The organism is Streptomyces sp. NPDC089919, from assembly GCF_040684615.1.
Classification (GTDB): Bacteria; Actinomycetota; Actinomycetes; order Streptomycetales; family Streptomycetaceae; genus Streptomyces.
Genome location: NZ_JBFBGK010000017.1, coordinates 57,672 through 104,184, shown reverse-complemented (window position 1 = coordinate 104,184; position 46,513 = coordinate 57,672). Strand labels below are relative to the sequence as shown.

Genomic DNA, 46,513 nt, shown 5'->3' with positions numbered 1-46,513 from the left:
GGTGACCGTCCCAGCGCGTCTCGTGGGTCCCGGCCGGCGGCCGTCCCGCGGGACGGCCGCCGTTGGGACATGGCCCGGCCCCCCGCCGGGGGCCCCGGGCGGCGGGCCTTGGGAGGGTGCTCGCACCCGGTCGCACGGAGCTGCCCGACCGGCTGGCGGGCCGTCTCGGGAGGCACATGGGACGGATGGCGTTCGCTCGGGACGCCGGCGGCCACCGGCTCGCCGCACCTCCCGGACAGGCCGATCCGCACCCGGTCCGGGCAGGAGGCGGGTGCGGTCGCCTGACGTCGTCTCGGCCGGCCCGCGGGCGCTAGCGGCGCCGGTCGGCGAGGAGGTCGGGCGAGGCGTCCCGCTGGTGGGGCAACGGGGGGAGCGGAGCGGGGGTAGGGCCCGCGTCTTCCTGCTGGAGCGAGATCGTGCGGGTGGGCGCGGGGATCGAGATGCCCTCGGTCCGGTACCGCTGGTGCAGGCGCTTGATGAACTCGTGCTTGATCCGGTACTGGTCGCTGAACTCCCCGACGCCGAGGATGACCGTGAAGTTGATCCGGGAGTCCGCGAAGGTGTGGAAGCGGACGGCGGCCTCGTGGTCCGGCACGCCGCCGCTGATGTCGGCCATCACGCTGTCGACCACGTCGAGGGTGACCTTCTCCACGTGGTCCAGGTCGCTCTCGTAGCCCACTCCGACCTGGACCAGGATGGACAGCTTCTGCTCGGGCTGGGAGTAGTTCGTCATGTTCGTCCGCGCCAGGCGGCCGTTGGGGATGATCACCAGGTTGTTCGACAGGTTGCGCACCACGCTGTTGCGCCAGTTGATGTCGACGACGTACCCCTCCTCCCCGCTGGTGAGCCGGATGTAGTCACCCGGCTGGACCGTCTTCGAGGCGAGGATGTGCACGCCCGCGAAGAGGTTGGCGAGCGTGTCCTGCAGGGCCAGTGCCACCGCCAGACCGCCGACCCCCAGGGCGGTGACCAGCGGGGCGATGGACACCCCGAGGGTTTCCAGGGCCACGAGGACGCCCATCGTCAGCACCACGATCCGGGTGATGTTGACGAAGATGGTCGCGGACGCCGCGACGCCCGTGCGGGACGCGGCCACCGACTGCACCAGCCCGGCCACCACCCGGGCCGCGCTGAGCGTGGCGATGACGATGAGTACCGCCGTCAGCGACTGGTCGACCAGGCCCCCGACCCGCGCGGTGAGCGGCAGGATCGAAGCGGCCACCGCGGCGGCGGTGATCACGGCGGCCCAGGGGACGATGGAGCGCAGCGCGTCGACGATGACGTCGTCCCCGCTCCACTTGGTCCGGCTCGCGTGCTTGCCCAGCCACTTCATCAGGGTCCGCAGCACCAGAGCGGCCGCGCAGCCGGAGGCCAGCGCGATACCGGCCACCACCCAGTCGTGCAGCACCAGGTCCCGGGTCACCGTCCCGCCCCCGCCGCGTCGAGGACCAGGGAGCTGGCCGCAGCGGGCAGCCGTATCTGCTGTGTCGTCACCGTGTCACCATTCAGGTCGTGTTGTTGCGCGGCCACGCGGAGCGGACGTGCGCGTTCCGAAGGAACTGCCATCCTCACTCATGCCCCGGCCGCCGCCGCAGCCGGACCCCGCCCGGGTCGGGTCCGGGGGTTCGGAACCGCTCGCGGAGCAGGGTGAAGGGCTGCGCCGACCCTGGTGGTGGGGACGTGGGCGTCAGCGGCGGTGCCACTCCTCCGCCAGGAGGCGGTAGGAGCGGACCCGGTCGGCGTGGTCGTGGGTGATCGTGGTGATCAGCAGCTCGTCGGCGCCGGTGGCCTCCTGGAGGCGTTCGAGGTGGTCGGCCACGGTCCGCGCGGAGCCCACGAACTGGGTCTCCACCCGGTCGGCCACCAGCTTGTGGTCGGCGTCCGTCCAGGCGGCGGTCAGCGCCCGGGCCTCGGCCGGGGACGGGAAGGGGATGGCCCCCTCGGCGGTGCGGATGCTGTGTACCCAGGGCGCGTACCCGGCGGCCAGCTCGCGGGCCGTGGCGTCGTCCTCGGCCACGACCACGTCCGCGGACACGCTCACGTACGGCCGGTCCAGTTCGGTGGAGGGCTTGAACGCGGCCCGGTAGCCCTCCGCCGCCTCCAGCACGCTCGCCGGGCTGACGTGGTAGTTGGCCGCGAACCGAAGGCCGTTGCGGCCGGCCGTCTCGGCGCTCTGGCCGCCGCTGCTGCCCAGGACCCACACCTGTACGTCGGCCCCCTCGCCGGGCACGGCGTGCGCCTCGACGCCCTCCGCGGTCCGGTACTCGCCGCGCAGCAGCGCCAGCACGTCGTCGACCTGCTCGCCGTAGTCCTGCGGCTTCGCGCCGGGCAGGTTCAGCAGCTTCTGCTGCAGCGCGATCCGGGGATGGCCCAGCAGGTGCGCGAAGGAGAAGCGCTCCGGGATGCGCAGCCCGTTCGGGGTGTACCCGACGAAGGGCTCCGCCTCCGCGGCCCGCTGCGGCGGCCGGCCCGCCGAGCGGCCCAGCCCCAGGTCGAGGCGGCCCGGGTGCAGGGCGTCGATCAGGCCGAACTCCTCGACCGTGGACAGCGCCGTGCGGTGGCCGAGCTGTACGGCACCGGAGCCGATCCGGATCGTCGAGGTGGCGGAGGCGGTCAGGGCCAGCACCACGGCCGGGGAGGTCCCGGCGACCCCGGGGTTGAGGTGGTGCTCGGCGAACCAGTAGCGGGCGTAGCCCAGCTGCTCCGTCTGCCGGGCCAGGTCGATGGTGTGGTGCAGGGCGTCGGCGGCGGTGGAGCCGGAGGGGATCGGGATGAGATCGAGGACCCCGAGCGGGATGCCGGACATGGCCAGGTCTCCTTACAGATCGGCGAAGGGGGGATCGGGGATCTCGCGGCGCAGCACCGGCGCGATCTCGGCCTGGAACAGCTCGAGCGAGGCGCGGTGGGCGGCCGGTGGCAGCCCGCCCGGTTCGGCCTGCAGGTGCAGGACGGTGTGGCCGAACTCCTCGTGGTAGCGGTGCACCTTCTCGACGATCTGCTGGGGGCTGCCGATCAGCGCGGAGCTGCGCGCCACGAAGTCGTCCAGGTCCGGGAAGACCGGTTCCAGGCCCGCCTGCTTGTGGAAGGCGAGGTACTGCTCGAACGCCGGCCGGTACGCCGCCACCGCCCGCTGCGAGGTGCGCGCGGTGTGGAAGCCGGCCGTGCCCGCGCCCACCACGGCGAGCGCCGGGTCGTGCCCGTAGTGCTCCCAGCGCTCCCGGTAGTGGCGGACCAGCTCGGCGTACGGGCCGATCGGATGGGTGACGTTGGCGGAGAACAGCGGATCGCCGTAGCGGGCCGCCAGCTCCACGGACTCCCGGCTGGTCGCGCTGCCGTGCCAGACCCGCGGCGGCCGCCCGCCCGGCCGGGGCAGCACCTCGGCGTCGCGCAGCGACGGCCGGAAGCGGGGCTCGGCGCTCACCCGGTCCTCGCGCCAGAGCCGCCGCAGCAGCGCGTACCCCTCGGCGTTGCGCTCCCACTGGTCCTCGGGCGTGACGTGGAACAGTTCCCGCTGCGCCGTGCCGTTGCCCTTGCCGATCATCAGCTCCAGCCGCCCGTCGGACAGGTGGTCCAGCGTCGCGTAGTCCTCGTACGCCCGGACCGGGTCGAGCAGGCTCAGCGTCGTGACGGCGGTGAACAGCCGGATCCGGCGGGTCAGGGCGGCGATGTGGGAGAGCACCACCGGCGGTGCGGAGGACAGGAACGGCCGCTCGTGCCGCTCGCCGACCCCGAAGCCGTCGAAGCCCAGCTCCTCCGCCGTCACCGCGCTCTCGACGACCTCGCGGAACCGCCGGCGGACGGGGGTCAGCTCGCCCGTGACCGGGTCCGGGGCGTGCACGATCAGGGTGATGGCCAGGAACTTCACGAGACCTGCCGGTCGCCGGCCGGCAGGCCGAGGCCGAGGTGGTCGCGCAGGGTGGTGCCGCTGTACTCGCTGCGGAAGACGCCGCGCTCCTGGAGGAGGGGGACCACGGTGTCGGCGAACCCCTCCAGCCCGTCCGGGGTGATGTGCGGGACCAGGATGAACCCGTCGGCGGCGTCCGCCTGGACGAGGTCGTTGACGGCCTCGGCGACGGTGGTGGGCGAGCCGACGAAGGTCTGCCGGGCGGTGGTGGCGATCACCAGCTCGCGGATCGAGAGGTTCTTGGCCTCGGCGAGCTCGCGCCACTGCCGGGCCGTGGCCAGCGGGTCGCCGAACTGCCGCACGCTCGCCCGGCCGAGGGCGATGGTGTTCTCGCCGGGGTCGGGGTCGACGTCGGGGAGGGGCCCGTCCGGATCGTAGCCGGACAGGTCGCGGTTCCAGACGTGCTCCAGGTACTTGAGGGCGGTGGCCCCGCTGACCTGGGCGCGGCGCACTTCGTGGGCGAGCTCGCGCGCCTCGGCGTCGGTGTCGGCCAGGACGAAGGTGGCGGCCGGCAGGATCAGCAGCTCCTCGGGGCGGCGGCCGTACCGGGGCAGGCGGCCCTTGACGTCGGCGTAGAACTCCCGGCCCTCCTCCAGGGTCGCGTACCGGCCGAAGATGGCGTCGGCGCGGGCGGCGGCGAACTCGCGGCCCTCGTCCGAGTCGCCGGCCTGGAAGACCACCGGGCGGCCCTGGGGGCTCCGCGGCACGTTGAAGCGGCCCTCGATGTCGAAATGGCGGCCCCGGTGCGCGAAGGCCCCGGCGGCCTCGTCGTGCAGGAAGGTGCCGGAGACCGGGTCGGCGGCGATCTCGGTGCCGTCCCAGGAGTCGAACAGCTCGGTCGCGGTGGCCAGGAACTCCTGAGCGCGGCTGTAACGGTCCTCGCGGGCCAGGAATCCGCCGCGGCGGAAGTTCTCCCCGGTGAAGGCGTCCCAGGACGTGACCACGTTCCAGGCGGCGCGTCCGGCCGAGAGGTGGTCGAGGCTGGCGAACTGCCGGGCCACCTCGTAGGGCTCGTTGAAGGTGGAGTTGATGGTGCCGGTCAGGCCCAGGCGTTCGGTGACGGCGGCCAACGCGGCGAGCACGGTGAAGGTGTCGGGCCGCCCGACCACGTCCAAGTCGTAGATCTGACCGCCCTGTTCACGCAGCCGCAGCCCTTCGGCGAGGAAGAGGAAGTCGAACTTGGCGCGCTCGGCGGTCTGCGCGAAGCGCACGAAGGAGTCGAACTCGATGTGGCTGCCGGCCGCGGGGTCGCTCCACACCGTGGTGTTGTTGACCCCGGGGAAGTGGGCCGCGAGATGGATCTGCTTGAGCGGCTTGGTGCTCATGGTGTCCTTCCGGTTCCGGGTCCGGCCTCAGGCCGAGAGGGCGGCGTAGCGGTTGGCGGGACGTTCCAGTCCCAGCCGCCCGCGCAGCGAGGAGGCCTGGTAGCCGCTCCGGAACGCGCCGCGCCGCTGGAGCTCGGGGACCAGCAGGCGGGTGATGGCGGGCAGGTCGTGGGCGAGCGTGCCCGGGCGCAGCCGGAAGCCGGTCAGGCCGGCCCCCTGCCACTCCTGGAGCAGGTCCGCGAGCTCGGCGGGGGTCCCGCTGAACGCGGCGGCGTCGGTGGGGGCCGGGGCGCCGGCGAGCCGGTCGAGCCGGTCGCGGCGGGCGGCGGCCGCGGGGCCGTCCTCGTCCAGGAAGACGGTGAGGTCGGCGAAGACGTGCCGGGGGCCGGGCGGCGGCGGCAGCACGGTGGTCGCCGCCCGCGCCTCCTCCAGGTCGCGCGGGGTGACGTAGACGAGGTCGACCAGACCGGCCCGGGGGGCCACCGCGCCGGCCGAGGCGGTGACCAGGGGCTGGCCCTGGGGCGGCCGCGGGGTGATGGACGGCCCGCGGACGCTGAAGTGCGGTCCCTGGAAATCGACGTAGTGCAGCTTGTCGCGGTCGACGAACCGGCCGGTGGCCACGTCCCTGATCTCCGCGTCGTCCTCCCAGCTGTCCCACAGCCGCCGCACCACCTCCACGTGGTCGGCGGCCTCCGCGGCCAGCTCGCCCACCGGCACGGGGAACTCCCGGCGCCCGAAGTGCCGTGCCTCGTGGGGCAGTCCGGTGGTCTGTACGCGCAGCCCCGCCCGGCCCCGGCTGACGTAGTCGAGCGTGGCGATCGCCTTCGATATGTGGAAGGGCTCGGTGTGGGTGGCCGTCACGCTCGGGACCAGCCCGATGTGCCGGGTCAGCGGCGCGATCCGGGCGGCGGTCAGCACCGCGTCCAGCCGCCCGCGCACCCGGTCCGTGCGCGCGTCGGGCTCCGCCACCGTGGACGACTGGAGGGCCAGGCCGTCCTCGAAGGTGACGAAGTCCAGCAGCCCGGCCTCCGCTTCGGCGACCGCGTCGGCCCAGTACCGGGCCGTGAACAGGTCGGCGGGCCGGGCGCCCGGTTCCCGCCAGGCCGCCGGGTGCCAGCCGGCGCCGTCCAGCGCGACGGCGAGGTGCAGTTCGGACACGTCGGGAAACGCCTTTCTGATCGACCACGAAGTGGGTGACGAAAAGGGAGCGCGGGAAATCCGGGCCGCAATGGCCTTCGGGGCCGCCTGGTGAAAAACGCTACGCCGCATGAATGTGCGGCACAACGACCGCAGTATTAAGGGAATTTGGCAGCATTGTTGCCCGGAGTCCGGACCGCGAGGAACAGCGGCCGCCGGCGCAGCGTGAAGCCGATCGACTCGTAGAGCCGGATCGCCCCGGTGTTGCCCGCCCCGGTGTGCAGGAACGGCACCTCCCCGCGCTCCCGGATGCCCGCGGCCACGGCCCGTACCAGCCGGGTCGCCAGCCCCCGGCCCCGGTGCCCGGGATCGGTGCACACCGCGCTGATCTCCGTCCAGCCGGGCGGCCGCAGCCGTTCTCCCGCCATGGCGACCAGCCGGCCCTCGTGGCGGATCCCGAGGTACCCGCCCAGCTCCACGGTCCGGGGCAGGAACGGGCCCGGCTGCGTGCGGGCGACCAGGTCGAGCATCTCCGGCACGTCGGCCGGCCCGAGCCGCACCGCCTCGGGCGCGGGCTCGGCGCGCAATGCGCTGTCGACCAGCTGGACGCCGGGGATCGAGCCGACGGCCTCCCAGCCGTCGGGCGGGTCCAGCAGGCCGGTGAGCAGGACGACCTGACCGGGGCCGGCCAGGGCGTGCAGGTCCTGCCAGGCGCGGGGGTCGCCGGGGTCGGCGAGGGCCGCGAAGGGGGAGACGTCGTCGCGGTAGCGGGCGGCGCGGCCGCCGCCCTGCGGAGTCGGTGCGGCGAACCCGGCATGGGCACCGCGGAGCGAGGCCCACGCCGGGTTGTCCAGGATGTGTGAGGGCATCGGCGGCGGCTCAGGAGTTGGTCAGGGGAAGGCCGGGCGGGTCGACCTCGGAGGTCTTCACGGCCTCCGCGGACAGGTTCCAGGCCGTCAGCAGCTTCGCGTACTGCCCGTTGCTGATCAGGTGGTTGATCGCCGCCGCCACGGGTGCCGCCAGCTTGCTGTCCTTCTTCGCGGTCGCGGCGATCAGCCCCTGCAAGGTCTCCCCGGCACCGGAGAACTGTCCGGCGTTCCGGGTCGGCTTGGCGCTCCCCGCGGTCTGGGTGATGTGGTAGGCGCTGGACGGGTTGGGCACGAAGGTGATGTCGATCTTCTTGCCGCTGAGCGCCAGGTAGGTGCTGCTGCTGTCCGGGAAGTACTTGACGTCGATGTCCTTGCCCTCGGCACGCAGCTTCGTCTGCCACTCCAGGAGGATCTTCTCCTGGTTGGTGCCACGGGCCACCGCGACCTTCTTCCCCGCGAGGTTGCGGTAGTCGCCGCCGAAGTTCCAGGTGCTGTCCTTCAGCACCTCGAAGGCCAGGTTGTCCTGCCGGTACGAGGCGAACTCGTACTTCTTCTTCCGCTCCTCGGTGACGGTGACGTTGGTGAAGGCCGCGTCGACCTTGCCGCTGTCGATGCCGACGAACAGGTTCTCCCAGGTGAAGTTCTTCACCACCGGCTTCAGCCCGAGCACGGCGGCCACCAGCCTCCCGAGGTCCGGCTCCGCTCCGGTCAGGGTCTTCTGGTCGGTGCCGACGTACGCCAGCGGCGCGAACCCGACGGGCAGCGCGCCCACCCCGATGACGAGTTCGCCCCGGGACCGGACGGCCTCGGGCAGCTTGGCCCGGAGCGCGGCGTCGACGGGGACGGTGAGGTCCGTCTGCTGTGCGGCGCCGTTGGAGAGGGCGCCGACGGTGACCGTGCCGGGGCCGGCCGGAGCGCCGGCCCCGCCGGCCTTGTCGTCCTCGCCGCAGGCGGTGAGCCCGGCGAGGAGGGTCGCGGCGGCGGCCGCGGTGGTGAGGGCTCTGCCCAGTGGTGTCAGGCGGTGCATGGCGTGCCGTTCCTTCGGTTCGTGGGGAGGTGCGCGACGGACCGTGGGAGGTCCGACGCAGGTTCGGGGGAGGGGGGCGGTCAGAGCACCTTGCTCAGGTACTCCCTGGTCCGCGGGTGGACCGGGTCGTCCAGGACCTGCTCGGGCGGGCCCTGTTCGACGATCCGGCCGTCGTCCAGGAAGACGACCTCGTCGGCCACCTCGCGGGCGAAGCCCATCTCGTGCGTGACGATCAGCAGGGTGGTCCCGCCGCCGGCCAGGTCCTTGATGACGGCCAGCACCTCGCCGACCAGCTCCGGGTCGAGCGCGGAGGTGGGTTCGTCGAAGAGGATGACGCCGGGCCGCAGCGCCAGGGCGCGGGCGATGGCCACCCGCTGCTGCTGCCCGCCCGAGAGCTGCCGCGGGTAGGCGTCGGCCCGTGCTCCCAGCCCCACCCGGTCCAGCAGCTCACGGGCGAGAGCCCGGGCCTGGGGCCGGGACAGCCGGCCGGTCGCCACCGGCGCCGCGGCCACGTTGTCGAGGGCGGTCAGGTGCGGGAAGAGGTTGAAGTTCTGGAAGACGAAGCCGATCCGGCCGCGCTGGGCGAGGATCGCGCGCTCGCTCAGCTCCTTGAGCCGCCCCGCGTGCCGCCGTACGCCGATCAGCTCGCCGCCCACGCTGACGTGTCCGGCCCCGGGCTTCTCCAGGTGGTTGACGACCCGCAGCAGCGTCGACTTGCCGGAGCCCGAGCGCCCGATCAGCACGGTGACCGTGCCCGGCCGCACGCGCAGGCTCACCCCGTCCAGAACCCGTCGGTCCCCGTACCACTTGTGCACGTCGTGCACCTCGATGCCGGCGGGCGGACCCGTGGTGGCGGTGGCGGTCATCGTGCGGTCTCCTTCACGAAGCGGGCCCGCAGCTCGCGCAGGCCGGCCCGGGCCCGCTGCAGGGGGGTGGGCGGTACGGTCCGCAGCGCGCCGCGCGCGTAGTGCCGCTCCACGTAGAACTGCACGACGGACACGACGCTGGTCAGGACCACGTACCAGGCGGTGGCGACCAGCAGCAGCGGCACCACGTCCCCGGGATAGGTGGCACCCAGGCTCTGCACCGAGCCGAACAGGTCCAGCAGGGACACGTAGAACACCAGCGAGGTGGCCTTGACCAGCCCGATCAGCTGGTTGACGTAACCGGGCACGATGGCGCGCAGGGCCTGCGGGAACACGATCCGGGTGAACCGGTACCGGGCGGGCAGCCCGAGCGCGGCCGCCGCCTCGTGCTGGCCCTGGTCGACGGAGAGCAGCCCGGCCCGCACCACTTCCGCCGCGTACGCCGCTTCGGCCAGGCCCAGTCCCACCACGGCCACGGTCATGTCGGTGGCCAGCTTGGACTCGTCGAAGGTGACGAAGGCCGGCCCGAACGGCACCCCGAGGCTCAGCGTGGGGTACAGGGCGCTGAGGTTGTAGAGGAAGAGCAGGACGACGATCAGCGGCACCGAGCGCAGCAGCCAGATGTACGTCCAGCTCACCGTCCGCAGCACCGGGCTGGCCGACAGCCTGCCCAGGGCCAGCAGGATGCCGCCCAGCAGCCCCAGCACCGCGCTGTACGCGGCCACCTGGAGCGTGATGAGCAGCCCGTCCAGGATCACCGGCCGGGTCACCCAGTACGCGAACCGGTCCCACTGGTAGAAGGGGTTGGTCAGAAGTCCGTGCGCGGCCTGGGCGGCCAGCACCAGTACGACGACGGTGGCGACCCACCGGCCGGGCCGCCGCAACGGCAGCACCCGCTCCGCCGGAGCGGGCGGACCGGACCGTCCGGACGGGCCGGCGGGCCCGGCCGGGCGGACCGACTCGGCCAGGGACGCCTGCGCGGGCTCGGTCACGGCTGGCCCCCGCTGCCCCGGCGGTTGAACGGCAGCCGGCCCAGGACCACCGCCATGCCGCAGGTGTCGGTGAGCGCGGAGAACACCAGGCCCGCGGCGATCGCCGCGGCCAGCAGCTGGAAGGCCGGGTGCACGAGCAGCCCGAGGAGCAGGCCGAGCAGCACCACGGCGCCCGCGGTGAAGCGGACCTGGCGTTCCATGCTCCAGACGGCCCGGACCGGGCCGGGCGGGTGGCTGAGACCATGGCCGGCGGCCGTCCAGGCGGTGGTGCCGCCGTCCAGGGTGGCCGCCGGGACCCCGTGCTCGGCGAGGGCCGCCGCGGCCCGTCCGGCGCGGGCTCCGGAGGCGCACACCAGCAGCAGGCCGCCCCGCTCGGCGGCCTGCCGGAGCTCGGGCAGGCTCTGCTCGACCCGCTCGAGCGGGATGTTGAGGGAGTCCGGCAGATGGCCGGAGGCGTACTCGCCCGGGGTCCGGACGTCGACGGGAGTCAGCTCGTGCAGGCGGGCCTGGGCTTCGCCGACGCTGAGGGCGGTGGAAACGCTCATGGCGGGACTGGTCCTTGACTGGGGCGGAAGGGGCACGGGCCGCGGAGTCGGTGGGGGAGCGGGGCCGTGCCGGGGATGCTAGGCACTTTTCAGCCGTCCGGACGGCCGGCGGCGCGACTGCCACGAGCTCGCCATGCGGCGGCAACATCGAGGACGCGCCCGGATGCCTCACACGGCTCCAAGTGCCGGTCAGACGGCCGCGGTTGCCTTTCCGGCGCCGTCACACGTTCTTCATGCCCCGTGCATGGCCCCGGCCCGGTCGGCCGCCCCATCATCGGCTGACCACCCGCAGCCGCCGTCGAGGAGCGCCCACCCATGTCCAGCCGCCGCACCTTCCTGGCCGGTTCGACCGCCGCGCTCGGTCTGACCACCGCCACCGCCGCCGGGCCGGGGCAGGCGGCGGCCGCGGTGGCGCCCCCGGCGGCCGGCCAGGTCCGCCGGCCCCCGAACGTCGTCGTCGTCCTGGCCGACGACCTCGGCTACGGCGAACTCGGCTCCTACGGACAGCGGTTGATCGGCACGCCCCGACTGGACCGGCTCGCCGCCGAGGGGCTGCGCTTCACCGACGCCTACTCCACCGCGGCCGTCTGCGCCCCCTCCCGCTGCTCCCTGCTGACCGGACTGCACACCGGCCACTCCACCGTGCGCGCCAACCCCTCTGCCGGCGGGCAGGGATCGCTCACCGCCACCGACACCACCTTCGCCCAGGTGCTCAGGGCCCGCGGCTACCGGACGGCCGTGATCGGCAAGTGGGGCTTCGGACCGGAGGCCGCCGGCCAGGACAGCCATCCGGCCGCCCGCGGCTTCGAGGAGTTCTACGGCTACATCACCCACGGCCACGCCCACGAGTACTACCCCGAATACCTCTGGCACAACGACACCAAGGAGCCCATCCCTGCCAACGCCGGCGGTGCCAAGGCCGTGTACGCCCCCGACCTGCTGGAGCGGCACGCCCTGGAGTTCATCGACGGCCACGCCGACGAGCCGTTCCTGCTCCTGCTCACTCCCAACGTGCCGCACGCGCCCAGCGACGTGCCCGACACCGGCGCCTACGCCGACCGCCCCTGGAGCGCGGCCGACAAGGGGCACGCGGCCCAGGTCGGCTTCTTCGACGCGCTGGTCGGCAAGGTTGTCGACCGGCTCCGCGCCCGCGGCCTGGAGCAGGACACCATCGTCCTCGTCACCAGCGACAACGGCCCCCACGAGGAGGGCGGGGTCAACCCCGACCTCTTCGACGCCAACGGCCCGCTGCGCGGCTACAAGCGCAACCTCTACGAGGGCGGAGTGCGCATCCCCCTCGTCGCCTGGGGCCCCGGCCGCGTCCGGCCGGGTACCAGCGACCGGCCGACCCCGCTGACCGACCTGCTCCCCACCCTGGCCGAGCTCGCCGGCGCCCCGGCCCCCACCGACGTGGACGGCCTCTCCGCCGCGCCCCTGCTCGCCGGCAGTGCCGACTCGGCCCGCCACGGACACTTGTACTGGTTCCGCGACGAGTGGGGCGTCACCGCCCGGGCCGACGCGCAGGACGGCAAGCGCGCCACCTGGCTGGCCGAGGCGGTGCGCCGGGACAACTGGAAGGCCGTGCGCTTCGCCCCCCAGCGCGACCACGCCCTCCCCGACGACAAGTGGCAGGTGGAGCTGTACGACCTGGCCGCCGACCCGGGGGAGACCAGGAACGTCCGCGACAAGAACGCCGCGAAGGCCGGCGAACTGGTCGCGCTGATGCGCTCCTCCTGGCAGGACGTCTATCCCCGCAAGCCCTTCGGTACGCGGCTGGCCCTGACCGGGCCGGCCGTCCCGGGGCAGGCGTTCACCGCGACCGCCACCTTGGACAACGGCTCCGCACGGCCCTGGACCGACGCCGCGCTCGTCCTGCGCGCCCCCGCCGGCTGGAGCGTGGCCCCGGCCAACCCGGCCACGGCGGACCAGCTCGCCCCGGGCGGCCGCCTCACCGCCTCCTGGCAGGTGACCCCGCCTCCGGGCACCGCCGCCGCGACCACGTGGACGCTCACCGCGGACGGCACTGCCGACGCCCCGGCCGGGCCCCTGCACTTCCCGGCCACGGGCACGGTCACGACCGCGCCGGCCCCTCCGGTCCGCGACTCGTACCTCTCCGACCTCCCCTGGATCAGCGCCTCCAACGGCTGGGGACCCGTGGAACGGGACGCCTCGAACGGCAAGAACGCCGCCGGCGACGGGCCCCCGATCGCCTTCGGCGGTACGACGTACCCCAAGGGCCTGGGCGTCCACGCACCCAGCGACATCTCCTACCACCTGGGCGGCGCCGCCCGGCGCTTCACCTCCCTGGTCGGCATCGACGACTTCTCCGCCAAACAGAGCAGCCTGGGCGCCACCCGCGCCAAGGTCTACGGAGACGGCCGGCTGCTGCTGACCACCCCCACGCTCACCGCCGCCACCGGACCGGTCCGCCTCGACCTGGACGTCCGAGGGGTACGCGTCCTGCGCCTGGTCGTCGAGGACGCCAACGACCGGACCTCGTTCGACCACACCTCCTGGGCCCTGGCCCACGTCACGGTGGCGTGAACGATCCCGCACCTCCCACACCCGTCTCTCTGCCACCCGTTCACGGCAGGCGATCTGCCGTACCCGTCCCGAGCTGCGGAACCAGGAGAAGACATCCCATGAGCCACAACAGCAGACCACAGGTGAGCCGCCGCGGATTCCTCGCCGGCACGGCGGCGGCCACCGGCGCCGCAGCGGTTCCCACGCTCGCCCAGGTGGCCGCCGGCGCCCCCGCCGCGGCCGCCACCCGTCCGAACATCCTGCTGATCGTCACCGACGACCAGCCCAAGCACACCGAGTGGGCACAGCCCAGGACCACGGCCTGGCTGGCCGACCACGGCGTGACGTTCACCCACGGGCACGTCACCACCCCGCTCTGCGCGCCCTCCCGGTCCTCGGTGCTCACCGGCCGCTACGCCCACCACCACGGCGTCCGCAACAACAAGGCCTCGTACCAGCTCGACCAGAACACCACGCTCCCCAAGTACCTGAAGCAGGCCGGCTACCGCACCGGCCTGTTCGGCAAGTGGCTCAACTCCTGGACGCTGTCCGACAACCCGCCGCACTTCGAGGAGTTCGCGCTGCTCCAGCCGGGCTACGTCGACGCGCAGTGGAACGTCGACGGCACGGTCCGGACGATCAACGGGTACACCACCAACATCATCAAGAACCGGACGCTGGCCTTCCTCGACAAGGCGGCCGCCGACTCCCGGCCCTGGTTCGCGTACGTGACCCCGTACGCCTCCCACGGCCCGCGCACCCCGGAGCCCAAGTACGCCGGCACCGCCGTCCCGGAGTGGAACGGCCGGCCCTCCGTCCCGGAGAACGACCGCAGCGACAAACCGGCCTACGTCCGCAACGCCACCGGCACCCTCGCCGACGGCCGGCAGATCCGCGCCGAACAGCTGCGCACCCTGCGCACCGTGGACGACACCGTCCAGGCTTTCAAGGACAAGCTCCAGGCGCTCGGACAGCTGGAGAACACCCTGGTCATCTACATCGCCGACAACGGCTTCGGCTGGGCCGACCACGGCTGGACCAAGAAGTCCGTGCCCTACCGGCCGGCGCACGAGGTGCCGTTCTACCTGTCCTGGCCGGCCCGCGGCCTGGCCGCGGGCACCACGGACGACCGCATCACCGCCAACATCGACATCGCCCCCACGATCCTCGACGCCGCCGGCCTCACGCCCGCCCACGCGGTGGACGGCCGGTCCTTGCTCTCCTCGTACAGCCGCGACCACCTGCTGGTCGAGTGGTGGCAGCAGGGCGCGGCCGCGGCCGGCCCGCCCACCTGGTCGTCGTACGTGGCCAAGGACGAGCAGTACACGGAGTACTACGACCTGACCACCGACGGCAACGGCACGGTGTCGGGCACGGGCCAGGTGAAGTTCCGCGAGTACTACGACCTGGCCGCCGACCCGTACCAGCTGACGAACAAGCTCCACCAGGCCACGCCCCAGGACGAACAGAACCTGGGCATCCCCGCCCTGGCGGCGACACTCGCCGCGGACCGCACCGCCTAGCGGCGATCCGGCGGGTGCTCCCCGGCGCCGCCCGGGAGCACCCGCCCGACCCGGGAGCACCCGCCCACCCACCATCCGACGGAGCCCCCCATGCCTTCCTGCTGCACCCCCGGCGCCGGTGACGCGCACGCCGCCACCGGCGCGCTCACGGTCGCCCCGGCACCGCGGCGGCGTCCCGCCGACCCCCGGCGCGCCGCCCGCCGGCTGATCGACCTGCCGGGCGGGCGGTTCCTCATGGGCACCGACGACCCGGACTCCTTCCCGGCGGACGGCGAGGGTCCGGTGCGGGAGGCCGAGGTCGGCCCGTTCAAGATCGCCCCCACGGCCGTGACCAACGCCCAGTTCGCCGCCTTCGTCAAGGCCACCGGCCACGTCACCGACGCCGAACGCTTCGGCTATTCCTTCGTCTTCGGCGGGTTCCTGTCCGCCGAGGTCGCCGCGGTCTCGCCGCCCGTGGCGGCCGTCCCGTGGTGGCGGGCCGTCGCCGGCGCGACCTGGCGGCACCCCGAGGGCGCCGGCTCGTCCTTCGCCGCCCGCCAGGACCACCCCGTCGTCCACGTCTCCTGGCACGACGCCCAGGCGTACTGCACCTGGTCCGGCACCCGGCTGCCCACCGAGACCGAATGGGAGTACGCGGCCCGCGGCGGGCTCGAGCAGCGCCGCTACCCGTGGGGCGACGAACTCTCCCCGGGCGGGCGGTACATGTGCAACATCTGGCGGGGCGACTTCCCCGACCTCAACACCGCGGCGGACGGCTGGGAGGGCACCGCGTCCGCGAAGTCCTTCCGCCCCAACGGCTTCGGCCTCCACAACGTCGTCGGCAACGTATGGGAGTGGTGTGCGGACTGGTTCGCACCGGACACCAGCCGAGTCATGCGCGGCGGCTCCTACCTCTGCCACGACTCGTACTGCAACCGCTACCGCGTCGCCGCCCGCAGCTCCAACACCCCCGACAGCTCGACCGGCAACATCGGCTTCCGCGTGGCGGCCGACACCGCCGGGCCCCGCCCGTAGCCGGACCCGTGAACATGCGGCTGTCCCGGAGCCCGGCCGCCGCCGGTGTCACGGCCGGGCCCCTGCTTCCTTCGCTGTGTCCGTACCGGCCTCCGACCCCGCTCGGGCCGGCTCCGCGGCCCCCGCTGCCGGCCGGCGGCACCTGCGCGCCGCCCGCAGGCCCCATGCACAGGCGGCGACCAGGCCGACGACCACGATGCCCGCACCGGACAGGCGCAGCGTGCCGACGGCGCCGAGGCCGGCTGTCAGAGGTCCCCCGAGTGCGATACCCAGGGGTACCGACAGCACGCGGACGGCGGAGCTCGCAGCGAGGGCCTGGGGTAGCAGCGCGCCGGGCGCCGAGCGCTGGAAGAGCGCTGTCGACAGCGATGAGTACGGCGGCCAGAGCAGCCCGGCCAGGCCGAAGCAGACGATCGACACGCCCGTCGGGGCACCCAGGCCCAGGGGGAGCATCAACACGCCGAAGCCGATGACGATCCCGGCCGTCGCGGGCCACAACCGCCACCGGTTGAGGAAGCCGGTGAGCACGGAACCCAGCACCGCGCCGATGCCGAAGGCCGTGTAGAACGCGGCCAGCCCACCGGCCGAGGAGCCCAGGTCGTCCGACACGTGCAGCGGGAGCGCCACGTACACGGGGCCGAACAGGAAGAAGAACGCGAAGGTCAGGGCGAGGAGTCCGGACAGCGCCGGACTGCGCCGGATCACTGCGAAGCCGGCCGACCGTGAGGCCGTGCCCGCCTCCGGCTCCGGCACCGAGCCCTTGGGGACGACCAGGAAGGTGGCGGCCAGGACGAGGAATGTCGCGGCGTCCACGGCCAGTACGGTCGCCGCGCCCCCGCACCCGATCAGCAGCGTCGCCAGCGGCGGGCCCACCACCGTGGCGACCGACCCCACACCGGACAGCACGGCGTTGCCCGCCAGGTGATCGCGTTCCGGCAGCACCCTGGCGATCAACGTGTAGACACCCGCCTGCCCCCAGGAATGCAGCACGGAGGAGACCGCCAGCAATGCCACGTACCCCTCGATGCCGAGCGCGCCGAAGGTGTACAGCACCGGGACGGCCCCCAACGCGGCAGCGCGCAACGCCGCGTCCCAGCAGACCAGTTGCGCGGGCGGGCGGTGCTGAACGAAACGCCGGAGCAGCAGCGCGCCCACCGCCCCGGACAGCGTGTAGGCGGCCGCCGCCATCGCCACCCAGGCCCCCCGGACGGAGGCCGGTGCCAGCTGGATTGCCAGCCAACTGACCGCCACCACGGCCATGCCGTCACCCAGTGATGAGACGGCCACCCCGGGAAGGACCCGCCGCAGCGTGGGGTGACTGATCACCGGCCAGTACGGCGAAGAGCGCATCACGCGCCCCGGGTTCGGGTCCACAGGCCACCTCCTACGTCAAAGGAACCGACCCGAGATCCTTGCCCCGGCAATGCGCCATGTGAGGGGGGTTTCTCCGCAGGGCATAAGCCTCACGCCCAGCGCGAACGGAGCCGCGTCTTCGGGCACCCGGCCGACCAGGGCTCCGCGCGCGTGCCTCCTCAGGCGGGGGCGGACACATGGCGACAGGGCGCCGGTGGTGCCGGGGCCCAGATGCGAGGCCGGCGCCGGAGCCGGTCGGTGGCTGGTGCGACCACCGGGGGGCTCCAGGTCAGGCCGGGGTGGCGGGAGCGCAGGTGCGCAAGGGCCCGGACGTCCAGGCCGGAACGGCGGAACCGCTCCTGGATGTCGATGGCGGTGATGGTCCCGCGGGCGCAGGTGGGGCACAGCCGGTAGCGGACCTCTCCGACGACCTGTCGGGCGTGCACCAGGAGGAGGCACTCATCGTCGGGACCGGTGGTGCCCGGCAGGTGGGTGGACAGGAAGTCGATCGCCCGGTACGCGAGGAGTCTGCGTCGCAGCCGGGCCATGAGCCGACCGTCGCGCACGTGCCGGCCGACCGTGCCGGACGAGGGACCCCGAGGACGCGCATGCCGTGGATGCATGGCCATCGTGTGCCCAGCCTGCCGCCCGGTATCCGCCCCGGAGGCGACCGGGACGGAGCGCGGAGCCCGCGGGCGGACGGGCTGCCCAGACCCGGGCGGACGAGCAGGGCCCTGTTATCTTGCGCCGATGTCAACGATCAAGCAGTTCCAAGTCACCTTCGACTGCGCGGAACCCGCGCGCCTGGCCGCCTTCTGGTGCGAGGTGCTGGGGTACGTCCTACCGACGGCCCCGGAGGGCTTCGCCACGTGGGAGGAGTACCACCGCACGCTGCCGCCCGAGGACGAGATCTACTTCGCGTGCACCGACCCCTCCGGGGTGGCCCCGCGCCTGCTGTTCCAGCGCGTTCCGGAAGGCAAGGTCGTCAAGAACCGGGTGCACCTCGATGTGCGGGCCGGCATCGGGCTCGTGGGGGACGAGCGTCTGGCCACGCTCGAGGCCGAGTGCGCCCGCCTGATGGCACTCGGCGCGAAGCACGTGCTCACGCAGCGCGCCGACGGTGTCAACGAGTCGTGCATCACGATGCAGGACATCGAGGGCAACGAGTTCTGCCTCGACTGATCCGCTCCGAGGCCGAGCGGGCCGGGAGCCCCGCCGGGTGTCCTTCCGGATGTCGGCGCACGCCGGCCGGAACGTCCGGCGCGTCCCGGCCGCGCCGGTGCCGCCCGACGGGGCCTCCCGCCCGACGACGGCCCGGCGGTGCCGGTCAGCCGCCTGCTCGACCCGCGAGGTCCGCGGCCAGCGCCGCGTAGACGTACTCGCTGCCCCACCGGTCCCCGTCGAGGTCGTTCTCGACCAGGTGCGCCTCGCGGCGCATCCCCAGACGCTCGCAGACCCGTACGGACCCGGCGTTCTCCACGTCCAGCCGTGCGTAGAGGCGGTGTACGCCCAGGGTGTCGAAGGCGAACCGGGCCAGTGCGGCCGCCGCCTCGGTGGCGTAGCCGTGTCCCTCGTGCGCGGGGTCGAGAGTCCAGCCGATCTCCGCCTGGGCGGCCCGGGCACCGGCCAGGGTGATGCTCACCTCGCCGAGCAGACCCGGCTCGTCGCGCCGGCATACCGCGAGCGCCAGCTTGTCCCCGTCGGCCTTCCAGGCCGCCTGCGCCGCCCGCTCCGCGGCGACCTGCACGCTGCGCTCACGCGTGTGCACCGGCCGGTACAGATAGCGCGCCACGCTCGGCAGGCTCTGGTACGCGTGGAGGGCGTCGGCGTCACCGGGGGTGAACAGGCGCAGCGACAGCCGGGACGCGGTCAACGGCAGCAGCGGGGTGATGTCCACGGAGACCTCCGGACGCGGATGCAGATCGATGTGCGGTGGGATTGTCGCACCGCGCCTACCCGGCAGCCACGCCTTTACGGGAGCAGCGGCCGGCCGCCGCCCGGCCGCCCGCCGCCCCGGGCCGGCCGCTTCCCGTGACGCACTCCCGGAGCGACAATTCAATGGTGAACATCTCGGGAGGTCTGGACCGGCTGGTGCCGCCGCGGGCCCGGGACCGCCTCGGTGACGCCCTCTTCAAGCGTGTCGCCGGGCCGTCCGGACCGCAGACGCGGGCCAGGATCCACGACACCCCCGGCCCGCGGTGGTTCGCCCCGGACGAGCCGATCCGCCGCGTCCACGGCGACGCGTCGATGTTCGTCGGCGGGCTGAGCGCGCTGCTGCTGCAGTCCCTCCATCCACGGGCGATGGCCGCGGTGGCCGCCCACTCCGGGTACCGGGGCGACCCCTGGGGTCGCCTCCAGCGGACCAGCACCTTCCTCGCCGTCACCACGTACGGGACCACCGAGGACGCCCAGCGCGCCGTGGACGGCGTGCGCGCGGTCCACGCCCGCATCCGCGGCCGCACCCCGGACGGGGAGCCGTACCGCGCGGACGACCCGCACCTGCTCGAGTGGGTGCACATCGCCGAGGTGGACAGCTTCCTGCGGGCGCACCAGCGCTACGGCGCCCGGCGCCTGACCCCCGCAGAGTGCGACGCGTACGTCGCCGCGGCCGGCCGGGTCGGCCAGGCCCTCGGCGTCCTCGCCCCACCCCTCACCACACGGCAGCTGGCGGACCGGATCGACGCCTTCCGGAGGGAGCTCCGCGGCACCGAGGAGGCCCGGGCCGCGGCCCGCTTCGTCCTGTTCGAGCCCCCGCTGCCGTGGCCCGCGCGGCCCCCGTACGCGCTGCTCGCGGCGGCGGCCGTCGCCCTCCTGCCGCCCTGGGCCCGCAGCCCGCTCGGCCTGCCCCTGCTGCCCCGCACCGAACGGTGGTGCGCGGTACCCGCCGGAGCGGCGGTGACCGGCACCATCCGTTGGGCCATGCACCGCCCGCCCCCACAGCCCGACTGACGCGCAGCACCGGCACCGGCGGCGCTCGGGACCGGCGGCGCTCGGGACCGGGCGAGAGCCGGCCTCCGTCCGACGCGAACGGGCACCGGCCCGCGAGGCCGCGTGCGACGGGTGCGGCCGGTCCATCTAACCCTCTGTGGTGTCCTGATGCGGCCCGGCCGCTAGCGGACCGTCACTGCCCCTTCCTGCGCCCCTCGCACCTCGGCACACTCGAACGCGTCTGGAGAAGCCGCCGGACCGCACCGCTGCTGCGGCCGCCGGGTCCCGCACCTCCGATGTCCCCCGCACCCGGCCCCGCCGGGAGCAGTCCTCAACTCCGCACCGAACGAGGTGACATTGAAGACTCACACCGCACTGCGCCGCGTCCTCGGCGGGCTGCTCGGCACTGCCGCGATCGCCGCCGCCACACTCGCCGTCACGGCCGCCGATGCCGCCCTCGCCCCGCAGACCGCCTCGGCGGCGTCCGTGCCGGGTGGCCCGATCGCCGCTTCCGAGGTGCTCGACCGCGCCCAGTACTGGGCCGACCAGGGGTACACGTACCTCAACAGCTCCGACCGGGGCACCTGGCGCACCGGCCCGGCCGGCAGCGACCGCTACCGGCGCGACTGCTCCGGGCTCCTGTCCATGGCCTGGAACCTGGGCGAGGGCTCGTACGACACCACGGTGTACGAGAAGTGGATCGGCGGCCGGCTCACCCGCCTGTCCGGTTTCGACGCCCTGCGCCCGGGCGACGCCGTCCTCCGGGTGGGCTTAGAGAAACTGTCCAACCACGTCGAGCTCTTCTCGCACTGGAAGGACCCGGCCGACCACGCACAGGGCGGCTACTTCTACTCGTTCAACTCGCCCGGCGAGACCGTGCGGACCCCGTACGCCGCCAGCAACTTCGGGAACCGGGGCTTCCACACCCTGAGCAGCCTCGCCCAGAACTACGAGTACGCCGTCCGCTACGACGGCGTCGTGGACGCCGGCGGGGCCGGCGGATCCGGCTCGGTGCCCACCGGGACCGCCGCCGACGTCAACCTCGACGGCATCGACGACGTCCTCGCCAAGGACGCGGCCGGCGACGTCTGGGCGTACCCGCGCACCACGAGCGGCAGCTGGGGCACCCGATACCGCGTCGGCACCGGCTTCGACGGGACCGACGGCCTGAACATCGCCGACGTCACCCTCGACGGCCGGCCCGACCTGATCGTCCGCTTCACCGGCAACGGATCCCTCCGCGTCTTCCCGCACACCGGCAGCACGACCAGTCCGTACACGGGGAACGGGGCGCTCATCGGCACGGGCTTCGGCGGCTTCGACGCGCTGAACTTCGCCGACGTCACCCTGGACGGGCGGCCCGACCTCGCGGCGCGGACGCCCGGGGGCGAGATACGGCTGTTCACCCACACCGGCGACGCGGGCGCCCCGTACGCCGGCGGCGGCACCGTCATCGGTACCGGATTCACCGGCTTCGACGCGGTGAACTTCGCGGACGTGAGCCGGGACGGCCGGCCCGACCTGGTCGTCCGGGCGGCCAACGGCGACCTGCGGCTCTTCGCGCACACCGGAAACCCGTCCGCCCCGTACGCGGGCAACGGCAGCCTCATCGGAACCGGGTTCACCAGCTTCACCGGCCTCCTGTTCGGCGACATGAACCGCGACGGGAACACCGACCTGATCGCCCGCGCCGCCAACGGCGACCTCAAGACCTTCCCCCACAGCGGCAGCACCACCAGCCCGTACGGCGGCCAGGGCACGCTCATCGGCACCGGCTGGGCAGGGATGACCGACCTCGACTGACGAGAACCACTGCCCGAAGCGGACGCCGGAGGCCAGGCCTCCGGCGTCCACCGGTGTCACGCCCCGTCCCCGACTCGCGGACAGCGGATCGAACGAAGCGGATCCGGTCGTGGTGATGCTCCTTTCGACGCCGACAGGTGGCCCGCTGGTCTGACGCGCCCCGGGCGGTGCCCCTGCCAGGCTCGATCCGTCAGGCGGGCCGTGTGGCCTGCCGTCGTACGGGGCCACCCGGACCGGTCGTGCCGGTCGAGGAGGAGTAGGGGTCATGGGAGACAACACGAGGCGCCGCGGCCAGGGGCGGCACCGGAAGCCGGCCCGCCCGCCGGGAAGGCACGGGGGCGCCGGCCGGGTGGGCGTACGGATCGCCGCGCTCGGCCTGACCGCGACGGCCGGGGCCGCGCTGGGCACAGGCCAGGCACTCGCGGCGGAGACGCCCGACGGTCCCGGGACCCGTGCCGCGGCGCAAGGGGCCGACCCGGCTGCGGCCGCCGGCCCCCGGCAGCCACCGGCATACGTGTACCGCGGCGTGCAGATCCAGCCCGAGGACTTCACCCCGCGCTATGACCCCGGCAAGCCGTTCCGACTCCCCACGTATGTGTCCTCCGGTACCTTCCTCGAGGCGAACCCCGGCCGGGCCTTCACGGAGGGCATGGTCTCCCGGGTGACGACAGACCTCTCGATCCAGGAGCACCTGGCGGGCGGCGAACGGAACCTCAGCCCCTACATATCCACCTCCGAGAGCCCCGTCACGGCGAGGGAGTTCGCACTGGGCACGGGGAACTTCCCCGCGACCTACGCCTTCGAACGCCGCATCGGCCCGGACGGGGCCCCACGGACGTACGCGGTCTCCCGGGGCATCGTCTACACGATCAAGCCCGAGGGGATGGCCTACGCCGAGGACATGGCACGGCAGGCAGGGGTGGCGGAGAAGGAGTCCGTCCGGACCAAGCTCAGCCAGCAGGAATGGGTGGCAGACCGGAAGATAGCGCCGCAGAACGTCCAGGGTTACCAGGTGTACGAGCGCGTCGCCGAACTGGACGCCAGGGGATACCCCAAGAAGTGGTCACCCGCGGCGGAGTCGCAGGGATACTTCACCGTCGACGGCAAGACCCAGCTGCCAGCCGCGGAGAAGGCGCCCGGCGTGCTCGCCGCACAGGCCGGGGCTTCCGAACCAGCGGGGGCCGGCGTGGAGGAAGGCTCCTCGGCCTCGTGCCGGGTGTCCCGGTCGGTCACGTCACGCGGGTGCGGGCTCACTGGTGAAGCAGGCCGGGGAGAAGAAGGCCGCTCTGGGTACGCCGAGGAAAGGCCCCCGGTCTCCGAAGAGCCAGGGCCGAGGCGGTATCCGGCCGCCGATGAGGCCAGAGGGACGGTCCGGCCCCCCGTCGCCGCACCGGAGGGCGAGGATCCGGCTGGCGCGTACCGCAGGAGCGCCGGCTCGAGCCGCGGCGTCGGGCTTGCCGGCGCCGGTGCCGGCGCCATGGTCGGGGGACAGCTCAACGAGAAGTTCCTGGGTCCGTACCTGAGGACGATCGACGCGGACTCGTGCACCGAGAACTCGGCCTGCTGGTCGACCGAGGTGCAGAACAGCTTCGCCGAACGGTGGTTCGGCCTGCCGGAGTCCGAACGGACGCCCCAGAAGGCGCAGGACATCGCCGACGAGTTCAGGGCGGAGTTCCGTGAACGCCTGTCCTCCGCGGAGGCGAAGGGCTGGTCGGCGGACCGCCTCCAGGCCAGACGGACCGACCTCGCCGCCGTCGAAGGGATCCTCGACCGCCTGCCCGAGCAGGCCGCCGACGGCAGGATCGACGCCGGCGGATTCGCGGCAGGGCGGGACGCGGCGTCGCAGTACGCCGGCGCGGACCCGGGCGCCGACGCGCTGGTCGAGCAGAGGCAGAAGGCCTGGGAGGAGCATCTGACGAGCCATCCCGACGCGTCCCCCGACGACTGGTCCCGCTCCTACGACCTCGGCCTGACCGGCAACGCGTACGCGTACGCCCCCGGCTCCCCGTGGTACCGGGTGCCCGACCAGATCCTGCGTACCTTCACCCCCGACTCCGTGATGTGGAACGTGTTCGGCGTCAACAGCGAGACGCGGGAACTGCGGCAGGCGCGTTCCTTCAGCCAGACCCTCAACGAGACCGCACTGCGGTCACCGGCATCGGACGCGGACGCCGGCCCGGACACCCCGAAGACCGTGAAACGGGAGGTGGCCGACATCAAGGTCGAGTCGCTGACGGACCCCATGAACCCCCTCCGCCAGACAGGCACCACGCCACCGGCCGACCCGTCCGACGACGAGACACAAGAGGAGGCGACCCAGGAGCCCGAGCCGGAACAACAGGAACAAGAACAAGCCCAGGCCCCGGACCAGGAGGAACCGGAGCTGGACCAAGTTCAGGAGCAGGAGCAGGAGCAGGAGCAGGCCGCGGAAGAGGAGAGCCCCGTCCAGGAGGCGGAGCCCGAGCAGGACCAGGCCTGGGACGAGGACACCGCGGCGGAAATCGACGACACCGCCTCCGAGGAAACCGCCTCCGACGAAACGTACGACTGAACCGAGGCGGTTCTGCTGCTCGGCCCGTGCCCGGTGGACCCATGACGGCCGGGGCGGCGGTCCGATCCGGTCGCCGGGAATCGGATCGCGATCACCGTGGTTGGTGGGGGATGAAACGATCATCGGAGGGGTCATGCGAGCGATTCAGGTGTACGAGGTGGGCGGTCCCGAGGTGCTGCAGGAGGCCGAGGTGGACCAGCCGCGGCCGGGCCCGGGCGAGGCGGTCGTGGAGGTCGCCGCATCCGGCGTCAACTTCCTCGACGTCTACCACCGCGAAGGCCGGTACAGCATGCCGCTGCCCTTCACCCCGGGCGCCGAGGGCGCCGGCACGGTCGTCGAGGTCGGACCCGGCGTCGCCGACGTCGCAGTCGGGGACCGGGTCGGCTGGGTGGAGATTCCCGGCACGTACGCCGAGCGGGCCGTCGTGGACTCCTCCCGGCTGGTCCCGCTGCCCGACGACATCGACTTCGAGACGGCCGCCGCCGTGCTCCTCCAAGGCATCACGGCGCACTATCTCATCAAGGACGCCTACCCGGTCCAGAAGGGCGACACGGTACTCGTGCACGCGGCTGCCGGTGGCATGGGGCTGCTCCTGACCCAGCTCATCACCCATCTCGGCGGCAGGGTGATCGGTACGACGTCGACCACGGCGAAGGCCGAACTGGCCAAGCGCGCCGGGGCAGCCGAGGTGATCCTCTCCTCCGCGTTCGATCTCGCAGCCGAGGTCAGGCGGCTCAACGACGGTCACGGACTCCCGGTCGTCTTCGACGGCGTCGGCGCGCACACCTTCGATGCGAGCCTCGCCAGCCTCCGGCCCCGCGGCCATCTCGTGCTCTTCGGCGCGGCGAGTGGCGCCGTGCCTCCGTTCGATCCGATGCGGCTCGCCGGCGGCGGTTCGCTGACCCTGATCCGGCCCAGCCTCGGTGACTTCATCGCCGACCGGTCCGAACTCCTCCGCCGGGCCGCCGAGGTGTTCGAGTGGGTACGCTCCCAGGCGCTCGAAGTCACCGTGACGGGCCGCTACGCCTTGTCCGAAGCCGCCCAGGCCCACAGCGACCTGGAGGCCCGCCGCACCACCGGCAAGCTCCTCGTCATACCCGATGCGGCCGCCGTCGGACGGCGCGAGGAGACGCAGAGCTGATCGCGGGTGACGGGGTCGGGGATCTTGGAGACTGAGATGCCGGAGGCGTAACGGGGCGTTCGTAGGCGCGCCGCGGGTCAGCAAGCCGCACCCCAACGGAGCTCCCTCGGCAGAGCGTGAGCTTGGCGGTTTCGGGCAGCCATACCTTCACCTGGTTGGTCAAGACGTGGGTGGCGCCGCCCTGCAACCTCAAGTCGAAGACGATCGTCATCCACGCCCCCCGCAAGGGGGACATGTCCAGCGGAAGGCAGAGCCGGTGAGATCCGCGATCCGCTCGGGGGGCGCACCACTGTATGGCTGTGCGCCGCCGTGGCGGCATTGTGCGCCGCAGGCTGCAGTCCGACGGAACGGCAGACACGGCACCCACCAGCACGCGGCCCGTCGCGTCGCGAAGCGCCGCTGCTCCGGATGATGGTGCCGCCGCGGAGGCCGTCCTGCAGCGGGCGTTCGCCGACCGGGAGGCCCTGGGCGGAGGCAGGGGGCACCTGGAGCCGCAGTTCGACAACACGCTTCCGGCTGTCCCGAACGACGTCGTGAGTGTCACCTTCGCTTTCACCTGCACCAGCCCGGCGAAAGTGCTCCTGAAAGTCACGCTCGACAACAACCCGATCCCGGGGGCGGAGAAATCACTCTCATGCGGAAACTCCGTGTCCCAGGTGAGTTTTGACGTCACAAAAGATCGCCTCATCGGATTCAACGCCGAGGTGACCGGCCCGCACAACGGCGGTTTCGCCTACGCCTACTACGCAGAGAAAACCCAGCCGGCGTCGTAGCACCCCGGCCCCGGCCAAGGCCCGCAGGGCTTCCTGCGGGCCTTGGCCATCTCACCTGTCCAGAAGATCGCCGAGCCGGACTTTCGTCCGGCCCGGCCCGGGCCTACCCGCGCATGTTCAACGGTATCTTCCCGTGGCGCGCCGTCGACCGCTCGAGGCGCGTCGCCGACGATTGCGGGCGCGGTGGTTCTTGGCGTCCGGCGGGGGTGAAGACGATCACGTACGACTCCAGCCCCTCGTAGGGGGCGTCCCCGCCCTCCCGCAGGGCGGCGTCGAAGCGTTCAGCCGACTCGCCTCGGCCGTGCGCCCAGACCTGGACCCGGTACGTCGAGCCGGGATCGAGCTCCAGGACGGGCTCACCCGGCGCGATCGCCCGCCCCCACAGGTGCACCGCCCAGGCGGTGGGGACGGCGGGCCCCGATGTCGGGCCCCACACCTCCATCCGCCCCCCGTACACCGGCCTGTACGACAGCGCGCCCAGCAACTCCCAGCCCTGTGCCGGCGGGCCCGGGCTGTCGGACAGGGCCAACACCACGCGAGCCCCGTGGTCCTGGACGCGGGAGACAACGGTGATGCACCCGGCCGTGGGGATCACGTCCCGCTCCGTCTTGAAGTCCGGCCTGTCGTCGTACGTCGTGAAGCCCTCCTCCACCGCCTCACCCACGTCAAAGTGCGCGAACTCCACATCGACCAGACCGGCCCCGCTCACCGCAAGCACCGCCCCTCCTCTCCGCCGCAACACCCCGACCCTCCCAGCCTTCGGGACCGCTGCGACCGAGGTTGACTGAAACCCCTCGCAGCGCCGGGCGCCGCGACGCGCCTGCGGGGATAGGCGTTCACGGATGCGTCGAGCCGCCGCTACACGAGGAGTGCGCGGCCCGGGAGCGGCGCGCTTTCCGCACCGTAGCGGGTGGAGCGAGCGGAGCCTGTCAATTGCTGCCCGGTGGGGCAGCCTCCGCATCGTATGCGATCATTCAGGCGACTAAATATTCGCAGCGAGGAAATATGTGGTTCGAAAAGCCCTTGTCCGAGAACCGCCAGAACTGGACGCTGGATCCGTTGGTATCCGTGGGGCCGCTTGAATTTGGGATGAATCCCAGCGAGGTGGAATCGGCGCTTGAGTCGAACGAGGGGGTTCAGTCGAACGGGCTGGCGGTCTTCTCCCGATTCCGGGACCGGGGGATCACCGCATACTATTCCCACCGTACTGACCTGCGCTTGGTCGCTGTTTCCGTGGATCCTCTGATCGGTCCTCAGGTGCATTTCGGAGGCGAGGACCTGACGGGGCGGCTTCCGTCAGAGCTTGATCCGTGGATCGATCGGATGGCGGACGGCGGGCATGAGCTTCTCTTCACGTCGACCGGGCAGCCGAGCTTCCGCGACCTGGGAATTCTCCTAGGGCTGCGCCCGAATGGTGATCGAGCCTGCAGCTGGCCGATTCTCCTGGGTGGAGAATGGGCCGACAGCGACTGGGATGCCCTGCCCATCCACTGAAAGACCATCACGCCATGGCCCCCGGCCTTCTTCCACGCGGGACCTGGTGGCGGAGGCCAGGAGCCGTGGCGCCCATGGTTCTCCTCGGCACCTCGGGATGGTGTGGAACGTCAGGTGGTTCGGCAGAGGCGGAGGCCCCGTTTCAGGACCTCGTCGATGCTCACTTTGAGGCCGTGTCCGAGGCTCGGGGAGTATGCCCAGATGGCGTCGGGACGCGGATAGCCGCGGTCTTGGGCCATGCCGTTGATTCCGTACTCGAAACCGCTGGTGGCGAAGGTGACGAGTAGACCGTCGCGGCAGCGGAGCTCTCCGTCCGGGACGGTGAACGGCCACTTGGCGAAGTCGGCCGCCGCCACCTGCTCCCTGGTGGGGCTGGACGGCTTGTCGTCGGCGGAGCTGCTGAGGAGCGCGATCGTGACGACAAGCGCGCTCAGCCCGAAGAACGCTGTCGCGCACGCCTTGGCCCAGGACGGCGGTGTTTCCTCGGACATTCCCCTCCCCAGGTGCGGCTGCGCACAGGCTATGGGGAGTTGCCTGCAGAATGCCGGGTTCACCCCAAGAGACCTCCCGGCGGAGCTACGGGCACGCTGGGCGAGGGCGCATGGCGGCGCGCTGGAATGCCCTCCTTTCCCCTGGCGCAGCGACATCAGGACCGGTGGCCGCGTGCTCCTTCATCGAACGCAAGGTCGTAGCTGTCGTCGCCGAGGCGGCCCCGTGCCATGCGTTCCCCCTCTTCACGCAGCGGTCCAAGTTCCGGGGTCCCGCGCTGCGGGTGGCCGACCATCTGCCACAGCGTGTACCCCGCACCGGCGGCGCGTGCGGATGCGGCGGCGTCGCCGCCGGCAGCATGAGCTGCGGCGAGAAGGTCCAGCCCGAGGGCTGCGCCGAAGCTGTCACCGAGGTGGTTCTTCGCCTCCAGCATGGAGCGGGCATACACCGCGGCGCCCGACGGGTCGTCGTCCAGGAGGGCGATCAGCGACAGCTGGTAGTCGAGGTAGGAACGTGCCCACTGCTCTCCGATCTCGATACAGCCAGACCGCAGTGCCTCGGCCTCGGATCTCGCCTCGGCACGCAGTCCGGTGGCCGTCAGGGCGAAGACCCGCGCAAGGTGGCAGCGCAGCCGGGCAGCCGAGGTGAAGGCGCCCCCCGGCAGGGCTTCCAGGGCATTCTCGGTCACGATCCGGGCCGCCAGCGGGCGCCCGGCGACCAAATGGCACAAGCCCAGTAGGTAGGCTGCGTCGAGGGTCTGGTCGGCGTTCCTGGGGCCGTGGGCCACCATCGCCGCCGCTTCGCCGGCGATCGCGAGATCGCGAGCCGCCCCCTCCTCCCCTCGGAGCAGGAGTACCACGCCCAGGGCCCAACGGGCGCGGGTCGCCAGTGCCTCGCCCGGGCGGGATGCGGAGGACAGGGCCTGGGCGAGGTAGTCGTTCGCCTCTCGCAGGTGTCCGCAACAGGCCCAGAAGAAGGCCGCTCCGGCCGCTACGGCCAGGGCCTGGTCCGGGTCGGTGCGCAGCAGGAAGTCCAGGGCCGCGCAGAGGTCGCGGTGATGGTCTCGCAGGCGCTGGTACCAGGCGCCCTGTTCCGGGCCGAGCCATCCTTCCTCCGCCTGGCGCACCAGGCTTCCGAAGTGGGCGGCGTGCCGGATGCGCAGCGTGTGACGCTCCCCGATGTGCCCCAACCACATGTCACCGTACTCTCGGACCGTGTCGAGCATGCTGTGGTCGGTGCCGCGGCGCCTCACGACGGACTTGGCGGCCAGGCCGTCCAGCGCGGCCGACACCCCGTCAGGATCGAGCGGTCCGCCCGCGCATACGGCGCGTGCATCCGCTTCCTCGAAACGGCCCTGGAACACAGAAAGGCGGGCCCACAGCAGCCGCTCGCCCGGCTCGCACCCCTCATGGCTCCAGCCGATCGCCGTGCGCAGGCTCCGGTGCCTGCGCGGCCCGTGGGGCCGGTTCGCCGTCAGCGGGTCGACGCGGCGGCGCAATCGGAGCGCGAGCTCCTCCATCGACAGGTGACCCAGCTGCGCAGCGGCCAGTTCCAGTGTGAGGGGGATGCCCTGGAGGCGGTGGCAGATCTCGCGCGCCACGCCGACACGTTCTGCCGGCCACGGCAACGCCAGCCCCTGGTCTGCGACCGCGGCTCGGCGGGCAAACAGTTCCAGCGCGTCGTCATGTCCCAACGGCCCCAGCGGTACGACGTACTCGGCCGGCAGTCCCAGTGCGCGGCGGCTGGTGGCCACGACGGAGAGCCCCGGCGCTACGGTCAGCAAGTCCGCTACGAGGGCGGCGGCCTCACCGCTCACGTGTTCGCAGGAATCGAGGACGAGGAGCAGCCGACGTCCACCCAGCCAGGCGCACAGGGCGTCCATGGGCTCACGGGCAGTATGGTCGGCCAGACCGAACGCACCGGCCACGACCGTTGCGAGCGAGGTGCCCTCCGGCAGCGAAGACAGCTCTGCCCAATGCACCGCGCCTGGAGGAACCGGGGCGTACCGCTCCAGGTACCGGCTGACGAGCCGACTCTTGCCCGTCCCCCCAGGGCCTACCACCGTGACCAGCCGGCTCCCCTTCGCCGCCGCCACGACCAGGTCCAGTTCACACTGGCGCCCGACGAACACACCCGATGTATCAAGATGCTCCTGCATGCCAGCAGTCTGGCGCGCTCAACCGGTACACGATGTCGGACGGGGCACCGATCCGGATCGTCCTGAAGACCTGGGGGAGGGCTGAACCACAAGGCGAACCTGCCAGCCGTACAGCGCTTGAGGCAAAACGACCCGGGGGGAGTACCGCCACTCCTACGGAGGACATGCTCCGGCTCCGTCCGCGTCACGTGCACGCCGAGAAGGCCGGCAAGGTGACCCGCGGGATTGATACCACGTCCACCGCGGAGGGATGCCGTCGCCTTTCCCTGCCGGCTGGGACTGAGCGGCCAGGTCGGTACTGTGGATCTGACGCGGGGGTCGGTGGCCCGGGGGCCGCCGCTGTTGCCGCCGTCATGTCTGGCTCTCCTACCCGGCACCGGACCGGCCCGTTCGCCCTCTCGTACGGGTCCTCGGCCGGCCGTGGGAGCGCCCGGCGGAAGCGAACAGACCCACCCCTGCCTCATGGCCCTCAGGCCACCCCTGGTGCCGATGCTGCCCAGACCGTCGGCATGCTGCCGGCCCCGGCCGCGCTGCGGCATCCGGGTGATCGTCCGTCACCTCGCATCACAGACAGCGCGCACGGATTGTCACATCGATATGACAACAGCGCATCAGCAGATCATCCCCTCCCAGACCGGTGTCACCGCGTCCCGGGCGTCGCGGCCACGGCCCGGTGACCTGCCCGACCCGGACGAGCGGCGACGGCTGCGTGAGCGGTGGGGCCTGTCGACCCGGCAGGTGGCGGCGGCGTTCGGGGTGACGCCTGCCACCGTCCGCTCCTGGGAGCGGGGCCGCTCGACACCGCGGGGGAGCCGCAAGGAGGCCTACCGGAGGTTGCTGGCCGGTCTGGCTCAGCACAGCCACGTGGCCATGTCCCGCGCGGCGGAACACGACCGGCTCGCGACGGCAGAAGCCCGGAGTCGTCCGGCCCGCCGCCCGGCCGCCGCCCCGGTGCCAGTCGTGCGGCACAGCACCATGCCCGGACCGACATGCCCGACCCCCCCTGCGGAGGGCTCGGTGCCGTACGTCGCCACCGGTCGGAAAGAGGATGACCCGGTCGCGGCGGAGCGTATCCGGCGGCTCCGGCTGCTGGGTGCCGCAGCCTGCGTGTGGTCGCTCGCCCTCTGGCTGATCCTCACCTGCCCACCAAGCATCTGACGGCACCGGCCGGACGACGCGCGGCCGTCACACCATCCCGGCGACGGTCACCCGCACGGTCCCCGGTGCCGTGGCCGCCACCTCGGCAGCCGCCGCCCGCACGGCCCGGGCGGTGGCGGCGGCCTGGTGCGGTGCGCGGACCACGACATCGATCCGCAGGGCGGCGACTCGGCCCCGCGCGTCGAAGGAGACGCGCACCGCGGTGCCCGGATCCTGCCGTCCTGCGGCTGTCGACTGTCGCGAGCCGGCCGCCTGCAGCAGGGAGCGCAGCCCCGGACGCAGGCACGCGACGCCGGGGACGGCCAGGACGGCATCGGTGACCTGCTGGGTCACGGCCTTGGCACGGTCACTGTTCACGGCCTGGCCTCTCGCGGCGGGGTAGGGGCGTCGTGGAGGTCGGTCACGGTGACGTCCAGGTCGCCGAGCGCCAGGCCGAGGCGCTGCCGGGCGGCCCGGACGAGGTTTTCCCGCACCGCGCGGATCGTCCCCGGCACGTCCTGCCCGTAGACGACGCTGATGGCGAGGTGGACGGTGGAGGGGCCCCGTGTGGGGTGGGTACGACTGCCCGGCGGGGTGATGCGACAGCTGCCGGCCAGCACACCGGGCACCGTCTGGGCCGCGGTGCGAAGGATACGAGCTGCGACGGACTCGTAGATCCAGCTGTCCTCGTCGACTTCGCCGAGTGGCAGGTTGCGTCCGGGCCTCAGCTCCAGGCGGACCGCGTCCATGACCCGCCGCACCACGGCCGCGGTGTCGATGTCGGCGGTCGGTGTGACAGGGGGGAGCACGGCGGCCCGCAGGTGTTCCAGGTCCTCCACGGCGCGCCGGCAGTACGTGCACGTGGCGATGTGCGGGTCGGTACCCGGTCGGGCGGCGTGTTCCCAGACGTCGGCCAGGCCCCGTCCACAGGCGAGCAGTTCGAGGGTTTCGTCGTCGGGGCCCTCGTCGGGGTGGGGAGTGTTCATCGCCATGCGGCCATCGCCTCCGTCAGCATGCGCCGGGCCCGGAACACACGTGCGCGGACCGCTTCCGGCCGGATGCCCACCGCCCGGGCGATCGTCTCGTAGGGCTGGCCCTCGACTTCCCGCAGCACCCAGCAGACCCGCTGTTCGGCGGAGAGAGCAGCCATGGCCTGAGCGAGGTCGCGTACGGCGGCGTGCGACTCCGCAGCTCGGGCGGGTGAGCACTGATGCTCCGGAGCGGCCGGTTCGGCGACCGTCTCGAGCCCGGCGACGGGCCTTCGGGCGCGTAGGAGGTTCAGGCACCGGTTGCTGACGATGCGGTACAGCCACGTCCCGAAACCCGCCTCGCCCCGATACTCGGGCAGGCTGCGCCACGCGCTGACGAAGGCGTCCTGGACGGCGTCCTCCGCCTCGGCCCGGGTGCCCATCAGGCGTTCGGCGAGCTGCAGCATCGCCGGCGAGTGGCGTAGGACCAGCACCTCGAACGCCTCCTCGTCTCCCTCCGCGGCCCGTACGGCCAGAAGCCGGTCGTCGGCCTCGGCCGTTGCATCATCCCCGTCCGGGCCCCACCGAGCGTTCAACGCGGGCTCCTTCCAGCCTCCACCGCTTTGACACCGTCTACCCGGCGTTCGTTACGGCACGCAAATCCGCACCTTCGTCCCCGAATTAGCTGAGATGGGTGCGTAACGGTCGAGATGCCTTCGGTGTCGAAGCAGTACGGCCACACACCGACGAGTTGAGGGAGCAGCCATGACGGCGACTCAGGAGCAGGCCCCGGTACGCCGGCACCACGCGGACACGTCCGTGCCCGGGGCCGGCCGGGCCCATGTCGAGGAGCCCGGCGGTACGCGCGGCAGGACGTCCATCGCGGACACCGTCGTCGTCAAGATCGCCGGCAGGGCCGCGCGGGAGATCCCCGGCGTCCACGACATGGGTGGCGGCCTGGCCCGGACACTGGGCGCGGTCCGGGACCGGGTACCCGGCGGGCGCCCGAACGTGGGGCGCGGGGTCAAGGTCGAGGTGGGTGAGCGCCAGGCGGCCATCGACGTGGAACTGGTCGTCGAGTACGGCGTGCCGGTCCCGGACGTGGCCCGCGACGTGCGGGAGAACGTGATCGCCGCGGTGGAACGGATCACCGGCCTGGAGGTCGTGGAGGTGAACATCGCCGTCACCGACGTCCATCTGCCCGGCGACGACGAAGACGACCCGACCGAGACCCGGGTGTCCTGAACGGCTCGCACCACGCCGCCGCACGGATGACGTCGATGAGCGAAGCAGGGCAACAGCCATGAGCAGGGACGTCCTGGGGCTGCCGGTCGGGATGGCACCGGGATGCGCAGGCGGGTTCGGGGGCTTCGGGGGCCTTCTTCCTGGTCGCCGCCCTCCGCTGCCTCGGTTACACGGCCGGCCTCTCCACTGAGCGGGGCGGCGACCTGCGTGATCTCCTGATCGTCGAGCGCGGGCACCGGTGAGCACTGCCGGACGGGACGTCACCACTGTCGCCCGACCGGGCCACGGCCGAGATCGCCCGGAAGGCGGCCCGTGACACCGTCATCGCAGCCGGCGGCCACGTCCTGAGCTCGGCGGCCAGGACGCGGGCGGCTCGCGTCGAAGCGACCGTCGAGGTGAGCCAGCCGCTTTCCGCACCGGGTGTCCGCGCTGGCGCAAGCGCGCGTCACGGCCGTCTTCACGATCTTCGGCCTCCTCGCCATCGCCTACCAGGACACACTCCACCTCGCCGCCGTCCTCATCTGGACAGTTGCTTGGCCGCCGAAGCGGATTGCCCACGAAGATGGCCGCATGGACGATCTTCTGGCTTTCCTCGTCGGACGCATCATGGACGACAACCACGCCTACGCTTACGTGGCCGGCACTTTAGGTGGCGAGGCTCTTCTCGACAGCCATCTCCCCATGCTCGACCTGATCGAGCAACTGGTGCACGACTACAAAGCCATGGACCCCGCGGACTCGCGCTCAGCCGGCCTGGCATACGCGCTGCGAGTCCTCGCCCAGTCATACGCCGAACACCCCACCTACGAGCAGGAATGGCGCCCATAGGCTGCAAATGAGACAGGCCCGAGGAGTCTATGGAGCCATCGCCGGACACGAGCGCGAGTGAGCATGCAGGGTGACCAACTCGGCAGACGTTTGGCGCCCCTACGGCCGAGCCCGAGCTGCAACAGACCGCGATGTTCGCGGCACCTTCTATTGGGCCTGGGAGCCACGACAGCGGCCCGGCGCCGAGGTGCCGCGTCGACGTATGCCTGGGGACCGGATCGTCTCCCCTGGATTCAGGCCGTGGGGGCGGACCCCTAGGCTGGGGTGATGCCGCTTGTTGAGATCACGTATGACCTGAGGGTTCCCGAGACGGTGCTGCGGGAGCTGTCGAAGGTGCTGCCCCATCTGGTTTCGGTGGCCGTCGAGTGCCCTGAGGAACCGTATGACGGTGACCTGCAGCCGGGGGATGTGGAGTTGCGGTTCCGCGCTTTGGGGCCTCTGGACCTCAGCGGTCTTGATGTGGTGATCGAGATCCGCTCGAAGTGGTTCGAGAGCCGGGCTGTGAACCGGCAGGAACGTGTGGACGTCCTGCACCAGGCCATCGAGCGTGCCGTGGGCCTGCAGGATTTCGGTATCTATCTGTCCCTGCCCGTGGCAGCCTGGGCGCAGAGCGACTGAGTCCCCGCCAGCAGTCGCACACACGGAACCCGTCGAAGACCCGGGCAGGGCAGCGCAGCAGACCTGAAGGACCTCTTGGCCCGCAGCCCTGAACTGGACATGGCCGCCCCGCACGTCCGGGGTTTGCAGAGAGCCGGCTGTGAACTGCTCCGAAAAATGATCTTGCTTCAGTAGCTCCCTCGCGGACGTGATACGCGGTCGTTTTCCGGCGGCTTCGAGTGCAGAGTCTTCCTGGCCTGGTGCTGTTCTTGGTCGAATTTTGTGGGAGGGGTGGGTGAGGTGTCGGACGCTACCCTGCGGCGCTCTGCTGTCGTGGCTCTTTGCGAGCTCGGGCGAAGCGGCGACTTCGTGGACCGTGCGGACGCTGGTCGTGGCCTTGCGGGCTTTGCGGAGATGGAGGAAGCTGTCGGTCCGCTGCTGGAGCTGGTGCTCGACCGCGAGGACACCTTCGTTACACGGGTGACCGCAGAAGCCTTGCTCAGGCGGCATGACAGCGCCGGACTCAGGGTCGTCGCGTCAGCGCTGGCAGTCGCCAGCCCGAACCATGGCGACTGGATCCACACCGCGATCCTCGATGCGTTTGCCGTCTACGCCAGCGACCGCGACGACGCGGTACAGCTCTGCGAGGCCCTCACAAGGGATATTGACGAGCGCGTCGCTCTGGGAGCTCGCGAGCTGCGCGAAAGCCTGTCCGGGATCAACTGCGTTCTTTATCCCGCATAGCGCAGAAGGCGCACCGTGCTCTGGACGCCCTCGACGAGGGCGGTTGGTGGTCAGGATGCTGTCACGCAGCCGTGCTCAACGACGCGTTTTCGATCGAGCTGCACTATCAGGCTGCGTGATGGCTACCCAACCTCTGTGCCAGAACCCACGTCTCATCAACATTCCCCGACGGGCGCACGTGCAATTTCTGCTGAAGCTCATCGACAAACGCAGTCGCTGAACGTGAACGAAGCCAGGCGCGGGGAGGTCTCGGCGTTGCGCGCCGAGCAGCGTGCCGAGGAGTCGGCCAACGCCGGTTGACCTCTGCCGTTGCCTACCTTGCAGGCAAGCCGCGCTTCGGGCGGCGGGCCGTCCCCAACGAAGGCGAACGCCCGCTCACCGCGCGGACCGGGCGGCGGTGAGCGGGCGCCGGTCACGGCGGACGCCGGCGAGACCCCCGTCCCCTCCGGCGTCCGCCGTGTGCTTTGTGTTCCGTCAGTCGATGACGGTCATTTCCGCCCAGCCGGTACCGATGACCGTGCCCTGGCCCCCGTACGGGCTGCCGGCACTGCCGCCGTGCCGGAACACCTTGAGGTCGCAGTTGCCGCCCCGGTGGGGACGGCAACGGGTCCGCCGCCCTCGCCGCCGTCCACGACCTCGTTGTAGCGGAGGGCGTACTCGTAGGTGCCGGCGAGGTGGCTCAGGGTGTGGCAGCCCCGGTTCCCGAAGCTGCTGGCGGGAGTCTTCATGTCACCTCGTCTGGTCGGGAGTTGAGTACGGCTCCTGGCGGGGGCCGAGCTCGAGGACGTCGGAGGAGCGGGAGACGACTGCTGCGACTGCGGTGCGCTCCGGTGGCTTCTCCAGACGCGTTCGAGTGTGCCGAGGTCCGATGGGCGGAGAAAGGTCCGGCGGCGTTCCGCTAACGGCCCGGCCGCATCAGGACGCCGCCGTGGGAACGGTCGCGCCGACGGGGAGGGTTCGATGGAGCGGCCGCAGCCGATGACGGCGCTGGCGCAGCGGGTGTACCGGCTGTTGCTGACCGGGCGGGACCTCGGCGCCGAGGACCTGGCGGTGGAACTGGCCGGTACCGGCGGGCCGGTCGGTCCCACGGAGGTCGAGCGGGCGCTGGACGAACTCACCGCTCTGGCTCTGCTGCGGCCCTCGGGGCGGGCCCCCGCCGGGCTGCGGCCGGTGGGGCCGGAGGCAGGGCTGCGGCTGCTCCAGAACCATCAGGCCGAACTGCTGCGGCAGCAACAGGATCTGGCGGTCAGTCAGGCGGCGCTGACCCGGCTCCTGTCCGGCGGTGGCTGCTCGTGTTCCGGCCGGCCGGAGTACGCGGCCGAGACCCTGGTCGGCTCGGACGCGATCGGCGCGCGCATCGAGACCCTGGCGGCCCGGGCCGTCTTCGAGGTCGCCGTGTTCCTCCCCGGCGTGGCCGAGCTGCCCGCGATGCTCCACGCGTCGCGACCGCTGGACCGGGCGGTGCGCCACCGCGGCGTGAGCCTGCGGACGGTGGCGCTCGACAGCGCCCGGCACCGGCGGCCGTCCCTCGCGCACCTGCGCTGGCTCGGCGGGATCGGCGCGCAGGTCCGGACCTCACCGACGCTGCCGCTGCGGATGGCGGTCTACGACCGGCACACGGCAGTGGTCCCGCTGGACCCCGAAGGCCGGGAGTCCGGCGCCGTCCAGCTCACCGGGCCGGGCGTACTCACCGCGGTCCTCGCCCTGTTCGACTCCGTATGGGCCACCGCGACCCCGATCGACCAGCCACTGCCCCGCAACACCGACGGCCTCACCCCACAAGAGCGGCAACTGCTGCAGCTCCTCGCTGAGGGACACACCGACGAAGGAGCCGGCCGACAGCTGGGCCTCGCCCCCAGAACCGTGCGGCGCATCATGGCCGGCCTCATGGCACGGCTGGGCGCCCGCAGTCGCTTCGAGGCCGGGCTGGAAGCGGGTCGGCGCGGCTGGATCTGAGGCGCCCCGGCAGCAGGCGGCCGGGTGCCGGGGCCGGGAGGGGGATCTCCCTGGAGTTCAACATCGCGGCGGCGAAGTCCCCCTCGTGGAGGGGGTGTCAGAACCGCTCGCGGACCAGGGCGAAGAGCCGGGCGGTGCGGTCGCGGCGGACCCGGGCCACGACGGCGAGGAGCACCGCGAAGACGACCGGCGTGAGGGCGTTCTGTCCGTCGAAGACGGTCAGCTGGGTGATCAGCGCACCGCCCATGAGCCCGATCAGCGCGAGCGCGGAGAGGCCGGACAGGACCGGCACCACCAGGGCGATCGCTCCGGCCAGCTCGAGGGAGCCGGTCAGGTACATGAACCAGTCGCCGAAGCCGATCCTGTCGAAGGACTCCGCGGCCGACGCGTGCCCCACCAGCTTGGGCCCGGCACTGGCGACCGCGAAGAACAGGGCGAGCAGGATCTGAAGGGCCCACACGGCGCGGTGCACACGACGCCCGGGGACGCGGGTGGTGGCGGACGCGGTGGCGGACGTGGTTGCGGCGGGGACGGTGGCGGTCATGGTGCGCTCCTCGGGTCGGTGCTCTTCGGCGCTCTTGGGCGCTTTCAAGAGGTAGACCCCGGTGACGTACAAAACTCATCGCTGCCGACGCGCACTTCACGGCCGAGTTCCCACGCGCCTACGTGCGAGCTCCGCCGAGGGGCCGCGACAAGGGGGCTGCCTGGAGAGGCCGACGCACTTCGGCCAACACCGACTCGGCCGAAACGGCATCTCCCGGCCGACGCGGATCGTCCATACAGTGCATTTCGCTGTCCATCCGGTCCGGCCTGTTTCCACGGTCCGGCCCACATCGCTGCCACAGGGGTGACAATGTCGAGACTCCGCAGGACCCTCGCCGTTCTCGCGATCGGCGGGTTCTTCACGTTCGGACTGGCCGGAACGAGCTACGCCGGTGACGGCTGCCACCAGGACGGCGACCCGGACTGGGCCTACTGCCAGCCCGCCTGACGCAGCAGGGGACGTGACGGGCCCCACATCTCGACCCTCGGGGCCCAACGCCTCAACGCCGAGTACCGCCGCGCCGCAGAATCGGCCGGCCCGGGTGCCCGGGCCTGAGACCGTCGCTGCTCAACGGCTCGATCGGGCCCTGCTTCAGCTGTTGAGCTGGAACGTGACCACGTCGACTTCGTCGGTTGCCGCCAGGTCCGGGTAGTGGCCCTTGAGGCCCGCCCGGAGTTCGGTCGCGGTCGTCAGCCCCTCGGCTCGGGCGTCCTGGTCGGTGAGCTCGGTGACCAGGCAGTGCCTGATGTCGATCACGTCCGCCGGCAGAACGACCTCGGGGTCGCTCTCGAACACCAGCCGTGCCGACCCGAGTTGGGCCGGGTCGCGGAAGCGGGTGGTCTTGGTCTTGGCGCCGGAGCGGACGGCTTCGAGGTAGCGGGGGTTGAACCGGATGATCGGGGGGCCGGCCGTCTCGGGGTCCTGGTAGAGCGACGGGTCGAGACCGTTCATGCCCGCCTCCGGGGTCCATCGCTGGGTCAGCGGCATCAGGTCGGCGGCGAGAACGGACCTCAGCCCCGAGGGCGTGGGCACGATGACACGCATGGTGGGGTAGTAGTCGACGAAGACCTGCCTGTCACGCCCGCAAGGGCCGATCACCCCGCGCCCGTGGTTTCCCACGGCAACGATGCAGCGCATCTGACGGGCGCCTTGGGCTCGTGCAGCCCCCAGAGCCACGAGTTCGGCGCAGGGACCGCCGGTGAAGTGGTAGAGGTTGACGCCAGCGAACATCCGGTAGTCGGCGGCCATGACCGCGGCGCCCATCGTATGGATCCCGTCTGCGTCGGGCCCGGCGTCGGTGTGTGCGTCGATGGTCCGGCGTGCCAACTCCACGAGCTCACGCTCGTCCTCATCGAGAGGTCGTTCAGACGGCGGTACGTACACGATTGCGTCCCTCACTCCGGCGGCCGGTCGTCGAAGATCATTCCACGCCACGCCGGTGGGCTCCACGGGATTTCGCCGTGCCCGGACCGTGCCTCTCGACCGGCACGTCGCCCTGGGCCCCGCTCCGGCCGCCCGGTCGAGGACTCATGCGGCAGGAGCGGGGAAGGTATGACCGCATGACCGACCCCACCGGCCCACGCGTACGGCGGATCATCCGCCCCGATGCGGTCTTGTGCGGGGAGGAGACCGGCGCCGGACCGACCTTCGTGCTCCTTCACGCCGGTGGGGAACGCCGCCAGGTGTGGCGGCCGGTCAGTGAGCGCCTTGTGGCTGCCGGGAACCGGTGTGTGGCCTTCGACCAGCGAGGACACGGCGACAGCGAGGGTGGTGCCCGGACGCTGTCCGCGTGCACGGACGACGTGGCCGCGATGGTCCAGGCCGAGCCGCCGGCAAGCGTGGTCGTCGGTGCCTCACTCGGCGGGCTCGCCGCCGTTGCCGCCCTCACGGACCCGGCCGTAGCAGCCAGGGTGGCCGGGCTGGTGCTGGTCGACGTCGTACCCTGCCTCGAACCCGCCAGGGTCCGCCGCTTCCTCGCCTCGCTCGGCCCCCTCGGCGCCCACACCGAGCTCGTCGAGGACATCCTGGCCCAGCTTCCACGGCTACGGCAGGTCACCGCGGAACTCGACCTGCCCGTCCTGCTCGTCCATGGCGACAACGGTTCCTCGCTCACCGACGAGGACATCGACCAGTTGCTGCGCCTGGCTCCGCACACCACGGTCCGGCTCGTCCGAGGCGCCGGACACCTCATCGCCCGCGAGCAACCCCTGGCCTTGGCCCAGGCCGTCATCGCCACCACCGCTGCCTGGCGGTAAGCGCACTGCCCGGCACCTTCCCCGCTCCGCGCAGGAAGGGCCCTGTCCCTGGGGCGCGGCCGGCGCCCGGCGGGCCGGCGGGCCGGCGCACCGCCACGTGGTCCCCGTACCCGAGGCCCGCGCCGCCGAGCAGACGGAGGTGCTGACCGCCGTGGCCGGAGGCGGCGCACGCTCGGGCCGGTCCGCCGAGCTGGGTGGTGGCGCGACCCCGTCGCTCTCATCCCTTGTCGGCCGTGACCCCACTCGGGTCCTGGTAGACGCGGTCCAGCGCCACCTGGGCGCCACCGTGTGCCGCCGCGCTGAAGCCGAGCTTCGACGGGATGACTTCGCAGCGGCCCGCGTCAGGCGCCATGACCCGGGCGGCGAGTTCGCTGCGCACCCGGTCGACGAGGTGGTCGGCGAGGTGGGCGAAGTACCCGCCCAGCACGATGGCCCGGGGGTTGAGGACGTCGACCAGCAGCGCCAGCCCCAGTGCGAGTGCGTCGGCGATCTGCGCCAGCGCCGCCCGGGTGGCCGGATCGCCCGCGTCGGCGCGGTGGCGTACCTGTGCCAGGCGCTGCTCGAGGTCGATGGTGGGGTCGTGGACCGGGTCATCGGCCGGAGCGGCGAGTCGCAGGAGGGCGGCAAGGCCGACCATCGTCTCCCAGCAGCCCCGGCGGCCGCAGGAGCACGGCTGCCCCGTCGGGTCGAGCGGCATGTGGCCGATCTCGCCCGCGAAACCGGCCGAGCCGCGCAACAGCCGCCCGTCGGAGATGATGCCGCCGCCGACGCCCGTCTCGCCGGTCACGTAGATGAGGTCGTGGATGTCGACGGCGGCCGCGGTGACCAGGTACTCGGCGACGGCGCCGAGCTTGGCGTCGTTCTCCAGGCGGATCGGCGGCGCTCCGGGGCCGAGGCGGGTACGCAGGCCCTCGGTGACGGCGACGTCCCGCCAGTCGATGTTCGGGGCGTAGGAGACCACGCCGGTGCCCATCGCGATGACGCCGGGGGCCGCTACGGTCACCCCGACGGTGTGAACTCCCGTGTCCCACAGAGTTTTCCGTGTCTCACGGATCGCCCCGGCGATGTGGTCGAGCACGGCGTCGGGCCCGCTGGCGCGGGTGTCGAGCGGCCTGCGCCAGTCGGCGAGCGTGGTGCCGCGCAGGTCCAGCGCGATCAGCCGCAGGTAGTCGACGTTGACCTCCAGGCCGATCCCGCAGATGGTGCGCCCGTCGATCTCCACGGTGCGGCTGGGCCGGCCGACCGAGCCGAGTCGCTCGGTCTCGCCTTCGCGCACCAGGCCACGCTCCACCAGTTCGCCGACCAGGCTGGTGATGGAGGCCTTGGCCAGCCCGGTCTCCTCCGCGAGCCGGGTGCGGGGCCGGGGCCCGGCGTCGCGCAGGAGGCGGAGCACCAGGCCGAGGTTGGTCCGCCGCAGGGACGCGCGGTCGTTGACCGGCCCCGTGGTGTCGAGGCCGCGTACGCCGGCCCGGAGGTCGTCTGCCTTCACCGTGCCTGCCCCCGTCCCTGCAGGTTGCTGTCTGCCCGTTGACGACGGTTGATGAATTTTTCAGATTCTAGCCAAACTAATCCAGGTCCAGGGGCTGTTCGGGTCAGCCGGTCCGTCCGCCGTCGAGCGCGTGACGTGCGACGGCTCGGTGACCACCACCCGCAACCAGGCTGGCTCTGGAGGGTGTTGAGAACCTTGACAGGCCTCGAAATAATTTGGACGCTACCCGAACTAATTAGCCAGAGCTCACCACTCCTCCAGCCGCTGTGAGCGGCCCGTCATGAATGGAGAACCAGTGCTGACTCGTTCGAGCAGGACCGCCGGGGTACTCGCCGCTGCGGTCGCCGCGGTGGCCGGCACCATGGCGTCCACCCCGGCGGCCCCGGCCTCCGCGGCCCCGGCCACCGTGGCCACCGACCTCCCGGCCCTCACCGTCTCGATCGGCCGCAAGGGACCCTGGGGCAACCCCGACGACTCCCCGGCCGCCCCCTTCATCGCCAGGGACGGCTCGTTCCACTACCAGTCCGCGCACGCGCTCTACGGGAAGACCGACCCCCGGGAGTGGAAGTTCTGGTCGGGCCGGAACTTCGACACGGCGAAGCCGGACACCAAGCTCAACGGCAGCGTGAACCCGGCGAATTCGGCCGACCGCAACTCCGACACCACATGGCGCTGCAACAACTCGCCCACCGGCCTGACCGCAACCTTCCCGCCCGCCGGCTCCTCCTACTCCCAGAAGAACTTCTGCGACCTGATGGGCGTATGGGTGGATCCGGACTCCGGCGACTGGTACGGCCTGGTCCACAACGAGTTCACACCGAGCCCGTTCGGCGACGGCCTCCACTACGACGCGATCGACTACGCCGTCTCCAAGGACCAGGGCCGGACCTGGACCATCAAGGACCACGTCCTGACCTCGCCGTACAGCACCCGGCGCGGCGACAGCGCGGCCTTCCCCCACGAGACGTACTACTACGGCGACGGCGACCCGCGGCTGTTCGTGGACACCGCCTCCGGCTACTTCTACGTCTACTACAACTCGCGGGCCATCCCGAAGCCCGGTTCGCCCGGCGGCTGGACGGACGCCAGCCAGGCGCACGTCGCCCGCGCCCCCATGTCCGGGAAGATGGCGCCGAGTTCGTGGCGGAAGTGGTACGACGGCTCGTGGTCGCAGCCCGGCGTCGGCGGCAAGGAGAGCAACATGCTCCCCGTCGACTCCGCCGACGACACCGGCTACACGCCCGTCGAGCACGACTACGACCCGCAGACCCCGGGCTCGGTCCCGGAACAGCAGGCCGCGGGGGAACTCCCCTCCAAGGCGGACCTGTTGACGATGAACATCGCCTGGGACGCCTACCTCGGCCTGTACATCGGCACCCCCGAGGCCGTCCACCAGGACAGCACCGAACCGCAGCGCTTCTACGCCACCGACAACCTGGCCACGCAGAAGTGGCGGCTGATCGGGGACTCCGGCGACTACCGCACCGGGTCCTGGTATCGCTGGTTCCTGGACCGGGAGAGCCGCACCAGCTCCCAGACCGTCGGGCGGACCTTCCGGAACTACTGCTCGTTCCAGTGCTCGGGCGGCGCGGACGGCGAGTACTACGAGGCCACCATCGACACCACCGCGCCAGCCATGCCGGTTCCCGCGGGCGGCGCCTACACGATCACCGGCGCCGGGGGCCGGGTCCTCGCGCAGACGGCCGGCGCGGCCACCACCTCCCTGGCCGCGAACACCCCCGCATCGCGCGCCACATGGGTGTTCCGGCCGACCGGTGACGGCGCGTACACCCTCACCAACGCCGCCACACGGGGCTTGCTCGGCGTCGACTCCACACGGGACGTCGGCCGCGCCTGGGGCGCGAAGCCGACGGTGACCACCGTCCGGGCCGGCGGACCCACGGTCGGCCAGCAGTGGTGGGTGATCCCCGGCCGCCGCGCCGACGGCACACCGGACGGCACGGTCCACCTGATCAACCGGTACAGCGGCCTGGCCCTCGGCCTTTCCGCCCACCAGGACCGGCCGGCCGAGACCACACCGGCCCGTGCCTGGAGCGACACCGCCCGGACTCCGGTGGGTGACGGGCGCACGGCCGCCGAGCAGGCCATCACCCTCCAACCCGCCGGCTCGAGGAGGAGCTGACCGTCAGCGGTGGGCTTCCGTGTTGCCGGATCGGCAACAAGAGTGGCCCACGGCGGCCGCCATGCGTGACGGTGGGCCCATGAGTGACCACATGACCGCCGGACCGTCCGCGCCTGCTCCCGTCCTGCCCGGCCACGCATACGTGGGAGATCCCGCGGTGCGGGCGGACTGGGACGGCCGGTACGCCGATCGACAACAGCTGTGGAGCGGGGAGCCCAACGGCGCGCTGGTGGCCGAGGTCGCCACGCTCACACCCGGGCGGGCGCTCGACGTGGGCTGCGGCGAAGGCGCGGACGCCGTCTGGCTCGCCCGCGGCGGCTGGGACGTGACCGGCCTCGAAGTCTCCGGCCTGGCGCTCGAGCGGGCGGTCGGGCACGCGCAGGACGCAGGCGTGGCCGTCCGCTGGATCCACGCCACGCTGACGGAAGCGCCCCTCCCGCCCGCCGCCTTCGACCTGGTCTCGGCGATGTACCCCGCTCTGCTTCGCACCCCCGACGCCGCGGCCGAACGGGCCCTGCTCGCGGCCGTCGCTCCCGGCGGCGTGCTGCTCCTCGTCCATCACGCGGGCATGGACACCCCGCAGGCGCACGACGTCGGGTTCGACCCCCGTGACTACGTCTGGCCCTCGATGGTCGCCGCCCTGCTCACCGACGACTGGACGCTGGAGGTGAACGAGCAGCGGCCACGCGTGGCGCCCACCGGAGGCGCCGGCGCACACCATGCCGACGACGTGGTCCTGCGCGCGCGGCGACTGCGTTGAGCCTCGGGCGGGACGGAGGCGCACCCGCAGCTCGACACGGCCGGGGCCGTGGCCCGGCTGCGGCCCCGCGGCAGGTCCTCGGCATCGGCGGGGGAGTACGAGCTACTGCTGCGACCGCGACTGCTTCTGGTGGGTTCAGTGGCCCGAGCCGTAGTACCCGCCGAGCTGATCGCGATGGGCGGGATCGCCCAGGTGCTTCTCCTCGTCGAACTCCGGCGCGTTCTTGATCTGCTCCTTGGTCAGCGAGACCAGGACCCGCCGCTCGTCGTTGTCGACGGCCGTGACGGTGCTTGCGGGCAGCAGGACCTCCTTGCCGAAGATCCACACACCGGTGTCGACGACGATGTACTGGTTGCCGACCTCGCCGGAGTGCTTGTCGATCTTGCCGATGTGCCCGTCGGCGGCTTCGACCCTGTACCCCGTGAGGTCATCGTCCGGGCCGTGACCGGCGGTCGGAACGAAACTCCACATGTCGTTGCTCATCGAGGCCTCCTCGTTCGATGTCTGTCGTGCGGATCGTGCGGATCGTGCGGTCGTGCTTGAGTCACATGTCCGCCGAGCACGCATCCATGCGCAGGAGAACGATCTCCACCCCGGCCGAAGACCCCCGCTGCCTGGAGAGGCGTCGCGTTCACGGCCTGAAGTCGTAGAGGTACAGCCCACGTTCACCTCCGGCGGCCAGGGTCCTGCCGTCGGGGGTCCAGGCGAGCGAGTGCACCGGACCCTCGGTCCGCACGGCGGTGGCCGGCTCCTGTGCGCCACGGGCCCAGATCCGAACGGTGCCGTCGCGGTCGGCCGCGGCCAGCCACCGCCCGTCCGGAGAGACGGCATACGTGCTCAACCGGGTGGCCGGTTCCGGGGGTCGGGGGTTGCCGCCGATCCACACGTCCAGGTCCTGGAAAGGGTCGGCCAGCAGGGCCGTTCCGTCCCCGGAGCGGTCCGGCGAGAAGAGCGGCCTCCGGGCGGCACGGGTGAGCGTGGGTCCTCCCGTCGTGCCGGTGCGCCAGTTCCACCGCCGGACCGCCCCGTCCCCGACCGCCACGGCCAGCCAGACGCCGTCCGAGGAGACCGCCAGCCCGGTCGCCGAGCCCGTCTCGCAGCGGGCCAGGACCCGGCCGGTGGCCAGTTCCCGGACCACTACGATGCCGTTCGCGCTGGCGGTGGCCAGCCACGAACCGTCGGGGCCCCAGACCACCGCACAGGTGGCCATGGCGTGTTCCCCGGCATAGGTGTGCACGTGCCGGCCGGAGCCCGCCCGCCAGATCCGTACCGTCGCGTCGTGGCCCACCGAAGCCAGCAGGGTGCCGTCCGGTGAGGCGGCCACCTCCGCCACCGGGTACGTCCAGCGGCCCTGCGGCAGTTCGTTGCGGGCGCCCGCGGTCTCCCACAGGCGGATCGCACCGTCCGTCCCGCCGCTGGCCAGCCAGCTTCC

General features: G+C 72.2%; 44 protein-coding genes (1 of these 44 running past the window's edge). 20 read left to right on the top strand and 24 right to left on the bottom strand.

The window, feature by feature from the left end:
• Nucleotides 1–310 precede the first annotated feature (310 nt).
• The 10 genes from AB0O40_RS10505 to AB0O40_RS10460 all read right to left on the bottom strand — a co-directional run bounded on the left by AB0O40_RS10505 (nucleotide 311) and on the right by AB0O40_RS10460 (nucleotide 10,665).
• On the bottom strand, nucleotides 311–1,423 hold the full coding sequence (locus tag AB0O40_RS10505) for a mechanosensitive ion channel family protein (protein WP_365037932.1): 1,113 nt from the start codon (nucleotides 1,421–1,423) through the stop codon (nucleotides 311–313).
• 264 nt (nucleotides 1,424–1,687) lie between these two features.
• Nucleotides 1,688–2,806: an LLM class flavin-dependent oxidoreductase gene (locus AB0O40_RS10500; RefSeq protein ID WP_365037929.1), complete on the bottom strand. Its 1,119-nt coding sequence runs from the start codon at nucleotides 2,804–2,806 to the stop codon at nucleotides 1,688–1,690.
• Between the two features lie 12 nt (nucleotides 2,807–2,818).
• Nucleotides 2,819–3,865 (bottom strand): LLM class flavin-dependent oxidoreductase, encoded by a 1,047-nt coding sequence (locus AB0O40_RS10495; RefSeq protein WP_365037926.1) that lies wholly within the window; start codon nucleotides 3,863–3,865, stop codon nucleotides 2,819–2,821.
• A complete protein-coding gene (locus AB0O40_RS10490) occupies nucleotides 3,862–5,229 on the bottom strand; it encodes an NtaA/DmoA family FMN-dependent monooxygenase (RefSeq protein WP_365037923.1) in 1,368 nt (455 codons plus the stop codon). Before AB0O40_RS10490 ends, AB0O40_RS10495 begins: the two co-directional genes overlap by 4 nt.
• Before the next feature lie 27 nt (nucleotides 5,230–5,256).
• Nucleotides 5,257–6,387 carry an LLM class flavin-dependent oxidoreductase gene (locus AB0O40_RS10485; RefSeq protein WP_365037920.1) on the bottom strand — a complete coding sequence of 377 codons (1,131 nt, stop codon included), beginning with the start codon at nucleotides 6,385–6,387 and terminating at the stop codon, nucleotides 5,257–5,259.
• A gap of 137 nt (nucleotides 6,388–6,524) precedes the next feature.
• The gene (locus AB0O40_RS10480; RefSeq protein ID WP_365037917.1) at nucleotides 6,525–7,235 is read right to left on the bottom strand and encodes a GNAT family N-acetyltransferase; all 711 of its coding nucleotides are present in this window, start codon (nucleotides 7,233–7,235) and stop codon (nucleotides 6,525–6,527) included.
• A 10-nt stretch (nucleotides 7,236–7,245) separates the two neighbouring features.
• A complete protein-coding gene (locus AB0O40_RS10475) occupies nucleotides 7,246–8,262 on the bottom strand; it encodes a transporter substrate-binding domain-containing protein (protein ID WP_365037914.1) in 1,017 nt (338 codons plus the stop codon).
• Nucleotides 8,263–8,342: 80 nt separating this feature from the next.
• Nucleotides 8,343–9,128, bottom strand: a complete 786-nt coding sequence (locus tag AB0O40_RS10470) for an amino acid ABC transporter ATP-binding protein (protein ID WP_365037911.1) — start codon at nucleotides 9,126–9,128, stop codon at nucleotides 8,343–8,345.
• Nucleotides 9,125–10,120 carry an ABC transporter permease subunit gene (locus AB0O40_RS10465; RefSeq protein WP_365037908.1) on the bottom strand — a complete coding sequence of 332 codons (996 nt, stop codon included), beginning with the start codon at nucleotides 10,118–10,120 and terminating at the stop codon, nucleotides 9,125–9,127. Before AB0O40_RS10465 ends, AB0O40_RS10470 begins: the two co-directional genes overlap by 4 nt.
• Complete coding sequence (locus tag AB0O40_RS10460) at nucleotides 10,117–10,665, bottom strand: rhodanese-like domain-containing protein (RefSeq protein WP_365037905.1); 549 nt, start codon at nucleotides 10,663–10,665, stop codon at nucleotides 10,117–10,119. The genes AB0O40_RS10465 and AB0O40_RS10460 overlap by 4 nt, the downstream gene beginning before the upstream one ends.
• A gap of 315 nt (nucleotides 10,666–10,980) precedes the next feature.
• On the opposite strand from AB0O40_RS10460, the gene AB0O40_RS10455 reads away from it, so the two are divergent.
• The 3 genes from AB0O40_RS10455 to AB0O40_RS10445 all read left to right on the top strand — a co-directional run bounded on the left by AB0O40_RS10455 (nucleotide 10,981) and on the right by AB0O40_RS10445 (nucleotide 15,725).
• Nucleotides 10,981–13,209, top strand: coding sequence for a sulfatase-like hydrolase/transferase (locus AB0O40_RS10455; protein WP_365037902.1), 2,229 nt, complete (start codon nucleotides 10,981–10,983; stop codon nucleotides 13,207–13,209).
• Between the two features lie 98 nt (nucleotides 13,210–13,307).
• Nucleotides 13,308–14,711 carry a sulfatase gene (locus AB0O40_RS10450; RefSeq protein WP_365037899.1) on the top strand — a complete coding sequence of 468 codons (1,404 nt, stop codon included), beginning with the start codon at nucleotides 13,308–13,310 and terminating at the stop codon, nucleotides 14,709–14,711.
• 90 nt (nucleotides 14,712–14,801) lie between these two features.
• A complete protein-coding gene (locus AB0O40_RS10445) occupies nucleotides 14,802–15,725 on the top strand; it encodes a formylglycine-generating enzyme family protein (protein ID WP_365037896.1) in 924 nt (307 codons plus the stop codon).
• A gap of 48 nt (nucleotides 15,726–15,773) precedes the next feature.
• Here AB0O40_RS10445 and AB0O40_RS10440 read toward each other — a convergent pair whose 3' ends face one another.
• The gene (locus tag AB0O40_RS10440) at nucleotides 15,774–17,075 is read right to left on the bottom strand and encodes an MFS transporter (RefSeq protein ID WP_365037894.1); all 1,302 of its coding nucleotides are present in this window, start codon (nucleotides 17,073–17,075) and stop codon (nucleotides 15,774–15,776) included.
• 182 nt (nucleotides 17,076–17,257) lie between these two features.
• Nucleotides 17,258–17,626, bottom strand: a complete 369-nt coding sequence (locus AB0O40_RS10435; RefSeq protein ID WP_365037891.1) for a hypothetical protein — start codon at nucleotides 17,624–17,626, stop codon at nucleotides 17,258–17,260.
• Nucleotides 17,627–17,828: 202 nt separating this feature from the next.
• Here AB0O40_RS10435 and AB0O40_RS10430 point away from each other — a divergent pair, with 202 nt between their 5' ends.
• Nucleotides 17,829–18,260 (top strand): VOC family protein, encoded by a 432-nt coding sequence (locus tag AB0O40_RS10430; protein WP_365037888.1) that lies wholly within the window; start codon nucleotides 17,829–17,831, stop codon nucleotides 18,258–18,260.
• Nucleotides 18,261–18,405: 145 nt separating this feature from the next.
• On the opposite strand, the gene AB0O40_RS10425 is transcribed toward AB0O40_RS10430, so the two are convergent.
• Nucleotides 18,406–18,975 carry a GNAT family N-acetyltransferase gene (locus AB0O40_RS10425; protein WP_365037885.1) on the bottom strand — a complete coding sequence of 190 codons (570 nt, stop codon included), beginning with the start codon at nucleotides 18,973–18,975 and terminating at the stop codon, nucleotides 18,406–18,408.
• A 164-nt stretch (nucleotides 18,976–19,139) separates the two neighbouring features.
• Between AB0O40_RS10425 and AB0O40_RS10420 the strand changes: the two genes are divergently transcribed.
• From AB0O40_RS10420 to AB0O40_RS10400, 5 genes are all read left to right on the top strand, one after another.
• Nucleotides 19,140–20,027: an oxygenase MpaB family protein gene (locus AB0O40_RS10420; protein WP_365037882.1), complete on the top strand. Its 888-nt coding sequence runs from the start codon at nucleotides 19,140–19,142 to the stop codon at nucleotides 20,025–20,027.
• Nucleotides 20,028–20,363: 336 nt separating this feature from the next.
• On the top strand, nucleotides 20,364–21,809 hold the full coding sequence (locus AB0O40_RS10415; protein ID WP_365037879.1) for a VCBS repeat-containing protein: 1,446 nt from the start codon (nucleotides 20,364–20,366) through the stop codon (nucleotides 21,807–21,809).
• A 265-nt stretch (nucleotides 21,810–22,074) separates the two neighbouring features.
• Nucleotides 22,075–24,360 (top strand): hypothetical protein, encoded by a 2,286-nt coding sequence (locus AB0O40_RS10410; protein ID WP_365037877.1) that lies wholly within the window; start codon nucleotides 22,075–22,077, stop codon nucleotides 24,358–24,360.
• A gap of 133 nt (nucleotides 24,361–24,493) precedes the next feature.
• Entirely contained in the window at nucleotides 24,494–25,501 is a 1,008-nt protein-coding gene (locus tag AB0O40_RS10405; RefSeq protein ID WP_365037874.1) for a quinone oxidoreductase, read from the top strand.
• A 293-nt stretch (nucleotides 25,502–25,794) separates the two neighbouring features.
• Nucleotides 25,795–26,274: a hypothetical protein gene (locus tag AB0O40_RS10400; RefSeq protein ID WP_365037871.1), complete on the top strand. Its 480-nt coding sequence runs from the start codon at nucleotides 25,795–25,797 to the stop codon at nucleotides 26,272–26,274.
• 103 nt (nucleotides 26,275–26,377) lie between these two features.
• On the opposite strand, the gene AB0O40_RS10395 is transcribed toward AB0O40_RS10400, so the two are convergent.
• Nucleotides 26,378–26,992, bottom strand: a complete 615-nt coding sequence (locus tag AB0O40_RS10395; RefSeq protein WP_365037868.1) for a hypothetical protein — start codon at nucleotides 26,990–26,992, stop codon at nucleotides 26,378–26,380.
• A 287-nt stretch (nucleotides 26,993–27,279) separates the two neighbouring features.
• Between AB0O40_RS10395 and AB0O40_RS10390 the strand changes: the two genes are divergently transcribed.
• Nucleotides 27,280–27,768, top strand: coding sequence for a hypothetical protein (locus AB0O40_RS10390; protein WP_365037865.1), 489 nt, complete (start codon nucleotides 27,280–27,282; stop codon nucleotides 27,766–27,768).
• Between the two features lie 110 nt (nucleotides 27,769–27,878).
• Here AB0O40_RS10390 and AB0O40_RS10385 read toward each other — a convergent pair whose 3' ends face one another.
• Nucleotides 27,879–28,259, bottom strand: coding sequence for a hypothetical protein (locus tag AB0O40_RS10385; protein ID WP_365037862.1), 381 nt, complete (start codon nucleotides 28,257–28,259; stop codon nucleotides 27,879–27,881).
• A gap of 155 nt (nucleotides 28,260–28,414) precedes the next feature.
• Nucleotides 28,415–30,415 carry an AAA family ATPase gene (locus AB0O40_RS10380; RefSeq protein ID WP_365037859.1) on the bottom strand — a complete coding sequence of 667 codons (2,001 nt, stop codon included), beginning with the start codon at nucleotides 30,413–30,415 and terminating at the stop codon, nucleotides 28,415–28,417.
• 597 nt (nucleotides 30,416–31,012) lie between these two features.
• On the opposite strand from AB0O40_RS10380, the gene AB0O40_RS10375 reads away from it, so the two are divergent.
• Nucleotides 31,013–31,573: a helix-turn-helix domain-containing protein gene (locus tag AB0O40_RS10375; protein WP_365037856.1), complete on the top strand. Its 561-nt coding sequence runs from the start codon at nucleotides 31,013–31,015 to the stop codon at nucleotides 31,571–31,573.
• A 27-nt stretch (nucleotides 31,574–31,600) separates the two neighbouring features.
• On the opposite strand, the gene AB0O40_RS10370 is transcribed toward AB0O40_RS10375, so the two are convergent.
• From AB0O40_RS10370 to AB0O40_RS10360, 3 genes are read right to left on the bottom strand one after another with little or no spacing between them, the layout of a single operon-like run.
• The gene (locus AB0O40_RS10370; protein WP_365037853.1) at nucleotides 31,601–31,930 is read right to left on the bottom strand and encodes a hypothetical protein; all 330 of its coding nucleotides are present in this window, start codon (nucleotides 31,928–31,930) and stop codon (nucleotides 31,601–31,603) included.
• Entirely contained in the window at nucleotides 31,927–32,544 is a 618-nt protein-coding gene (locus AB0O40_RS10365; RefSeq protein WP_365037851.1) for an Asp23/Gls24 family envelope stress response protein, read from the bottom strand. Before AB0O40_RS10365 ends, AB0O40_RS10370 begins: the two co-directional genes overlap by 4 nt.
• Complete coding sequence (locus AB0O40_RS10360) at nucleotides 32,535–33,116, bottom strand: RNA polymerase sigma factor (protein ID WP_365037848.1); 582 nt, start codon at nucleotides 33,114–33,116, stop codon at nucleotides 32,535–32,537. The genes AB0O40_RS10365 and AB0O40_RS10360 overlap by 10 nt, the downstream gene beginning before the upstream one ends.
• Nucleotides 33,117–33,285: 169 nt before the next feature.
• Between AB0O40_RS10360 and AB0O40_RS10355 the strand changes: the two genes are divergently transcribed.
• From AB0O40_RS10355 to AB0O40_RS10335, 5 genes are all read left to right on the top strand, one after another.
• Entirely contained in the window at nucleotides 33,286–33,765 is a 480-nt protein-coding gene (locus AB0O40_RS10355) for an Asp23/Gls24 family envelope stress response protein (protein ID WP_365037845.1), read from the top strand.
• Nucleotides 33,766–34,185: 420 nt separating this feature from the next.
• Nucleotides 34,186–34,593 carry a DUF6221 family protein gene (locus AB0O40_RS10350; protein ID WP_365037842.1) on the top strand — a complete coding sequence of 136 codons (408 nt, stop codon included), beginning with the start codon at nucleotides 34,186–34,188 and terminating at the stop codon, nucleotides 34,591–34,593.
• Nucleotides 34,594–34,860: 267 nt separating this feature from the next.
• Nucleotides 34,861–35,211: a hypothetical protein gene (locus tag AB0O40_RS10345; protein WP_365037839.1), complete on the top strand. Its 351-nt coding sequence runs from the start codon at nucleotides 34,861–34,863 to the stop codon at nucleotides 35,209–35,211.
• A gap of 348 nt (nucleotides 35,212–35,559) precedes the next feature.
• On the top strand, nucleotides 35,560–35,934 hold the full coding sequence (locus AB0O40_RS10340) for a hypothetical protein (RefSeq protein WP_365037837.1): 375 nt from the start codon (nucleotides 35,560–35,562) through the stop codon (nucleotides 35,932–35,934).
• Between the two features lie 960 nt (nucleotides 35,935–36,894).
• Nucleotides 36,895–37,890 carry a helix-turn-helix transcriptional regulator gene (locus tag AB0O40_RS10335; RefSeq protein WP_365037834.1) on the top strand — a complete coding sequence of 332 codons (996 nt, stop codon included), beginning with the start codon at nucleotides 36,895–36,897 and terminating at the stop codon, nucleotides 37,888–37,890.
• 97 nt (nucleotides 37,891–37,987) lie between these two features.
• Here the strand turns inward: AB0O40_RS10335 and AB0O40_RS10330 are convergent, their stop codons facing one another.
• The gene (locus AB0O40_RS10330) at nucleotides 37,988–38,434 is read right to left on the bottom strand and encodes a DoxX family protein (RefSeq protein ID WP_365037831.1); all 447 of its coding nucleotides are present in this window, start codon (nucleotides 38,432–38,434) and stop codon (nucleotides 37,988–37,990) included.
• 309 nt (nucleotides 38,435–38,743) lie between these two features.
• On the opposite strand from AB0O40_RS10330, the gene AB0O40_RS10325 reads away from it, so the two are divergent.
• A complete protein-coding gene (locus tag AB0O40_RS10325; protein WP_365037828.1) occupies nucleotides 38,744–38,881 on the top strand; it encodes a hypothetical protein in 138 nt (45 codons plus the stop codon).
• Nucleotides 38,882–39,025: 144 nt separating this feature from the next.
• Here the strand turns inward: AB0O40_RS10325 and AB0O40_RS10320 are convergent, their stop codons facing one another.
• The gene (locus AB0O40_RS10320; protein WP_365037825.1) at nucleotides 39,026–39,766 is read right to left on the bottom strand and encodes an ASCH domain-containing protein; all 741 of its coding nucleotides are present in this window, start codon (nucleotides 39,764–39,766) and stop codon (nucleotides 39,026–39,028) included.
• A gap of 197 nt (nucleotides 39,767–39,963) precedes the next feature.
• Between AB0O40_RS10320 and AB0O40_RS10315 the strand changes: the two genes are divergently transcribed.
• Nucleotides 39,964–40,689 carry an alpha/beta hydrolase gene (locus AB0O40_RS10315; protein WP_365037822.1) on the top strand — a complete coding sequence of 242 codons (726 nt, stop codon included), beginning with the start codon at nucleotides 39,964–39,966 and terminating at the stop codon, nucleotides 40,687–40,689.
• 217 nt (nucleotides 40,690–40,906) lie between these two features.
• Here AB0O40_RS10315 and AB0O40_RS10310 read toward each other — a convergent pair whose 3' ends face one another.
• On the bottom strand, nucleotides 40,907–42,178 hold the full coding sequence (locus AB0O40_RS10310) for an ROK family transcriptional regulator (RefSeq protein WP_365037819.1): 1,272 nt from the start codon (nucleotides 42,176–42,178) through the stop codon (nucleotides 40,907–40,909).
• A gap of 295 nt (nucleotides 42,179–42,473) precedes the next feature.
• Between AB0O40_RS10310 and AB0O40_RS10305 the strand changes: the two genes are divergently transcribed.
• Both AB0O40_RS10305 and AB0O40_RS10300 read left to right on the top strand, forming a co-directional pair.
• Entirely contained in the window at nucleotides 42,474–44,321 is a 1,848-nt protein-coding gene (locus AB0O40_RS10305; protein WP_365037816.1) for an RICIN domain-containing protein, read from the top strand.
• A gap of 79 nt (nucleotides 44,322–44,400) precedes the next feature.
• Nucleotides 44,401–45,081 (top strand): class I SAM-dependent methyltransferase, encoded by a 681-nt coding sequence (locus AB0O40_RS10300; RefSeq protein ID WP_365037813.1) that lies wholly within the window; start codon nucleotides 44,401–44,403, stop codon nucleotides 45,079–45,081.
• A 135-nt stretch (nucleotides 45,082–45,216) separates the two neighbouring features.
• On the opposite strand, the gene AB0O40_RS10295 is transcribed toward AB0O40_RS10300, so the two are convergent.
• Together AB0O40_RS10295 and AB0O40_RS10290 are read right to left on the bottom strand one after the other, a co-directional pair.
• A complete protein-coding gene (locus tag AB0O40_RS10295) occupies nucleotides 45,217–45,564 on the bottom strand; it encodes a PRC-barrel domain-containing protein (RefSeq protein WP_365037810.1) in 348 nt (115 codons plus the stop codon).
• Between the two features lie 148 nt (nucleotides 45,565–45,712).
• Nucleotides 45,713–46,513: the 3' end of an NB-ARC domain-containing protein gene (locus tag AB0O40_RS10290; RefSeq protein ID WP_365037807.1), read on the bottom strand. The gene runs 2,448 nt beyond the window's last position; the window shows 801 of its 3,249 coding nt (coding positions 2,449–3,249); its start codon lies off the right edge, out of view; its stop codon occupies nucleotides 45,713–45,715.

Bases quoted from the DNA above. Each gene is read 5' to 3' on its own strand.
- AB0O40_RS10335 (WP_365037834.1), top strand. From the start codon at position 36,895: ATGGAGCGGCCGCAGCCGATGACGGCGCTGGCGCAGCGGGTGTACCGG.
- AB0O40_RS10435 (WP_365037891.1), bottom strand. From the start codon at position 17,626: ATGGCCCGGCTGCGACGCAGACTCCTCGCGTACCGGGCGATCGACTTC.
- AB0O40_RS10385 (WP_365037862.1), bottom strand. From the start codon at position 28,259: ATGTCCGAGGAAACACCGCCGTCCTGGGCCAAGGCGTGCGCGACAGCG.
- AB0O40_RS10315 (WP_365037822.1), top strand. From the start codon at position 39,964: ATGCGGCAGGAGCGGGGAAGGTATGACCGCATGACCGACCCCACCGGC.
- AB0O40_RS10445 (WP_365037896.1), top strand. From the start codon at position 14,802: ATGCCTTCCTGCTGCACCCCCGGCGCCGGTGACGCGCACGCCGCCACC.
- AB0O40_RS10365 (WP_365037851.1), bottom strand. From the start codon at position 32,544: ATGGCGATGAACACTCCCCACCCCGACGAGGGCCCCGACGACGAAACC.
- AB0O40_RS10475 (WP_365037914.1), bottom strand. From the start codon at position 8,262: ATGCACCGCCTGACACCACTGGGCAGAGCCCTCACCACCGCGGCCGCC.
- AB0O40_RS10455 (WP_365037902.1), top strand. From the start codon at position 10,981: ATGTCCAGCCGCCGCACCTTCCTGGCCGGTTCGACCGCCGCGCTCGGT.
- AB0O40_RS10355 (WP_365037845.1), top strand. From the start codon at position 33,286: ATGACGGCGACTCAGGAGCAGGCCCCGGTACGCCGGCACCACGCGGAC.
- AB0O40_RS10405 (WP_365037874.1), top strand. From the start codon at position 24,494: ATGCGAGCGATTCAGGTGTACGAGGTGGGCGGTCCCGAGGTGCTGCAG.
- AB0O40_RS10500 (WP_365037929.1), bottom strand. From the start codon at position 2,806: ATGTCCGGCATCCCGCTCGGGGTCCTCGATCTCATCCCGATCCCCTCC.
- AB0O40_RS10460 (WP_365037905.1), bottom strand. From the start codon at position 10,665: ATGAGCGTTTCCACCGCCCTCAGCGTCGGCGAAGCCCAGGCCCGCCTG.
- AB0O40_RS10450 (WP_365037899.1), top strand. From the start codon at position 13,308: ATGAGCCACAACAGCAGACCACAGGTGAGCCGCCGCGGATTCCTCGCC.
- AB0O40_RS10325 (WP_365037828.1), top strand. From the start codon at position 38,744: ATGTCGAGACTCCGCAGGACCCTCGCCGTTCTCGCGATCGGCGGGTTC.
- AB0O40_RS10390 (WP_365037865.1), top strand. From the start codon at position 27,280: ATGTGGTTCGAAAAGCCCTTGTCCGAGAACCGCCAGAACTGGACGCTG.
- AB0O40_RS10430 (WP_365037888.1), top strand. From the start codon at position 17,829: ATGTCAACGATCAAGCAGTTCCAAGTCACCTTCGACTGCGCGGAACCC.
- AB0O40_RS10490 (WP_365037923.1), bottom strand. From the start codon at position 5,229: ATGAGCACCAAGCCGCTCAAGCAGATCCATCTCGCGGCCCACTTCCCC.
- AB0O40_RS10400 (WP_365037871.1), top strand. From the start codon at position 25,795: ATGGCTGTGCGCCGCCGTGGCGGCATTGTGCGCCGCAGGCTGCAGTCC.
- AB0O40_RS10375 (WP_365037856.1), top strand. From the start codon at position 31,013: ATGACAACAGCGCATCAGCAGATCATCCCCTCCCAGACCGGTGTCACC.
- AB0O40_RS10470 (WP_365037911.1), bottom strand. From the start codon at position 9,128: ATGACCGCCACCGCCACCACGGGTCCGCCCGCCGGCATCGAGGTGCAC.
- AB0O40_RS10410 (WP_365037877.1), top strand. From the start codon at position 22,075: ATGGGAGACAACACGAGGCGCCGCGGCCAGGGGCGGCACCGGAAGCCG.
- AB0O40_RS10380 (WP_365037859.1), bottom strand. From the start codon at position 30,415: ATGCAGGAGCATCTTGATACATCGGGTGTGTTCGTCGGGCGCCAGTGT.
- AB0O40_RS10330 (WP_365037831.1), bottom strand. From the start codon at position 38,434: ATGACCGCCACCGTCCCCGCCGCAACCACGTCCGCCACCGCGTCCGCC.
- AB0O40_RS10300 (WP_365037813.1), top strand. From the start codon at position 44,401: ATGAGTGACCACATGACCGCCGGACCGTCCGCGCCTGCTCCCGTCCTG.
- AB0O40_RS10440 (WP_365037894.1), bottom strand. From the start codon at position 17,075: ATGCGCTCTTCGCCGTACTGGCCGGTGATCAGTCACCCCACGCTGCGG.
- AB0O40_RS10295 (WP_365037810.1), bottom strand. From the start codon at position 45,564: ATGAGCAACGACATGTGGAGTTTCGTTCCGACCGCCGGTCACGGCCCG.
- AB0O40_RS10480 (WP_365037917.1), bottom strand. From the start codon at position 7,235: ATGCCCTCACACATCCTGGACAACCCGGCGTGGGCCTCGCTCCGCGGT.
- AB0O40_RS10345 (WP_365037839.1), top strand. From the start codon at position 34,861: ATGCCGCTTGTTGAGATCACGTATGACCTGAGGGTTCCCGAGACGGTG.